Source organism: Dyadobacter sp. HNCC25DJ185, from assembly GCF_056895195.1.
Map to the genome: position 1 here is coordinate 576,714 of NZ_JBXHAR010000004.1, position 57,671 is coordinate 634,384.

Sequence of the window (57,671 nt, forward strand, 5' to 3'; positions counted from 1 at the left end):
CAGGGTTTGTGAAATGTTTTGCTGAAGCTGAAAGTTATTGGAACCGGTAAGTATAAACCTGCCAGGTTCAGGCGATTCATCCAGCATTTCCTGCAAATAGGAGAACAGCTCCGGCGTTCGCTGGACCTCGTCAAAAATTGCCCCTGCCTCATATCTGCTTAAAAACCCTCTTGGATCTTCCAAAGCAAATCGGCGTGTATCGGGATTTTCAAGAGACAAATAAGTTTTGTCAGGAAACAGACTTTTTACAAGCGTCGTTTTCCCGGATTGGCGAGGCCCTGTCACCGCCACCGATTTAAATACACTTGCCAATTGGGTTATTTTTGGAGCTGCGTATCGCTTTATCATAAGTCAAATTTAGTCAAAACTGGAAAAATATGGAATCTGATTCCATATTTTTCCAGTTCATAGGTATTGCACTGATTTACAGTTCATTGCGATTCTTAGATAGTGCCATTAATAAGAGCCAGAGGCTCGACCGATATCTTAACTTCGGATTTCAATCCGTAGAGCCAAGGAGTAAGATGCCAATCAGCGTATCCGGCGACATCGGCCAAGCGTCTGAGTCCTAAGTCACGCCTACCCCGGGTTGAAACCCGGGGTTAGGAAATCGGCTGAGCCTCTGGCTCTACTTTCCGAAGAAAAATCGAAGTAAAAATTAATCAACAAAATCAAACTCTCATTTGTTGGAAATCTGAACAAAAACTATCTTTGCCTTAATGAAAACTTTTACTTCCATGGAGGAGGCTTTCAAATGGTGGCTTACAAACATTTATCCATCGTTGCCAGCCGAAGTAAAGAGAGGTAAACTGACTTACGCTTGGAGAGATTTCACTCACAAAAGAGGTATCTCACACGCAAGAATGAAGGAAATCCTTTCTGAGTTTGGAGATATAGAGATACAGACTCTTATCAAATACACTCCAAAGTAATTTTTTTGAATCAGAATTGTTGGAAAAATGCACAAAACAAAATAAAGAAAAAACCCGGCGTAGGTCTCGAAAACATTACATCCGGGTTCAGTTCAATCAATTACAATTAAACTTTCACAAAACTATGAACAATCACCAAGATTCAAAATCACAACAATCTGGCGCTGCTGAACAGGCATCATTGAACCAAACGAACATTGTTGGAGAATTTTTCAAAAGAGACTCAGCAGCCGAAATGATCGAATCGCTTCATGTAATGGTGGAGAACTTTCTTTTTACAGAAAATCTAGCCCGGGTGACGCCGGAAATGCGGGTACATATTGTAAACAATCTCCGGACGGCGACATTCATAGCAAAATTGGCTAGGCACTGCGGCATTTGATCTTTGGGAAAAAAAATGTTACGGTGCGCTGCACCTTTTTGAGATAGGTCATTATTAAAATTCTACAAGTCTTGTGGTGCTCCGCACCTCTTCAAGATTTAAATTCTCGGGTGCAGAGCATCATAAGACTTGCAGCAAAAACAATTAGTGCAGAATCGTAAGGTGCAGAGCACCATAAGACTTACAGCAAAACAATTAGTACAGAATCGTAAGGTGCAGAGCACTATGAGACTTGCAGCAAAAACAATTAGTGCAGAATCGCGAGGTGCAGAGCACCACAAGACTTGTAGCAAAGACAATTAGTGTAAAATCGCAAGGTGCAGAGCACCGTGACATTTTCACTCGTTTACCTCAAACCTTAAAAACCAGCCTCCGCCGATAAAGCACCACCAAAATAAGCGTCCACAACAATAAATAAAGCAGCGCATAAACCAGCGAAGCATTGTACGGACTTTCAAACCTTGGCACAATTTGATATTTGTACAGGTATGGAACAAGATTCAGTTCCTCGGACGGATTAGCCGGGTTGGCCACTTTCACGACATTCAAAATGCGGATCAGGATGCCCGAAAAGAAAAAGACGACCATTGGATTTATCCCAAACATGACGAAAAATGTCGTCCAGCCTTTAAAACCTTTAATATCAATAACATAAAACAAAAGAGCCAGACAAAGCAGTGCCCAGCCAGCGGCGTAGAGCACGAAGGAACTGGTCCAAAGCGCTTTGTTGAGAGGAAAAACAAAATTCCAGAGATAACCGACGATCACACCGCCTAAACCTCCTGCAAACAGATAGAAAGCCTTCCGGGGTTTCGGCAAGTTAGAGCGCAAAAGTTTACCTGTAAGCAAACCGGCAATTCCGGTGCCAATTGCTGGCAATGTGCTCAAAATTCCCTCCGGATCCCAGGTTTTGGAAGTGGCCCAAAGGTGTCCGGGCAAGAGCAAATTATCCAGCCAGGCAGCCAGGTTTGTCCCTTTTTCAAGACTTGCTTCGCCGATTCCTGGTACCGGGATTAGTGTCATAATCGCCCAATAAATCAGCAGAACTACAATACCGAAAATCGTTTGTGTTGTCCAACTGGTCCGCCAATAAAGCAACGAGACGATCAGATAAACGACCGCAATGCGCTGTAAAACACCTGGTATCCTGACGGTTTCAAAATCTTTAAACCCGCCGAAAGCGAGGATTAGCATGACTATGAACATCGAGAGAGCGACCCAGAACTGATAACTTCTGTTATAATCCCCAAATAAAGCGACGACCACAACCGCCGTGATCGCCAGCCGGAAAGCCAGCAATGCCGCGTCTTCCAGACCAGCAAAATGGATGCGGCTGAAAAAGCTCAGAAAAAGTCCCAAACAGAAAATCCGCAATGTTCGGGTCACGATCCTTTGCAGCACAATGCCGTCGCTAACGCTTTGCACGGAAGCCAGCACGACCGATACCCCGACAATAAAAAGGAATGTCGGGAAAACCAGATCGGTGGGCGTGCAGCCGTGCCACTCGGCATGTAACAGGGGCGCATACACGTGATCCCAATCGCCGGGATTGTTCACGATGGTCATCAGGATCATGGTCAGTCCGCGGAGGACATCGAGCGACACCAGTCTTTGTTTCATAATGCGGAAATTCAATTTGCTATAATACTTGGCGGACCATGTGATAGTACCTGTGCCCCACAAAATCCTTTTCTCCTACGACCTCAAAACCGGCTTTTTCATACAATTCTTTGGCTTTGGGATTAACCTTGTCAACAATCAATCCTACCCGCGCATTCCCCAGCGCAGCCGCCCGGTCGCACAATGCATGGATCAATTTTCCGGCTATTCCTTTTCCCTGATGCGCCGGATCTACCGCCAGACAATCAATGTAGTATTCCCCGGCCTCGGTTTCGTCTCCAAGCTTGAAATCCGGGTCAGATTTCCGCACGGCGTCCAGGACGGGCTGCCTTAATTCACGCAATTTTGCGCCGTCGTAGCCTGTGATAGCACCAATTACGTTGCCGGCATCCTCAAAAACCAATGTATTTGCATAACTGTATTGATTTCCTTCTTTTTCAAAAAAAGACTCGAAAAACGGTGCGGCTTCGTCGGGATTATCGGTCCGCGCGAAAGTGAGGGCGATATGTCCCATGGCCAGGATAATTAAAGGTGCAGCGGCGGGGGCGTCTTCTGGCTTAGCAGGCCTGATCATAACTGTATCTTTATGTCTATTTTTTGCCGAAAACCTTTCGATTGTTTGATATGATGATCAAAATAAAGTCAGTACTAATCAAAAGACGTCAAGTTTTTAGCATTATTTTACTTTAAAATTGTATTGCCAAACTCCGTTCTTCGCGGTGGCGATTGTATTCGTTTTTCTTTGATTATCAATCCCAAACAAATGAATACTCAAATCTTTTGACTAACTTAATCAATTAACCTTTTTAGTAGCATGTCCCAAAAAATTAATGTTGCGATCGTCGGATTGGGCTTCGGAGCCGAATTCATCCCCATTTACCAGCAACATCCCAATGCCAATATGTACGCGATCTGCCAGCGTACCGAGTCGAAACTCAACGCGGTGGGCGAGCAGTATGGAATCGACGTCCGCTATACCAGTTACGACGATCTTTTGAATGATCCGCTAGTCGATGCGGTGCACATTAACTCCCCGATCCCCAATCACGCCGAGCAGACTTTAAAAGCATTGCGCGCGGGAAAGCATGTGGCTTGTACGGTACCCATGGCGACCAGCGTGGAGGATTGCATTGAAATTGTGAAGGCTACCAAAGAATCGGGCAAAAAATATATGATGATGGAAACCGTGGTGTACGCCCGGGAATTCCTGTTTGTCAAAGAGTTATATGAAAAAGGTGAGCTTGGCAAGGTGCAGTTCCTGAAAGCAAGCCACCAGCAGGACATGGAAGGCTGGCCGGATTACTGGCCTGGATTGCCTCCCATGCATTACGCGACGCATTGCGTTGGCCCCGTGGCTGGTTTGTTAAAGCTTGAAGCTGAATATGTTTCCTGCTTTGGTTCGGGAACGATCAGCGAGGATCTTGCCAAAATTCATAACTCTCCATTTGCAGTAGAATCGGCGCATATCAAGTTTAAAGACAGTGATTTATCTGCTTATGTATATCGCTCGTTGTTCGATGTAGCGCGTCAGTATCGGGAAAGTTTTGAGGTTTACGGAAGCAAAAAGTCATTTGAGTGGCCGCTGATCGAAGGTGAAGATCCGGTGATCCATACTGCTAAGAAGCCGGAACATGAGATTCCTGAAAGAGTAAAAACGCCGGATTATGCACATTATCTGCCTGAAGAAATCCGCGCATTTACGGGTCATGGTGTTTACAATCTGGATGATAATGCGCATTTGTCTTTCGTACAGGGCGGCGGCCACGGCGGTTCACACCCGCATTTGGCGCATGAGTTTATCAGCGCACTGATCGAGGATCGTGATCCGTTTCCAAATGCTTGGCAGTCGGCGAACTGGACGAGTGTCGGGATTTTAGCGCATGAGTCGGCGTTGCAGGGCGGGGCGTTGATTCAGTTGCCGGATTTTAAGAATGTTTGATTTTTGAATTAGTCGAAATAATCTTTTTGAATCATTCAAGAGGAGGTTTGAGATAAATGTTGATGCGGGAATTGTTCCGGTGCGCTGCACCTAAAAATTTATGCTGGTGTCGACCTTTCTACAAGTCTTATGGTGCTCTGCACCCTTTTTAATGCCAGGTGCGGAGCACCATGAAATTTGTAGAATGTAACATGGTTTCTATCATTCATGAGGTGCTGAGCACCGCAAGATTTGTAGAATAATGCTAGTTCAAAAAAATTCACAAGGTGCAGAGCACCGCAAGATTTGTAGAACAACGCTAGTTCAAAACATTCATAAGGTGCAGAGCACCGCAAGATTTGTAGAACAACGCTAGTTCAAAACATTCATAAGGTGCAGAGCACCGCAAGACTTGTAGAATAGTGCTAGTTCAAAAAAATTTACAAGGTGCAGAGCACCGCAAGACTTGTAGAGCTACGCAAGATTTGTAGCACCAAAACAAAACCACACATTATGGCAAATACCTATACACAACTCTATGTGCACATGATCTTTTCTGTGAAAGGTCGCGAAAGTTTGATTCAAAAAGCATGGAAAGACCGGCTGTATGCTTACATCAGCGGGATCATTTCTACAAAAAATTCAAAACCTTTGGCAATTACGGAATACCTGACCACATCCACATTTTCATTGGATATAGCCCAGCAACACCGCTACCCGATTTGGTTGAAGAAATTAAAACATCCTCAAACAAATTCATCAAGGAGAATTTCGGATCGAAAACATTTGCATGGCAGAAGGGATATGGCGCTTTCAGTTACAGCAAATCGCAGATAAGTGCTGTTATCAATTATATCGCAAAACAAGAAGAACATCACAAAACAAAGACCTTCAGAGAAGAGTACATTAAAATGCTGAATGACTTTGAAGTCGAATATAAGGAGAACTATTTATTCGATTTCCAGGAAACTTTGGAATGGATGGATTAAGATTTTAGAGAAATAAACAACCAATATTCAATGAAAACCAAAGCGTTATCCTTTATTCTTGGTATTGTCCTGCTGGGATGTGCCTCGCAGCCGTCGTCGCAAAAAGCGTCGGTGAAAAGCACTTCTTCGAAGGAAGCTGCGAAAGGGCGTCGTCTGGAAATTCTCTTTTTAGGGGATAACGGACATCACAAGCCCGCCGAGCGACTGCCGCAAATCATGGCAGCATTAGGCCCGAAAGGCTTCAACTTTACTTATACCGACAATCTCAACGACCTTAATGCTGAGACATTGAACAAGTACGATGCATTAATGTTATATGCAAACTGGGATTCGATCGCTCCGCCGCAAGCCAAGGCATTGCTGGATTATGTAGCAAGCGGAAAGGGTTTTATCCCCGTGCATTGCGCATCTTACTGTTTCCGTAACAATCCGGAGGTAGTAAAGCTGATGGGCGGCCAGTTCTGGCGACATACTTTTGATACCATTCAACCTGTCTGGACCAAGCCTGACCATCCTGCCATCGCCGGTGTTAAGCCCTTCAAAACCATCGACGAGACTTACCTGCATACGCTATTGCAGCCCGATAACATTGTTTTGACAGAGCGTACCATTCAAAAAGATCAGGAAAAAGATAAGCCTGGCGTGCAGAAAGAACCTTATACCTGGGTCAGAACGCACGGAAAAGGACGCATTTTTTACACCGCGTATGGTCACGACGAGCGTACCTGGGCTGTGCAAGGTTTTCAGGATTTGATTGAAAAAGGGATTTTATGGGCTGTGAATGATGATGCAAAAGCTGCTCTGGCCGCACTTGCTCCAAAACCATTTGAATATCGCGAAGCTAAACTTCCAAACTACGAGCAACGCCCTGGCCCTCAGATGCAGCAACTACCCCTTTCACCGGAGGAATCTGTAAAACACATCCAAATACCGGTTGATTTCACATTAGACGTTTTCGCCCACGAACCTGACGTCATGCACCCGATCGCAATGACCTGGGACGAGCGCGGACGGCTATTTGTATTGATTACCAAAGATTATCCCAACGAAAGAAAAGATACCGGCGGTAGCGACTACATTCTGATTTGCGAGGATACCAATAAAGATGGCAAGGCTGACAAATTCACCAAGTTCTCTGACGATCTGAGTATTCCGACTGGTTTGGTTTTCGCAAATGGCGGATTAATCGTCTCTCAGGCGCCGCATATGTTGTTTTTGCAAGATACCAATGGTGATGACAAAGCGGATGTGAAGAAAATCCTTTTCTCTGGTTTCGGAACTGGTGATACGCATGCTGGTCCTTCTAACCTGCATTATGGGTTTGATAACTGGGTATATGGTTCGGTAGGATATTCAGGATTTAAAGGGAAAGTTGGCAAAAGCGATTCGCTGGATTTTGGCCAGGCACTTTTCCGGTTCAAACCTGATGGTACCGATATGGAGATTGTTGCCAAAACTTCCAATAATACCTGGGGATTGGGTTTCAATGAAGCTGGCGATCTTTTCGGATCTACTGCTAATAACTCGCACGGCTGGTATTCCGCGATCCCAAACCGCTATTTTGGTAAAAGCAAAGTAGATAACGGAAGCCGCAGCACCGACACCCACAAGGATATGCAGCCAATTACGCCAAAAGTGCGTCAGGTGGATGTATTTGGAGGTTTTACTGCCGCAGCCGGCCATAATTTTTACACTGCAAGAGCCTATCCCAAGAAATACTGGAATAGAATAGCCTTCGTTTCCGAGCCAACCGGCCACATCTTGCACCAGAACATTGCCACGAAAAAAGGTACTGATTTCGAAGATGCGCTGGGTTTCAACTTATTGGCTGGTGCCGACGAGTGGGTTGCACCTGTTTTTGCAGAGGTAGGTCCCGACGGCGCAGTTTGGGTAGCCGACTGGTATAGCTACATCATCCAGCATAACCCGACTCCAAAAGGATCAGAAAATGGAAAAGGAAATGCCTATCAAACCGATCTGCGTGATTTTACCCACGGTCGGCTTTACCGCATTGGCTGGAAAAACGCTCCAAAGTATACGCCGATCACATTAAGCAAAGATCGTCCCGACGAACTGGTTGCGACATTGAAAAACAACAACATGCTGTGGCGCAGTCATGCTCAGCGTTTGCTGGTAGAGCGTGGAAACAAAGATGTTGTCCCCAAATTATTGGAATTCGTTAAAGACAAATCCGTTGATGAAATCGGCCTGAATACTGCCGCAATTCACGCACTTTGGACATTGCAGGGCTTGAATGCCATCGGTGATCCGCAGGTTTTGGCAGTAGTGACAGAAGCTTTGAAACATCCATCCAATGATGTTCGCAAAACTGCGGTGCAGGTTCTGCCACGCACTCCGGCCACGGCTCAATCATTGCTGGCTGCGGATGCGCTTCACGACAAAGAGCCGCTGGTAGTCCTGAATGCGCTGCTCGCGTTTTCTGAAATTCCATATACTCCGGAAATTGAAAACGCAGTGCTAGCATTATTGGATTCTTATTCACAAGCTGACGATCGCTGGATGCCAGATGCATTTGCAGCAATCCTGAACTCGCATGACGGTGCATTGCGAAACAAATATCTGGCTCAACGCGCAGGTAAGGCAGGTTCCGCACCAGCTCAAAAGGTGGAAACTGCGAAAGCCATGGATCATTCAACAATGAACCATGACAATCAGGCTGCCGCCAATAAAGTAACGGTTCAAGGTTCCGCGGAATTGGCGATTACGAATATTACCATTGAACCGGCTACACCTTATGTCCGTGAGTATGCGAGAGTTGTGATCGAAATTACCAATCAGGGAAGCGTCGCAGTGCCTAAGGAACTGGTTCCAGTCGTGAATGTTGGAATCAGAAGTCGCGCTTTAAATACCAATTACATCAGCCGTCAGTTGACCAATGGAATTGCTCCCGGCGAAACTGTAAAATTGGTGGAAGGTAACAACGGCCCCTGGAAGTCTGGTTTTGGCTTCGTTTCGGAAGAGGCCGGTAAAGTAACGGTTACGGCTACGGTTGACGTGGACAATGTTGTTCCTGAAAAAGATGAAGTGAAGAACAATACTTTGAGCAAAACATTCGAAGTGAAACGTCTGGACCGTCTGTCTGACTTTGCTTTGGAGCGCGCGTCGAGGGGGTACACTTCCTATGCAAGCGGAGATGATGTGGTTGGATTGATCAAAACAGCAGAAACGCTGGATCCACAAGGTCGAAATGCAATTATCAAAGGCGTACTGGGAGCCTGGAACCCGAAACGCAAGGAAACGCCGAGCGCTGAGAGCCGCAAATTCCTTGCTTCGTTAAAAGGGCAGATCAATGACGACATGTCTAGCAAGCTGACGCCATTTCTTGAATCGTATGGTATCAAAGAAGAAGTGACTACAGATCCAAATGTCCAAGTTGTACAAATCAAGGCAATCCGCGAAGAAATGAAGTTCAGTGTGACTGAATTTAAAGTAATAGCCGGAAAAACCGTCGAGCTGGTTTTCGAAAACCCGGATGCCATGCAGCATAATGTAGTGATTGGCAAACCAAAATCTTACGAGATCATCGGAGCTGCTGCGGATAAAATGATCACTGCGAAAGACGGTGCGGAAAAAAATTATGTACCGAACATTCCACAGATCCTGGCTGCTACTCCTTTGGTAAATCCCGGCCAAACATTCCGTCTGAAATTCGTGGTGCCTGATGTGGTGGGTGATTATCCTTTCGTCTGCACATTCCCGGGCCACTGGCGATTGATGAAAGGGGTAATGACTGTTGTGAAAGAGCAAGCTGTTCTCAGCAAATAATTGTTTTCGAAAATTGCTTTCTAATCCTGGGCGCTAGTACGCGCCCGGGATTATTTGTTTTAAAAGAGCAATTCTGTTCCTATGAAAGTTGTACAGTTTACAATTCCGGTCCCGAAAGAAAGTACAGTTGTAGTGCAGGAAAGCATTCTCCCGCATTATTACAATCACCTGCACCGTCACCGAGAAGTACAAATCGAGTGGGTAATGGAAGGCTCCGGGATCCTCATTGCCGGCAATTACATGCAGCGTTTCGAAAGCGGCGAGGTATACATTATCGGCCCTAATCAATCCCACATTTTCAAAAGCGACGAATCCTATTTTACCGGTACCGAACAAAAGCAGATACATTCCGTTTCCATCTTTTTCGACCCGGCGCATTTATCCCAAAACATTCTGAGCCTGCCCGAAATGACGGGTATCCGAAGGTTTGTAAATGGCCTGCACAACGGATTCCAAATCCCGGGTTCAGATTCGGATATGATCAAGAAATCGATCATGGAAGTCATGCAAACCAAAGAAAGCCAGCGCATTGCATCTTTCATATCCCTGCTGCACCATTTCAGCACCACCCGCGACCTGAAACCCCTCGCAACCAGCAGCAGCGAGCACAGAATTTCAGAAGTAGAAGGTATCCGGATGGACCGGATCTTTCAATACCTGGTCTCGCATTACAAAAAACACATTACCCTCGCCGAAATATCCGAAATCGCAAGCCTGACCCCCCAGGCGTTTTGCCGGTATTTCAAGAAACACACAGACAAAACCTTCATAGGCTTCCTCAACGAAGTAAGGATCAACGAAGCATGTAAAATCATCCTCTCCGGCAAATTCGAAGGTTTTTCGGATGTCAGCTATCAAACGGGGTTTGATAATGTGACTAATTTTAACAGGGTTTTCAAAAAGACGACAGGGTTGTCGCCGCGGGAGTATCAGAAGGGGTTTATTGAGGGATTGGGGTGATCAGCGCCTATCTATTCTCAAATTCGGATTTTGTCTGAAATCCCATATTGACAATATGAAAAGCTGCCTGTGCGTAAATCTGTAAATAATCCCGTAGTGACGAAATGGGAATAGATATGTTCCCCTCCTTTCTGTCTGGCGACCAATACGGGGAAATTGAAGAATCAGCTTGACCCGATAATTAACCTCATTAAGAAGCCATCGGGAATAAACCGTGCTTTGATTTCTTTCTGCATAAAATTCAAGAATGGAACGTATTTCATTTGAGGCCCGGGTGGTCCAAACTATCGTCCGTTTATCCATTCTGACATTTCATGCATTACTTGCTCGTGAGGTATTAAATTACCTTTTTTGATATCATCTTCTGACTTTTCCAGAGACTCAATCATTTCTGCACTTAGCGGATAAGGTTTTTCTTCAAGATTGGATATGAAAATCTCCAACTCCGACAAAATTGATTCGTCTTGAATTTGATTGATTTTGCTGACAATTCTTTCCTTCACTTCCATATCCAGATTTTTTAGTAGCGTACTCTAAATATACATTCTTCATTCTGAAATGACAAAATAGGGTTGGCAATATAGCCGGTGTGACCATCTCCATTTGTGATAAAAATTGCCTTTTTTCATTCAAATCGACCAATTTGCCCTTAACTTGTAATGCATAAATATTCCAACTCAACCTTGCAAAGACACTCAAATCCCTGGCAAATCTGGATCGATACTGGCGGAACCTTCACCGACTGTCTGGCGATTGATCCCCATGGCAAGAAGACAAGAATTAAAGTGCTAAGTTCCAGCTGCCTGCGGGGAAGGATTATAAACAAATTAGGGACAAACGTTTTTGATTTTGAAGCGAAATGGGATTTTGATGACGCGCTTTTGGATGGTTATACTTTTCGGTTGCTGGGGCAGGACGGAAGTTGCAAGATTCTCAATGTTAGTGCTGCTGAACGTAAGCTAACATTGAGTACAGCATTTGAAATCGACGGTCCTGTTGATTTTGAAATAACAACCGGCGAAGAAGCGCCAATACTTGCCGCACGGCTTTTGACGAACACACCTCTAAATCAGCCGCTGCCCCCGATTGAAATGCGGCTTGGAACCACCAAAGGCACCAACGCATTGCTGGAAAGAAAGGGAGCCAAGACGCTTTTGTTGGTTACGAAAGGTTTCAAAGACCTGCTCTACATTGGAAATCAGCAACGACCTTCGCTGTTCCAGCTCAATATTCCCGATCCAAAGTTGCTTTATACCGGGGTGGAGGAAATTCACGAAAGGCTGGACGCCGATGGAAATGTCTTGCATCGACTAGACTTTTCAAATCAGGAATCACATACTGATTATGAGTCAGTAGCTGTCTCGCTTTTGCATTCTTACAAAAACATTGATCACGAGCTCGAAATTGCTGACGCGCTGAGAGAATCCGGAGTTCGCTATGTTTCAGCGTCTTCCAGTCTCTTCCCTTTTTCACATTATCTACGCCGGACGCAAACGGCCGTCGTGAACGCTTATCTGGATCCGATTCTGGACAGATATTTGTCCAATATAAAAAGCCGTTTGCCAGAAGGAAGTCTGAAAGTGATGACCAGTACAGGAAGTCTGGCTGATTTAAGTGGCTTCCGGGCGAAAGATAGTCTGCTGAGCGGCCCGGCAGGCGGCATGATCGCTGCGGCTAATGTCGCCAAAAGGTTAGGATTTCAAAAAGCGATCACTTTCGATATGGGCGGCACGAGTACCGACACGGCATTGATCGATGGCGAACCAGAGCTGAAATATATTACCGAAATTGACTGCATTGAATTCCACAATCCCACACTTGCCATTGAAACGGTTGCGGCGGGTGGGGGATCGGTTTGCTGGTTTGACGGATTTTCATTGCAGGTCGGGCCGGAAAGTGCGGGAGCATCGCCCGGACCAGCCTGTTATGGAGCAGGCGGCCCGCTGACAATCACGGATGTAAACTTGCTTTTAGGAAAACTCGATGCTTCCAAATTTGGCATACCCGTGAACGAAAATACAGCTATCAAGAAGCTTCATGAATTGACCAACTCCATATTTGAAAAAACTGGAAACACACTAACCTCAACCGAATTATTGAAAGGCTTGGAAAGGATCGCCAACGAAAAAATGGCCGATGCAATCCGGAAAATTTCCATAGAAAAAGGCATTAACCCCGCTGAATTCGCATTGATCGCTTTTGGAGGCGCAGGCGGTTTACATGCTTGCCAATTGGCTGAATTGTTGAATATGAATTCAGTAATCATCCCTTACGACGCCGGACTTTTCAGTGCAGTCGGAATTGGAGAGGCATTGGTAAGTACCATCGTTTCCAAGCAAATTTTGCTTCCCTGGAATGATGTACAAGCCCACATTGATATTTGGAAAAATGAATTAACAGTAACTGCAGAAGAATCGCTAAGAACTCAAAATGTCGAAAGTTTTGAAGTCGCTTTTTGCACTTGCTTTCTGCGTTTTGCCGGTCAGGAAAACACGATTGAAATTGACTATAATGGCGAAAATACTATTCCTGATTTTGAAAATGCTTACCGGGCACAATTTGGATATTATCCTAGCAATCTGATAGTTGAGCTTGAAAGTCTTAAACTCAAATTGCAGGAGAAAGGAATTCAATCAAAACTGGAAAATATCAGAAAAGAGGGACAGGAAATTGTCCCAATTAATACATTAACACCCCTACTAACTGATGCGGACTACACATCAGCAAATGTCTACGAATGGGATTTGCTCAAACCCGGCGACCAAATCTCAGGTCCCGGCATTTTGTTAAGCAATACCTCCACTTCCTACATTCCTGAAAATTGGAAATTAATCATTCAGGACAATCAGGATGCCATTATTTTCAAAACACAAGATCATAAGATAGTCAGCGAGCAGCACAGCGAAGCCGTCGCATTGCAGCTTTTTACAAACCGTTTTAAAGCGATTGCTGAGGAAATGGGCGTGCAGTTACAGCGTACCGCTTTCTCCGTCAATGTCAAAGAAAGGCTGGATTTTTCGTGCGCATTGCTCGACGCGGAAGGTGAATTATTGGTCAATGCGCAGCACATTCCGGTGCATTTGGGAAGTATGGGAATTTGTGGCCGGTTGGTGCGGGAAGCGATTGAAATTGGCCCGGGAGATGTTGTGATTACCAATCACCCTAAATATGGCGGTTCACATTTACCGGATATTACACTTATCTCGGGTGTTTTTACAGATGAAAACGCATGCATTGGATACGTCATCAACCGCGCACATCACGCCGAGATCGGTGGAAAAACACCTGGTTCGATGCCGCCGGATGCAACTTGTCTGGCTGAGGAAGGAGTTGTGATCGTACCCCAGTATTTGGTAAAAGCCGGTGAATTTCAGTGGGACGAAATGCGAAAATTATTCTGCGAAGGCCCCTATCCTACCCGATCTTTTGTTTCGAATGAAGCTGATATCATTGCGGCGCTTTCGGCTTTGAGAAAGGGGAGTGAGCAGTTGTTGACATTGGTAAAAACGCATGGTTTGGCCGAGGTTAAGAAATATATGGGTTTACTGAAAGAGAGCGCTATTATTCAGCTAAAAAACGCACTTGAACCCTATCATAACGAGACATTTGAAGCAACTGAATTCCTTGACGACGGGCACCGGATTCAAGTTAAAATTTCAGTTAGTACCGAAAAACAGGTTTTCGATTTTACTGGGACTTCACCAGTCCATCCAAACAATCTAAATGCGAATATATCAATTCTTTATAGTGCTATATTGTATGTTTTAAGATTGCTTGTCAATAAAGAAATTCCATTGAATGATGGGTTAATGAAAAATGTGGAGATCCTCCTGCCGGAAAATAGCTTCCTGCATCCTGATTTTTCTGACGATCCTTTGAAATGTCCGGCAGTTGTTGGCGGAAATACGGAGGTAAGTCAGCGATTGGTAGATACCTTACTAAAAGCATTTCGACTTGCGGCTTGCAGCCAGGGTACCATGAATAATTTTCTTTTCGGGAACACCCAATTTGGCTACTATGAAACAATTGGCGGAGGTACCGGCGCCGGCAATGGTTTTAATGGTCGCTCAGCAGTTCACCAACACATGACCAATACTCGAATTACAGATCCCGAACAGCTGGAACGCAAGTATCCGGTGCGTTTACTGGAATTCGGTATTCGTAAAAATTCGGGCGGACAGGGAAAATTCAACGGCGGCGATGGGATCATCCGGAAAATTCAGTTTCTTGAACCATTGCAGGTGACGCTGCTCGGACAGCACCGAAAAGAGGAGCCTTATGGATTGAATGGCGGCGAAGACGGCGAGTGCGGCGAGCATACCCTCGTTTCTCATGATCATGTGACGGCATTGCCCGGTATATGCAGCCTGGAAGTTCAAAAGGATGATATTCTGATTATTGAAACTCCTGGTGGCGGGGGTTATGGTATTTAAACTAAATGCCACGAATACACGAATGAAGCACCGCAGCGGCGGCCGCGAATGCATTCGTGGACATTCGTGCATCCGTGGCCAAAAATATGTCAAACAAAACCTCCAAAACACTCCTAGGAGCCGCATTCCTGATGGCAACCTCAGCCGTCGGCCCCGGCTTTCTGACGCAGACAACTGTCTTCACCCAGCAGCTTACAACAAGCTTTGGCTTTATCATCTTGCTGTCGGTCATTATCGACCTTTGCGTCCAATTCAACATCTGGCAAATCATCACTGTCTCCGGAAAACACGCTCAGGATCTCGCCAATGCATTATTTCCCGGCTTGGGTTACTTACTTGCATTCCTGATCGTGATCGGCGGGCTCGCCTTCAACATCGGCAATGTCGCCGGCGCGGGATTAGGCATCGAAGCCATGACAGGTGTCTCAGTAGAAATCGGAGCAGTCACAAGCGCAGCCATCGCAATCGCCATTTTCTCATTCAAAGAAGCCGGCAAAGCCATGGACAGTTTCGCCAAAATCCTCGGCTTCGTCATGATCGCATTAATCATCTATGTCGCTTACATAACCATCCCGCCTTTAGGCGAGGCGATCCAACACACATTCATCCCAAAAAAATTTGATTCGATTGCCACCCTGACTTTAGTCGGCGGAACAGTGGGAGGATATATTTCATTTGCCGGGGCGCATAGGTTGCTGGATTCTGGGATGAAGGGCGAGAAAGATCTGGGAAAGGTCAATCGAAGTGCTTCGACAGGGATTTTGGTCACTGCTGTGATCCGGTACCTTCTGTTTTTGGCAACTTTGGGGATTGTGGTTGGTGGTGCCCATATCAATCCTGAAAATCCAACCGCTTCGGTTTTCGAAAATGCGGCGGGTACTTTTGGAAAGCAATTATTCGGGCTGATGATTTGGAGCGCGGCCATTACTTCTGTGGTCGGTGCGGCTTATACCTCCGTCTCATTTTTAAGATCCTTTCATCCGCTTCTCGAAAAATACCATACCTATGTTACCATCGCTTTCATCGCCGTTTCTACGCTCATTTTCCTTTTTGTAGGCAAGCCGGTAAAAGTGCTGGTGTTTGTCGGGACATTAAATGGTTTTGTTTTGCCGGTCGCATTATCAATTTTATTGGTAGCAAGTCGTAAATCGAGGCTGGTTGGCACTTATAAACATCCGCTGGCATTGCAAATTGCGGGTTGGGGAGTGGTATTGATTTTGGCGATAATGGGTGCCGGATTATTTTAAAACTAAATTTCAAATATGCGCAAGCTTTTACTTTTCTGTTTTGTCCTATCAATTTCCAATCTGGCAATCGCTCAAAAACCCAGAGAGCTGATTATCAAAATCAATGCAAATGACAAAGCCCAACGCATTGACAATTTCGGTGCCGCCGGAGCATGGTTTTCCGAAGGTATTGGCAAAAACTGGCCATTCGAAAAACGGGAACAATTGGCAGAATGGCTTTTCAGTAAAGAACTGGACGCAAAGGGAAATCCAAAAGGCATTGGCCTATCCGCCTGGCGTTTCAACATCGGCGGCGGCTCAGCCGAGCAGGGCGACAGCAGCGGCATCGTGGATTTCCGTAAACGCGTAGAATGCTTCCTGAAACCTGACGGAACCTATGATTGGACAAAACAATCGGGCTACCTCTGGTTTACCAAAAAAGCAAAAGAATATGGCGTCGAAAACCTGATCGCTTTTTCCAATACACCACCGGTCCAATTCAACAAAAATGGTTTGGGTTACAAAACGGAAAAGGATTACCAGGCGAATTTGAAACCGGATAAATATGGGGATTATGTGCAGTTTCTGGCGACGGTTTTGCAGCATTTTGATAAAGAAGGCCTGCATTTCAACTACATCAGTCCAGTTAATGAGCCGCAATGGGATTGGTCGCATCCTTATGGCAAGGGTTCGCAGGAGGGAAGTCCGTGGCGCAATGAGGATATCGCCAAAGTTGTCCGCGCATTGGATAGTACCTTGACCAAAACCGGTTCAACTTCAAAAATATTGATCACAGAAGCAGGACAGCTGGATTATTTGTATGGAAAAACAGGCGGCGCGGCCAATCAAACACAGCATTTCTTCCAAAAAGGCAGTCCGCTGCAACTCTGCAACCTCAAACACGTCCCCAATCTCATCGGTGGCCACAGCTACTTCACCGACAAAGGCGACAGCGCCCGCATTGCCATCAGAAAGCAGGTAGCAGACACCACCCGAAAATACGGCGTAGAATTCTGGCAAACCGAATATTCCATGCTCGCCGACGGTTACCGTGAAGGCAAAACCGGCAAAATCCCCGCCATCGATTGCGCCCTGTTCCTCTCCAAAGTCATCCACGACGACCTCGTCTACGGAAACGCCGCCGCCTGGCAACTCTGGAACAGCTGGGAACCCGGCAGCCCCGATTTCGACACCCGCTACTACCTCATCGCCCTCAACCCCGCCAACAAAGAATACACCGACGGGGCGGTAACCGCCACTAAAAATCTATGGGCGCTAGGGCATTACAGCAGATTTATCAGACCTGGAATGCATCGGCTTAATGTTGGTCGCAATGATAAGTTGACTCCCGAGCAGATCGCCGAGGATGTGATGGTAACTGCTTACACTAGTGAAAAGCAACTTGTTTTAGTAGCGATCAATTATACTTCCGCAGAGCGGGTTTTGAAGCTGGATTTGGCTGATTTTAGAGTGAAGAATGAGTTTCAGAGTTACGTGACTACCGGGGAGAAGGATGTAAATATGAAGTTTGGGAAGGGTAAAGATTGGCGGGATGGAGTGAAGGTGCCGGGGAGAGGGTTGCTGACGGTTCTTTTGGAGATGAGGTGAAGTACGTGGCGTAGCAATTGGTCGTAGCCAAGAAATCATTAAATTTGAACTATGCAGAAAAAGGAAAAGCACAAAAAATAACACGCCCTATTTCTAATCTGGAAATACTGCTACTTAACGGTCCTGTCGCATCAAATGAAGAACTCAACATCATTGAAGAGAACCGGAAAGCAATTAATCCATGGCGAAAAAAACAGGATCGGATTTTATAATAGATGAATTAACCAATAGTATCCGGGACGTAAGTACCGGTGAAAGTTTTAACACTGAAATAAGTTTTCTTCAACGAGCAGATATCAAAATTGTTACTAAGAGCAACGGCTGGCTGTTTAATTGGAAGTACGAATTGCTGCAACCCGGGCGAGACATTTACAAACTGACAATCAAAGGAAATCCGACCATTCAGGGATTGATCAGTTTAGAGATCAAATCTGACCACGTTTACATGCATTTGGTTGAGAATGCTCCTCTCAATAAAGGCGAATCGAAAGTGTATGCTGGTGTTGCGGGCAATCTGGTTGCATTTGCCTGTAAGCTTTCTTTCGAGTTGGGGCACGAAGGGAACGTATCATTTGTTTCCAAAACGCAGCTCATTGAACATTACGAAAAGACATTAGGCGCTTTTCACTTTGGCGGTAGAATGATGGTTATTGAAACCAATTCAGCTTTAAAACTAGTAAATCAATATTTCCGAAATCAATAATATGGAAACGCAAAAACATGAATTAGACGTCGATTTTATTGGAGGAGAAAAGCCACTAACCGAAGCAGAGGAAAAAGCTTTAAGCGAACATTTCAAAAAACAAAAGCTGAACAAAAGCCACAAAACGGCATATTCAAAGACTCAGCAGCCGTCAAGAAAGATCATTGCCTGACTTTGCTATCATAATATTTTGCTAAAAAAAAGACGCTCGCTGCGTCCTTTTCGCATTTCCCTACCCCTGCTTCCCAAACTCCGAAAGATCCCTCAACAACATCTTAATAATTTCAGTACTGTAAAGTGCCTCTAACTTGAGTTTTTCACTCGGGTTACATCCGTTGCCAGGAGAAAAGTAGCGCAGGATAATGTCATTGTGCATTCGCGTGACGTCAATGAGGTCGACATCACGCGGTGTATGAGACTAAAAAATGGTTTAACCGCCGTCCGCAGACGGCCCAGCGCGCCTTGTTCCCGATCCCGCCGAACGAGCTGGGCAAAAACAACCAATTTGAAACAAAATCCGGGATACTGGTTGTTGTCCTGTTAAGTTAGGTAATGTAACCCTGCCCGCGAACTTTGATGTTTGCGGGCAAGTTTTTTTGACCTAATTTGGGTGATTGTTGAACAAACGAATAGCAGAAAGCATGTTTTCAAAAGAAACCTACATACAGCGGAGACAAATATTAAAGCAGAAAGTCGGCAGCGGCGTCATCCTTTTGATCGGGAATGAAGAATCCGGGATGAATTACCGGGATAATGTCTACCCGTTTCGCCAGGACAGCACGTTTCTGTATTATTTCGGTTTGGATGTGGCGTCGATTCATGCGGTGATGGATATCGACAATGACCAGGAAGTGATTTTCGGGAATGAGCTGACGATCGATGACATTGTCTGGACAGGACCGAAGGAATCGCTGGTGGATAAAGCAGCGAAAGTTGGCGTGACGCAGGTAAAGCCTTTGTCCGCGATTGACGGTTATTTGAAAGGTGTCTTAGCTAAAAAACAAACCATACATTACCTGCCGCCCTATCGCGGCGAACATTACCTGCAGTTACAGGAGTGGCTGGGCATTTCGCCTGCCGAAGCCGGGCAAAAGGCTTCTGTCACATTGATCAAGTCCGTCGTTTCGATGCGTTCCTACAAATCAGAGGAAGAAATCGCGGAGATCGAAAAAGCCGTGAATACCTCGGTAGATATGCACCTGGAATTCATGCGCAATACCCGCCCTGGTATGACTGAAAAAGGTTTGGCAGGAAAGCTGCAAAGCATCGCGATCAGTCAAGGCGGCGACATTTCGTACCCGGTGATCATGACGGTAAACGGCGAAATCCTGCACACCCACGCTCGTGACCTCGCTATGCAAGACGGACAAATGAGCCTCTGCGACGCAGGAGCAGAAACGGCCATGCGCTACTGCGGCGACTTAACCCGCACGATTCCAACCGGTAAGAAGTTTACAACATTGCAAAGAGAAATGTACGAGATCGTGCTGAATGCACAGAAATCGGCCATTGATGCTTGCAAACCCGGTATTTTATATAAAGACGTCCATACGCTGGCGGCAACGAAATTATTGGAAGGTTTAAAATCATTGGGCGTCGTAACCGGCGATCCTGCCGAAGCTGTGGCAAACGACGTGCATACCCTATTCTTCCAATGCGGCCTCGGTCACATGATGGGCATGGACGTGCATGACATGGAAAACCTGGGCGAGCAATATGTAGGTTACACCGACGACCTGAAAAAAGGAACCACATTCGGCTGGAAATCGCTGCGATTGGGACGTGCATTAGAACCGGGTTTTGTGGTCACTATCGAGCCAGGCTTATACTTAATCCCAACATTGATTGATCGCTGGAAAGCTGAAAATAAACTTTCGCAATTTGTAGATTACAACAAACTGGAAATGCTGCGTGATTTCACGGGTATTAGGATTGAGGATGATATCGTGATTACGGAAGATGGCAACCGCGTGCTTGGGAAGCATTTACCGAAGGAAGTGGACGAGGTGGAGGCGTTGCGATGAAAATGATCGATCTTCAGATTATTCCAACCGAACTTTTACAGACTTACCTGGCCGATTTTGACAATCAGGTTCAGCTAAGGTTTGATAGTCTGACGGATAGCGAATTAAGTCTGGAGACATTCAGCTTTTACAATTCTGTTTCAGCCGTTTTTTCTTCAAGAATTGAGGGCGAACAAATTGAGCTGGATTCATACATTAAGCACAGGAGATTCGGTGTAAAATATTTGCCGGATTATACGAAGAAGATTGATGATTTATATGAAACCTATCTTCTCGCTCAGCTACATTCTTTGAATGAGAAGACGGTTTTGGAAGCGCATGCGCTGCTTACGAAACATATCCTGCAACCGTCAGGACAGGGAAGATACAGGACCGGCAATATGTTTGTCTTAACCAAAGATGGAAGGATGGAATATGTTGCTGCCTCGCCTGACAAGGTTGCCAGCGAAATGTCCAGTTTTTTTCAGGATTTGAAAATGCTGCTGGAAATTGATCTCTCCTTCGCAGAAACAATGTTCTTCGCCTCAATGATCCACCTGGTTTTCGTCAAAATCCACCCGTTTGAAGACGGAAACGGCAGGACTGCGCGGTTGTTGGAAAAATGGTTTTTGGGTCAAAAGCTGGGAGAAAAAGCCTGGTATGTCCAATCCGAAAAACTGTATTATGACCAGCACTATGCTTACTACCAGAACATTAGAAAGCTTGGTCTTGAATATGATTTTCTGGATTATGGTAATGCGCTGCGGTTTTTGAAGATGTTGCCGGAGGCTTTGACAAACCAGTGAGTGCGTAGCTAGACAATCGACATAAATTCCTAAATTTGATGCATGCCATCTAAAGTCAACATATCATTTGACAAGCTAGTCGAAGCCGCGAAGACTCTTCCAAGGAGTCAGTGGAAGCAGCTTAAGAATGAGGTTGAAAATGAAAGCGACCAAAAAAAAGCAAACATTGATCTGGAAGCTTTACTTTTAAATGGTCCTACCGCCACCAAAAAACAACTCAACACGATAGATAACAACCGGAAATCTATCAATCAATGGCGAACAAAGTCTTAATGATTGATACTTCCATTCTGATTGAGTTTTACCGAAAGACCGATAAGAAAGCGGATCTTCTTATTACGGAAGCTGCCATTCGCAACTTTAAATAGGAAGTATGTCGAACGACACGCTCACACTGGTAGATTAATTACTTCCCTCCCCGACTCCATCCCTCAAAAACTGCCCTCTGCAAGGCATCCGCATTCTCCATCGGCGTGATCGTAAATGGCTTTTCCATTTTGGTCGTAGTAACACCATCTTTCGTCTCCGAAACCTCTTTCGGTGCGGTATCAATGTCTAATCCGGCGTATCCAAAATACTTTTTATAATCGGGCTCGGCGGTGGTGTAGATGTAGCTGAATAGTTCTTCCAACGGGTTTCCAGCCACTTCCGTAATCGTTTCTCTCAATTCATTTTCTGAAAAGCCGCGCTTTTTCTTGATATAAAAATCATTGTAAAGCTTCCGCATTACATCGTCCAATGATTTTTTGTTCTGGGTTTCGTGGCGGATCGCGAAATCGAAAAGGAGACCTACGATTGGGCCTTTTTGATATACTGAGATGGTTTTATTGACGGCATCGCCGGTGCGGCCGAAGGGGCCATCGGCCCAGGTTTCGGCGCTGGCCTGGGCTAATGTCTGGTAAAGTCGGCCGGGTTTATTTTCGACATTGGAGATTTGTCTTTTGAAGAAATCGAACATCTTTTCGGTCGTGTACAGGCCTGCTTCTTTCAGGATAATTGGCTCGTAATAAACGGTTAAGCCTTCGGATACCCACAGCAAATTGGTTTTGCTGCCATTGTCATAGTCAAATGGCCCCAGCTCGATCGGGCGGATTCTTTTGACATTATAATGATGAAAATATTCGTGGGTGATAAATCCTAACATACCGTCCCAGCCACGGGAATTGAGGAGGTCGCCGCTGAAACTGATTGTGGTTGAATTCAAATGCTCGATACCGCCCTGGCCGGGGCCGATTCCAATGAATGTGTAATGTTTGTAAGGAATGTCGCCGATCAGTGCGGAGGCTTTTTCGACGATCTTTTGAATGTTGGCCATTAATTTAACCTTGTCAAAATCCCCCAGCTTGTAGCCAATGAAGCGATGCGGAATACCTTTGACAAAAAATGGCGGCAGTTCTTCCAGGTTACCTACCAGGATCGGGCTATCATAAAGAATGTCGAAGTCGGGCGCGACGTAGGTAAATTGCTCTTTTTTGACTGAATCCAGGCCGGTTGCTACCCGGTTCCAATCCTTAAATGGTTTTACGATTACCTCAGCGGGCAAGTCAATTTTACCGGAAACATAGAGAAATGTTGCAGCGGGAATAATGTAACCATGCCCCTCGTCAAGATAACTCGTGGCGACGAACTGCCTGGTCGTTTTCACATCGTAATCCAGGGAAATCTGCTTAATCCCTTTGATCGCGATGGTCCAGCCGGTCCTGCCCGCGCGCGTCCATGTCAGTGCATTTCCTTTTTCATCTTTGGGTGTAAAGTTCTGAACATTAGCAGCGTAGTCCATCAGCTGGTAATATCCAGGCGTCCAGTCCGGCATTTTCAGCAGCAGGCTGTCCGACTTTTCGGGCTTATATTCCAGGTTTACGTGAAAGGTGTGACTGGCCGGATCGTCCATTGAAACCGTGTATTTCAGCGGCTCTTTGGCAAAGGACATCCCGGCCAGAAATGCAAAGCAAATGGTTAAGCATTTCATCATTATTCCAGAAAATGACTACCGGCCGACGCTGTTGGCTGGACGCGGTTTTGGCAATTCTTTCCGCGGGATTTTCTGGTCCATTTGTGCGGTGTTATAAACAAAAGCCGCCACAACAGTCGCCATCTGTTTCAAATCATCCATCACCAATCTTTCGAAGGTGTCCATATTGGTGTGGTGCGTGCGGGTTCCGTATTCGATGCCGTCCTGGATAAACTGGAAGCCGGGTAACCCCAGCGCGTCGAAGCTCTGGTGATCAGTGCCGCCGGTGTTTCGGGAAGTGATCGTCGGGTGGTCGATAATGTCGGAGAACGAGGCAAGCCATTTTTCGAAGATCGGGCGGGGGCCTTCGTTGCCTTGCAAATAAATTCCACGGATGCGGCCGGTACCATTGTCAATGTTATAATAAGCCGACAGTTTTTCGTGTGCAGGAAGCAATTTCATCGTCTGCGGGTCGCCAAAGGTATTTTTGACATAGTTCCTTGAACCGTGCAAGCCCTGCTCTTCGCCAGACCACAATGCAATGCGGATCGTTCTTTTGGGTTTCAAACCAGCCGTTTGCAAAATTCTGATCGCTTCCAGCATGACCGTACAGCCAGCAGCATTGTCAGTCGCGCCTGTAGCGCTATGCCATGAATCCAGGTGGCCGCCGAGCATGACTATCTCATCTTTCAGCTTGGGATCGCTGCCTGGGATTTCTGCGATCACATTGCCCGTTGTCAGTTTTTTATCATAAAAAGTAGTCGCAGATTCCGCTTCCAATGTGACGGGAATGCCGCTTTCAACCAGACGCGCGATCAATCCTGCGTGCTCCGGTGCAATCTCAAAAGCCGGGCCTGCCACGGGCGAATCGCCTCGGTAAGATGCACCGTTGCTCGTGAAGAATGTTCCCTCTTTTCCGTTACGGCCAGCCAGTTCGAGCTTGATTTTCTGTGTTTTTAAAGTGCTGTCGACTTTGGTCCGGAACGAGCGCATTACCCGAATCCGCTCCATTTGCTCGGCAGTAAAATTACCTTGACCGAATGGTGCAGAATCCGCCATTTTATCGAGTTCCTCGGCCGTGTAGCGTTTGGCGTCGGCCGTGAAACTTGGATCGGTATCAGCGGTGCCTTTGGTCAGTACTATTTTTCCACCCAGCTTGCCGTCTGCGTATTTCTTTAAATCTTCTTCATTCTGAATATCAACCACCGCTACTTCACCGGAGATAGGCCCCGAAGTACCGGAAGTCCAGGCTTTCGGAATACCGATCAGCGGCATATAATAGGGCTTGGTCATTGCCAGATAGCTTTTATCGACCTGCCAGCCTTTGCCAAATTCGCCCCACTCCTGGATAGCCGCATTTTTTAACCCCCACTTTTTCAACTCACCTACCGACCATTCCGCAGCCCTCTGAAAGCCAGGCGAATTAGTCAGCCTTGGCCCGGAAACATCCGTCAAATGATGCGCGATCTCCTTGACCTTTGAATTTTCAAGTCCTTCCTTGCGGATCTTCGCGAGCGCAGCCTGGTCTATGTCCTGCGCGAACAAAATGCCCGGGCAAAACAGCAGTAGTGAGTAAAGTGTTGATTTCATAGGAGTTATGTTATGTCAATGGTTGTAATTTCTTTTTTGCCGATCATATAATAGACCGGAATTCCGAGCAGTACAATGATCAATCCCGGCCAGGTATATTCGGGTTTGTAAATAATCAATAACACACAAAAGGCCACGCCCATCAGAATGTAAATGATCGGCAGTACAGGATAACCGAATGCTTTGTAAGGTCTAGGTGCATCCGGCATTTTTTTTCTCAATATGAATATTCCGATAATGGTCAACATATAAAACACTACCACCACGAAGGAGATCATATCCAGCAGGTTCCCATACTTCCCGCTCAGGCTCCACAAACAAGCCACGACACATTGTATCCACAAGCCGAATTCAGGCACCGAGTTTTTGTTAAGGGTCGCCGTCTCTTTGAAGAACATTCCGTCTTTGGCCATGGAATAATACACCCGTGCTCCCGACATAATAAGCCCGTTGTTACAGCCAAACGTGGAAATCATGATCATTATCGCGATAATAATTGTTCCGGAGCTGCCAAAAATAACCTGCGACGCAGTTACCGCAACTCTGTCCTTATCTGATGAAGCGATTTCCTGAAGAGACAAAACTCCTGTGTACATGACATTCGTCATCACGTAAATCACCGTCACAATGATCGTCCCTAATGCAAGACTTAACCCAATGTTACGCTGAGGATTCTTTATTTCTCCCGCTATAAAAGTTACATTATTCCAGGAGTCGCTGCTGAATATCGAGCCCACCATGGAAGCGGCGATAGCGCCAAATGCTGCAATGGTCGTGTAGGACTCGACACTGCCGTCGATGCTTAATTTATGCAGGTCCCACATCGTGGCCGAATCCCAGTTGGCGGCCCATATTTCGGGTTTCATGAAGATCAGCCCGAAAACAATCAAACCAAGAAGGCTCAGCAACTTGGTCAGAGTGAATGTGGTTTGGATGACTTTCCCGCCATTGACACCACGTGTATTGATAAACGTCAGCAGTACAATGAGCACGAGCGAGAGCAGCTGCGCCGGGGATATTTTGAGAAAACCCAGATTGATCGCCACCAGATCCTCGCTGAACATCGGCAGCAGGTAGGCGGTAAACTTCGCAAAAGCCACCGCGACGGCTGCGATCGTGGCAGTTTGGATCACCGTAAAAAAACTCCACCCATAAAGAAAGCCTATCAACGGGTTGTAGGCTTCTTTGAGATACACATACTGGCCGCCCGCTTTCGGGAACATGGCGCTTAATTCGCCGTAGCTGAGCGCGGCGGTCAATGTCATAAAGCCTGTGATCAGCCACACAAACATCAGCCAGCCGACGCTGCCGGTGTTGCGCGTAATGTCGGCGCTCACGATAAAAATCCCGGAACCGATCATACTGCCGGCCACCAGCATGGTGGCATCCACCAGCCCGAGCGAGGGTTTGAACGAAGTTTTTTCAGATGTTTCAACAGTACTTTCGAGTGACATATCAGGTTAGGATTGGTTCGGCGGTTTTTACGGAAATGTAAGCTACGATATTATTTGAAACTATAAAACTTCCATTTGGTTTTAAAATCGGCATTTAGAGGCTGGTTCGTGAGTGTCGCCCTGACCATTTCGATGGGCATATTGTTCTCCCGCATCACGGCTTCGTGGAACTGCTGGTAGGTCATTTTGCCGCTTTCGACCAGTTCTTTTTTCAGGCTAAAAATTTGCAAACCTCCGATCAGATAGGCGATCTGATAGAGCGGGCCGTAATTTCCCTGGAATGATCGCCGCACTTCGCCTTCGGCATTGGCCCGCTCGTGACCTACCCGGTCGACCAGGAAGTCGATACATTCCTGCGGTGTCCATTTGCCTAAATGATAATTCAATGAGAAGATGATCCTCGCGCAGCGGTGCATCCGCCAGAATAGCATTCCTATTCTTTCCTCGGGCGTTTTGGCGAAGCCTTTTTCGTAAAGCAATAATTCCCAGTATAATGCCCAGCCTTCCGTCCAGAACGGCGTGCCGAACTCGTCGCGGTAGGGTTTGTAGCGGCTGCGCATGTAGTATTGCAAATGGTGGCCGGGAACCAGCTCGTGGTGAACCGTCGATCGCGAGAAATAGGGGTTGTTGCCGCGCATGCTCATCAGCTTATCCTCGTGCGCCATGGTGTTGGTCGGATAGGAAATGATAATGTCGCGACCACCGAGGAAGAACGGATTAACAAGCTGGCGTTCAGGCGACATCATTTGCATTCCCCAGGTTTCGTCTGCGATTTCGGGGTAATCGTACAGGTTATTTTTGGTGATAAATTCTTTGGCATCATTGTACAGCTTCATGATCAGTTGCGATTGCTGACCGGCTGGGACGTAGCTGTTTTTTACCTTCTCCTGGGCCTTTTTCCAGTCGGTACCGAAGCCCATTTCCTGGCTGGCTTTCAATAATTCCTTATCGCACCAGGCAAATTCCTTGTTCGCCAGGTCGATCAGTTCTTCGGGGGTATAGCTGATCATTTCCACGCCCAGTTGCCGGATCAGCTCGTCGCGGCCGATGGGGGTGCCTTTGATGCCGCTTTTGTCTTCTTTTTGGGTGGTATTGAGTTTTCCTTTGGCTTTGATGGCTTTGGCGTAGGCGATCAGGGCGCTGTCTAAGGTTTGATACGGCTTGGGTACCCACCAGGAAAACAGGGGATCGTAGCCGTTATAAAATTCGTAAGTCGCTTTCAGGCGGATTTCGATGCCGGTAACTGCTTCCTCGCCACGGTTGGCCAGCGGCATGTCGATGGATTCTACTTTTTTGAGGTTTTCGGCTGATTCCTTGACGACTTTCAAAAGTGCATTCAGCTCGCTGGCCACCTTTTCTCCGTCCACATTATTTCCGCGGCGGCGGCTTTTTTCGAGGTCGTAAATTTTATCTGCGAACGGGATGTATTTGCTGATTTGCGTGTATTCCTTTTCTTCGTTGGCTAATGTCAGTACGTGGTCGTCGATATTTCGTTTTAACAAAATGTAGTCGACTTTTCCGTAGATGCTCATGGCGTTGAAATCGACTTTTGAGAGTTTATCGAGATAACTTTTGTCGATTTCATTCAACCTTTTGCGCTGCTCGGGGGAATTGAGGGCGGGTTGCGGGGATGCAAAACCTCTGCCTCTGACGAGTTGCGGGGCATAGAAGGATTCAACGGCGCGAATGTCCTGGGTATACTGGATCACCAGGCCTGCCACTTCGCTGGTTTGTTCGTAGAGGTTGAATTTTGATTTTGGGGTTTGGGCAAATGTGCTGCCGGCAAGCAGTAATGTTAGGACGAGAATTTTGTAATGGTGTCGCATCTATGTTTTTTTAAGCCATGAATACACCGCAGCGGCGGACCGTGAATTTGCACGAATATCGACACCAATAAATGTCAGTCGTATCTTTCCGGATTGTATAGACTGATGTCGAGGGCTGTCTCAGACCTGTCTGCCAGTTCCGCCACTACCTTGCCGGTCGCTGGCCCCAGGCTGATTCCCATCATGCCATGTCCGCCTGCTACGATCAGGTTTTTCAATTTTTTAGAATAACCCAAATAGGGCAGCCCGTCCGGCGAGCAGGGGCGGAAACCGTACCAGATCTCTTCCTTGGCAGGCAAAGCCACATTCAATTCGGGATAATATTGCGGGATGGCATTTACGATACCTTCCACGCGGTTCATATTGATCTTGTTGTTCAAAGGTGCCAGCTCCATCGTCCCGCCAAAGCGTACCTGGCCATTCATTGGCGTCACCGCCACTCTTGCCTCGATCAATAATGCAGGATGCACGATCGGATGTGTGGCGTTCGGCTCCATGAAGGAATAACCTTTTCCCGGCATGACGGGAATAGAAAGTCCGGCCAGCTTTGCGAGCTGCGGCAGCCAGGAGCCGCCGGTCATAATCACAATATCGCCTTCTATATTTCCTTTGGAAGTCCTGACGGATTTCACTTCCGAATTCTGAATGTCGTAGCCCGTTACTTCCGCATTTGTGATTACTTCGGCACCTTTTTCTTTGATACTTTTCAGAAGCTGGTTGAATAATGCGGTCGGGTACAAATGGGCGTCGCAATGGTAATGTACCGCGCCAGCTACATCCAGCTGCACGCCCGGCTCGATGGCCTGGACTTGCTCCCGGGAAAGCATTTCGACATCCAGTCCCAGTTTTTGTGCGTCTTTTCCGACGTGTATCTCTTCTTCACCGGCTTTTTCGGTTTTGTAGAGCATTAAAATGCCTTTCTTTTCAAGACCGAAATCGAATCCTTCTTCTTTGGCAATGTCCTCGTACAGCTGCTTGCTCAGCAAGTGATAGTCGCGCAAATGTGGCGCGGCGCGTTCGACGGCTGCCGGGGTGGCGCTTTTAATAAATTTCAGTCCCCAGGAAATCAGGGAAAAATCGAGGGAAGGTTTTACATAAAAAGGGCTGCGGCTGTTGAACATCCATTTGATCCCCTTCGAAACCATTCCAGGCGCCGCCAAAGGAATAAAATGGCTTGGTACGATCATCCCGGCATTGCCATGCGAACAGTTGTCCGACAGATCACCCTTGTCCAAAAGCGTCACCTTCCAGCCACTTTTCAGCAGGTAATAAGCCGAAGCCAAACCCATAATTCCTCCACCGATGATAACCGCCTTTCCTTTTGTAGCGCTCATTTTGTTTTAAATAACCTGAAATCCATACGCATACGGATCTTCTTCGTCGTCGATAAAAATATTGTTATAACCCGTCACCACGGCCCAGCCTTCGATGCCGGGAATGATGGCCGGCTTTTCTCCGATTGTCACTTCATCCTCTACCGTCCCGATGAATTTGGAACCGATAATGCTCTCGTGGATAAACTGGTCACCTTTTTTCAGCTTGCCTTTTGCGTGCCATTGGGCCATTCTTGCAGAAGTACCGGTGCCGCAGGGAGAGCGGTCGATAGCCTTATCTCCGTAGAAAACGGCATTTCTGGCGGTAGATGTTTCGTCTAAAACTGCTCCGGCCCAGAGAATGTGGCTGAGGCCATTGATATGTTCATTTTCGGGATGGACAAATTTGTACTGCTCATTCATGCGCTTACGCAGCACCCGCGACCAACTGATAAGCTGATCGGCGGAGTAGTTTTCCAGACCTTTGAAATTCTCCTGCGGATCAATGATCCCGTAGAAGTTACCTCCGTAGGAAACGTCGATCTTTAATGTGCCCAGATCAGGACATTCCACAGTCAGGTTTTCGGCGGCCAGGAAAGATTTAATGTTGACCAGCTTGACAGAGGTTACCCGCTTGCCTTCCTGTTTATATTCAACCAAAACCAGCCCCGCAGGCGTTTCCAGCCACAGCTTTCCGGGAATTTTGGGAGTTACCAGTCCTTCCTGGATCGCAATGGTAACAGTACCGATCGTGCCGTGACCACACATGGGCAGACAGCCGCTGGTTTCAATGTAAAGCACGCCGATATCATTCGCCGGATCGACGGGCGGGTACAGAATGCTTCCGCTCATCATATCATGCCCGCGCGGCTCGAACATTAAGCCTTTGCGGATCCAGTCAAATTCTCTCAAAAAATGCAGCCGGCGCTCCATCATGCTGTTTCCATCCAGCAAAGGTCCCCCGCCAGCGACGACGCGCACCGGGTTGCCGCAAGTATGGGCGTCTATACAAAAAAAGGTTTTACGCATGTTTTATTTAGCTGTTGGCTATCTCTCCGGATTGAAATCCGGAGTTATGATATTTGTCGCCCCGCTGGGGCTTTGTTCTTCCCTTCCTTACTCTTCCATCATCCCAAAGGCTAATCGCTATAAGCTAAATAGCTCCTTTTGTAACTTCGTTATTAACATTCCGCCAGATTCCCAGTGGATTGGCATTCTGCAATTCTTCCGGCAAAAATTCGTCCGGCCAGTTCTGGAAGCTCAATGGTCTGGTGAAACGTTTGATCGCGTCAGGCCCGACTGAGGTATACTGACTGTTGCTCGACGAAGGAAATGGTCCGCCGTGGTGCATGGATTTACAAACCTCCACGCCGGTCGGGAAATTATTGAAAATGATCCGTCCGCATTTGTTCTGAATCGTGGCGATCAGTTCAGGATAGGCTGCGATATCGCCGGTAGTTGCCAGCAATGTGGCAGTCAGCTGACCATGTAATTTGGAAGTTACCGCCAGTATTTCACCAGCATCCTTACATTTCACGATCAATGCAAAAGGTCCGAAAACTTCTGTTTGTAAATCATCATTGATCAGAAAATCAATACCCGAAACCGTCGCGACCGTAGCGGTACCCTGGCCTTCTTCGGCCTCGGCGGTTGCATTGGCCAGAATGGTAACACCGGATTGTGAAATCACCTTTTCACGGTTGCTCCAATATCCTTTTGCAATGCCCGTATTGAGCATATAAGCAGGTAATGCTTTCAGAATCTCTGCTTCCAGTGCTTCCGTAAATTCATCCAGGGCCGCACCTTCTTCGCTGATCAGTAATCCGGGATTGGTACAAAACTGGCCCACACCCAATGTCAGAGAGGCTGTATATTGTTTGGCTAGTTCTGCTGCGGAGGTACTTAATTTTTCGGGTAAAAGAAAAACCGGGTTAATGCTGCCCATTTCGGCAAAAACCGGGATCGGCTCGGGGCGTTTACTGGCAATGTCTACCAAAGCCAGCCCGCCACGATTAGAACCTGTAAATCCTACTGCCTTGATCACCGGATGACTTACCAGCGCCTGTGCTTCTTCATTGGTTTCACAAAATAAATGTGCAAATGTTCCTTCCGGAAAACCGCTTTTTGCTACGCCCCGGCTGATCGCGTCGGCCATCATTTGGGAAGTTTCCGGGTGGCCTGGATGCGCTTTCACTACCACCGGACAACCCGCCGCAATGGCACTGGCGGTATCTCCGCCGGCCGTCGAGAATGCGAAAGGAAAATTGCTCGCACCGAAAACCGCTACTGGTCCCAATGCTACATTGGTTTTACGAATATCCGGCTTCGGCGGAATGCGATCCGGGTTTGCAGTATCAATGCTGGCGTCCAGGGAATATCCCTTTTCGACAGCCTCAGCGTAGCTCCTCCACTGAAAAATCGTCCTACCCTTTTCTCCCGTCAGTCTGGCCTCCGGCAGGTTGGATTCTCTCTTGGCTGTCTCGATCAGCTCCGGACCGAGGGCTTCGATTTCTTCGGCGATGGCGCGCATTAAAGCTACGCGTCTTGAAACCGGATATTTATTTATTGTAACAAAAGCTTCCTGTGCTTTTTGCAATGTAACTTCTAGCTGCTCCTGGAAAATTCCCATCGTTTATGCTAAATACGAATCTGCTGTTAAATTCAAATAGTCAGGCAATGTAGGCTGTGTTTCGATTGCTTTGTCGATAACAGCTAAAACTTTCTCTCTCTCGGCACCTTCCAGTACCAAACGTGGCGCACGCACATACTCCGACCCGATGCCCATCTTGGCAGCCGCCAGCTTGATATTCTGAACCAGCTTAGGATGAATGTCCAGTTCTAGCAACGGCAGGTACCAGCGGTAGATCGCCAGCGCTTCTTTATACATGCCGGCTTTTACCAGATTAAAAATCGCGACGGTTTCCTTTGGAAATGCATCCACCAGTCCGCCTACAACCCCGTCGGCACCCAACATTACTTCCTCCATGATCAACGTATCCACGCCGCAGAAGATCCGGAAACGGTCTCCGAAATGGTTGAAAAGGCGGGTCACATTGCTGACGTCGCGGGTCGATTCTTTGATCGCGTGAATGTTCGGCTCTTCGGCAAGCTCCTCGAACATCTCCAGGGTTACCTCGATTTTATAATCTACCGGGTTATTATAGATCATTAATGGTAAAGAAGTACTCTGCGCGATCGTCCTGAAATAAGCGACAGTCTCCCGGTCATCAGCCTTATAGCGCATCGGAGGCAGTACCATCAAACCGTTTGCACCTACACTTTCAGCTTCCTTCGCCATACTCACTGCTTCGGCAGTAGCCTGCTCAGCGATACATACAACTACGGGCATATTTTCCGGTACAATGGTTTTGGCATATTTCACCAGCTCCATTTTTTCGGCCCTGGTAAGCGTACTTGCCTCTCCGAGAGATCCCGCCACGATCGCACCGGTGATCCCGGCCTCGATCTGAGCCTGAAGATTTTTACCAAACAACTCGAAATCAATTGTGTCATCTGCTTTGAAAGGTGTAACCAGCGCAGGGAAAATGCCGTACCAGGATTCTTTGTTCATATCACTTGCTTATTTGAATTTATATCAAAGGTAAAACAATGATCGGTGCTGCTATTCGCATCTTTTAATCAATATTTTACCGATTTTAACCTAGATGAAAACTGGGGTTAAGGCTTACCGGCGACAAATACTACTTGTGTACGATCTGCTTTTCTGACTTTCTTCAGGAAATCAACCCATGCTGAAAATTCCTTCGCCTGGTAGCGTCCGCCATTGATAACCACCTTCCTCGAACAAATAAGTCGGTTGTTGTCCAGGGTTGTATTCAATTCATAGCTTCCAAATGCCGAACTTATCTGAAATGCGGGAAGGGTAGTTTCCAGTTTGTAATGTTCGGGAACCTGATAGAACATCGTGTCCAAATCGGTAAAATTGTATTCCGAAAGCGGCAGATAAAAATCGGTGGCTCGCTCGGAAGAAGTCGGTAACTCAAACGGCCGACTCAGCAGACTTGGTTTTACAAATAACCGGCTGCCGGTTTTAGTGGCGCAGTTGCGGACGTTCATGGTGAGGCTTTCCCTGATGCACGGCTCCTGTCCTTTTTCTTCCGTCAGTTCAAAACGCTGCAGATCGAGGCTGGGCAGGTTGATATGATTCATGAGCCATTTTTTCTGCTCATCCCTGGTGGCGCTGTGCATAACTTCCCTTCTCGATTCCTGCTGAAGACCGGCGTATCTCACCTGAACTTCAATTTTCCCGTCACCGCTTTCTTCCAGGTTGACGTTTGCGTGGCTTGTTCTGGTATTATGATTGCTTTTGTAATCCGGTGTTTGCACCAGTCTCCCGCCAGTCGGCATAACCAGCAAAGCTGGCCGCCCGCCTGTGAAAGTACCCATAAAGTTAGGCAGGGATGTCTGACTTGTACACTCCAGCCAAACTGTATCCTTTGCAACAATGGCACAGGCGATCACGTGATTGAACTGACTGCTGGGAAAATCTGCCCTTATTTGTTCTTCTTCACCCGCCCGGATCAAGGCGGCATGACAAGTAATGCCAGCAGATCGCAGTGCAGCCAGCGTAAAGTTGGTGAGCGCCTTGCAGTCGCCATAACCTTTATTGGCTACCGTCATCGCGTCAATGGTCTGCCAGCCGCCGATACCGAGCTGGATACTCACATAGCGAGATTTACCCTGCATCCATTTATAGATCGCGTCGATCTTCGCACGATCCGATTTTGCGTCTTTGATAACCGTTTTAATTTCAGCAATTGCCGTCGGCGGGAGTACGTCGCGGCCCGCGTTCAACGTATAATAAAACTTGCTCAGGTCTTCCCAGCTGTTGAAATTCCCCTGATATTCCTGTATTTCAAACTCGGCTGGAGCGGCCATTACCATTGGGGTACGGTCGAAAATAGGCAGCGGAAAAAAATCGATCCTATCAGGTACTTTGTTATTTTCGATTGTCCACTGGTAAATATCCGAGCCAGTCGCATCAGCCGATTTGGCGACAGACGGGCTCCCATTGTATTCCCTGTACCTGAATTTAAATCCCGCAGGCGCCTTGATTTTGTAAACCGCTTTCTCAACCGCGGAATTCGGGTTGGCGACAGGCGCCCATCTGGGATAAAACATCATGTTCTTTTCCCTCGTCTCATACATGTATTCAATGGTATAGGGATAATCGTAACTCTTTTTGCCAAAGCTGGCCAGCTTTACCCGTGCATCCGAAATATTGTCCCCGGCGGTGCCATAGCCATAATCCTCTATTTCCGAATTTTTCAACTTCTTCACCAGCTTGCCATCGGCGTCGTAGAGGCTACCGCTAATGTCTATGATCTTGGTAAATTTATCGTAGCCCACCCGCAATCCACCATATTCCGCCTCGCCTCTTTCATTTAAAATAGTAACAACAGAACGGTTCCTGAGGCGCCCTTCGCTTTTCGAAATGATTTCCCAGTTCATTTCATCCAGGCGGACCACCGCATCGGCTTTGTCCAGAAGTGACGGACTTATTTTGCTCACGCTGAATTCGGCCTGGCTAAAAACAAAAAGGGGGACAAAAACAAGGGCTGTACATATTCCTGATATCCTTCGCATCGTGGATGTGTTTTACTTGGATTGTTTTTTGATCACCAATGGCTGCGCATGTTTCTGGACCACCCTTTCGAAAAACTCTTTCAAATCGTGATATTCTTCGGTATCAAACCTGACCTTACTCACATGGACGACGCTGTTCACCTGGATTACATTGCCTGTCTGTCTGACCTGATAAGTAAACCTTCCTGCCTTGTCCGGAAGCGTCAATATTTCTGATTTAGGCATCTCTTCCAGAGCATACCCCTCCGGCAGCGTGAAAGTCCCGATAAAGGAATTCATGATACCGGCGGTCAGGTCGAGCGGATAAATTCTTTCTTTGGACTTCAGAGGGTTGGTTTCCCATCTGCCGGCCAGCATGGGATTAAAATAAAAAACACCGGGGGAAGCATTCTCGTCTTCTGCTTCAAAATCACAGCTGACCGTTACCGAACCCTTCAGGTCCTCTGATTTATTCTTAACCTGAATATTTTGAATTTGCCATTCAGGAATCCGCTTTTTAAGGTCTTCATGGAAAACATCTTCGGGTTCTCCACTGTATTTTTCTCGCCAGCGCAATGCTTCGTAACCTCCATAGGAAATCCCATAATTGCCTTTCATTGTACCTTCTTCAGGATTAATGGTCGCATTGACCATTTCCAATTTACTTTTCAGGTCCTTTGGCGTAATCTCAATAAACCGTCCATTCCCTTTTTTGGGTATCAGCCTTCCATGGCCATTTAAAGCATGCTCAGGAAGTAGGCCCGGCTTTGCATACGGCTGGGTGGCGTCGAGCAGATATTCCTGGTCCCCGATCTTAACATGACTAATGATGTAATTGAAGTTTTCAATCATCGGGATTTCCTGAAAAACATAACCATGCGATCTGGTACTTATCAGTACCGGATTACAATCCAAGTCGAGCTCCCGGAGTAGTACGGTCAGCACCAGGTTAATGTCGGATGCGTTTCCCTTTTTATTGTCAAATGCTTTCTTGGCACCGTCCGAGGAGCGCAATCCGGCATAACCGTCCCATTTGATATACTGCTGAACAAACGAATAGGCCAAATTCATCCTCTCCAGCGGATCTGTCGTCTTTTTGGCGATTTCTTCTTTCTTCTCCTTCAAATATCCGCTTCTTCTCAGCTCCGCCCCAAACCAGCTCGCCTCCGTCAACGTCCGCTCCACATTCTCCCAGGTTTGTGAAAAGTTTTTAGTCAATTCACCTGGAATTGTGATACTGGCAAGCTCGAAGTTGATTTTGGACAAATAATCCTTTTCGGTTGTGATGTAAGGTTCATTCACAAACGCGGGGGCATCTTTCACGACAAACCGGTACGAGATGCCGGCACCATCATATTTGCTATGACCAACCCTGACATTTTCACCCTCCTGTTGATTGATATACAGGGGCAAATAACCTCCCATGGTCATTTTATAGTCCAGAAAAAAAGGTATCGTTATTCTGTACTCGCTCCATTTGAAAGGAACCCGACCCTGAAAGTTCCAGGTACTGGGTTTGATCCTAACCGCCATGGGCGACATCATGGAGTACGAGTATTCGATTACCGAACCTTTTTTTACGTTGGGCAGGTTGAACTTGGTGGTAGTGTAGGAGTCCGTGGATTTCTCCCTTTTAATCGACTTTTTGTCCAGTTCGGTCGTCACGATCTGACCGTTTTCAAGGTTATAAGTAAAACCTTTCAGATCGTCGATCCATTCCTGTTCTTTGTAATTACTGCCTTCGTAATACGAAAGGCCCACGGACGCCCTGTCCAATGCGGATTCTTTCAGAATTTTGATCCTGACCCACATATCGGCTTGCATAACGAGACCTTTCAGGTCGTCATAAATGAATTTCACGTTCCCATAGTCGTATAGGTAAACTGCATCAGCTGTACTGTCGCCCGGGTAGGCCGTCAGTTCAAGGGAGGCACGGTCTATCATGCCCAGTTTGGGGTGAAAATCTTCTTGTGAGATCGCATCAAACGCGGATAAACTGACGATGACAAAGGCGACAATGGGCTTTAATACAATGCGCAGTTGCCTGCATTGAGAGAGAAAGGAAGTCATGAAATGTATAGATGAGGGGTAAGAATTACTGCATTATCGCATTGTTATTTTTAATTTCAAAAAATATTTGTCACCGATCGAATATTTTTTTTACTGAAAAACGGATGTCTGCCAAAACAGATTAAAATCCCTATTTTTGAAACACAAACAAGGCGGGGCTTTGTTACTTACGCAATCTGTTCCTGCTAACCCGGAACCTTTAACATTATCTAATTACTATGTCATCTTTTGAAAATGAAAGCCCGATTCGGGTATTGGTGGTCGGTTGCGGCAACATGGGCGCTTCCCATGCATTTGCATATCAGCTTTTGGACGGTTTTGAAATCTGCGGGATCGTGTCCACCGGAAAAAGCAAGGAAGTTTTGAATGAAAAACTGGGAGGTGGATATGCCCTTTTCAGTGACTACGACACTGCATTGGCCGAGACAAAGCCGGATGCAGTCTGTATTTCTACCTATCCCGACACCCACGAGGAATTTGCCGTTAAAGCATTGGAAAGCGGCGCACACGTATTCATCGAAAAACCGCTGGCCGATACCGTCGAAGGTGCGAAGCGCGTTGTGGATGCTGCCATAAAAGCAGGCAAAAAAGTGGTTGTAGGTTATATTTTACGAGTCCACCCTTCGTGGGAACGCTTTGTTACCGAGGCACAGGGACTGGGTAAGCCGCTAGTGATGCGCATGAACCTCAACCAGCAAAGCCACGGATATATGTGGGGCGTACACCGCAACCTGATGAAGAGCCTCAGCCCGATTGTAGATTGCGGCGTGCATTACATTGATGTGATGTGCCAGATGACACGTTCGAAACCGCTTCGGGTGAATGCGATCGGAGCGCGGATGACGGAGGACATCCCTGCAGGAAATTACAATTATGGCCAGCTGCAGATCTGGTTTGAAGATGGTTCCGTTGGCTGGTATGAAGCAGGCTGGGGACCTATGATCAGCGAAACGGCATTTTTTGTAAAAGATGTGATCGGACCAAAAGGTTCTGCCTCCATCGTAGCAAAAGATGCTGGCGGCAGCGGAAAATCATCGTCGGTGGAAGCACATACCAAGACAGAGTCGATTAGGGTACACCACGCGGACTTGAACGATCAGGATGAGTTTGTTCAAGAAGATACCTGGATCAATCTGGAAGACGAGCCGGACCACCAGGAACTATGTAACCGCGAGCAGCGCTACTTCCTGAAAGCAATCAGAGAAGATGTGGATCTCACAGACCATTTGCAGGACGCCGTCATGAGCCTCTCCATTGCCTTCGCATGTGACGAGTCGGTACGTACCGGGCGTACGGTTGATCTTGTTTGATCCAATACAGCAAAGCGCTTAACTGCAGGTGCAGTATGACATGAATCGTATTTTGATTGAAAGAAATACGTAATTAACTAGGCACTTTCAAATCGGAAAGCCACTCTGCCTTCACTGGCTAAGAGTGGCTTTTTTATTGAAATTTGGCCGTAAAGCGCTGATTTTTACCTGAAATAAGTCAATGTTAAGTAAAAATTATGCAAACGTTTGCACAAATTATGATGTTTTTTTACGGTTACATATTTAAAATTTATTGTTAAATATTATAATATTGCAACGCATTTTTAAGACTTTGTAATAACTCCCAACTGACACCGTAATTTTTGACCAGGTACCTAGGTTTGATTGCGCATTTCAAGAAGCTATCCGTATCACGCTTCGTCAGACAAAAATGTATTGATTGCCATTGCCCACTTTGAAATAAGATAACCCGTTTAATATGCTTGTCAAGACGCGCAATGTTAAAATCATGAGCAATAAAAAATATAATTAAATAAATAATACATATAACTTTTTACACCCTCTCACCTGACACTTTTTAACCTCAAAACAGCCGCCTATGATTAAAGAATAACTCCCAAGAATTCCCGACCAAGTAGCGCCCTGCTACTATGAAACGTTTTTACTACTACTAACCGACTTAAATGAAAAATACCGATACCAATCAATGGTTGTCCCGTTTCCGGGGCATCCGAAATTCCCTATTACTCCTGCCCGCACTTTCGTGCTCCTTTGTGGCAGTCGCCAGTAATAAAGCCGACTTCGAAGCCACCGTTCTCAGGGTGGATAAAACATTAAAAGGAAAAGTAACAGACAAAGAAAACGGCGACGGCCTTCCAGGCGTAAACGTGGTTGTGAAAGGGACCAGTGTGGGTACAACTACCGATGGGTCAGGAAATTACAGCCTCTCCGTTCCCGAAAGCGGCGCTACGTTGGTTTTCAGTTTTGTAGGCTATGTAGGCCAGGAAGTGGAAGTAGGCAACCGCACGACGCTCGACCTGGCACTGGTTTCAGACTCCAAAGCATTGAGTGAAGTAGTGGTTATCGGCTACGGTACTTCCAAGAAATCCGATCTGACAGGTTCTGTTGGTTCTGTCAAAGAAGACCAATTGAAAGAACGTCCGTCGCCTTCGCTGAACCAGGCCCTGCAGGGTAAAATCTCGGGTGTACAGGTAAACGTGAACTCGGGACGTCCGGGTGGACGGGCCAACATCCGTATCCGCGGTTTCAGCTCCATCAACTCTTCCAATAACCCGCTATATGTGGTAGATGGTGTTATGCTTCCCCAAGGAAACCAGAACCAGCAAAGTCAGGCGATCGACTACATCAACCCCAATGATATCGTTTCTGTGGAGGTTTTGAAAGATGCATCGTCGACCGCTATTTATGGTGCGAGAGGTGCCAATGGTGTTATTCTGATCACCACCAAAAAAGGAAAAGCAGGTGAAAGCGTGATCACGTACAGCCTCGACCTGAGCGTACCCTTTACCGGACCACAAAGAGCTGAGACGCTGAACGCAAAAGAGTACCTGGCCGTAGAAGATCTGGCTTACGCCAATATCAAGAAATATGACCCTGCGGGATGGGCTTCCGGCAAGTACGCGCCGCAAGATCCGAAGGTTCGCCGCGCGGCTTTGAACGCGAATCACCCCGACGTATTTTCAGTTGACGCTTCGGGTAACTTCATCCCCAACTACGATACCAACTGGTGGGATGAATCCATTCAGCACAAAGTGGGCCAAAACCACCAGCTTGGTTTCAGCGGTGGTAACAACAAAACCACTTACTCCTTGTCCCTCAACTACCGTGACGACCAGGGCCTGCTCAAAACTTCATTCATGAAGCGTTACTCAACACGTTTGACGATCGACGACCAGGTGAAAAAATGGATGCGCATTGGCGGTACTTTGAGCTATAACAACCAGGCCGAAAACCTCGTGGACATTAACGATGCCGTTCCACGCCAGATGGTGGAAGACTTCCCGTTCCTGCCTGTCAAATATCCTGACGGAACCTATGCCAACAACCGCGACTATCCGCAGGCCGAGGGTACCATGAGCTCAGTACACCGTTTGATGGACCGCAAATACAACCAGAACACGCAAACTACATTAGGTAGCCTTTATGCGAACCTTACCCTGGCGCAGGGACTGGAATTCCGCTCGGTACTGGGTGTGAATGTTCTTAGCCAGGAAATCAACGAGTCTTCGACACGTACACTGTCGATCAGCGAATTCGGTACGGCGGGCAAATCCAACCGTAAAGAGACCTTTTGGTCATTTGAAAACTACCTGACCTACAACAAAACTTTCGGCGGCATTCACGCGCTGACTGCTTTGGCGGGTATTTCGTGGCAGGAAACGAACATTGCAACAACTGGCGCAAGCGTTCGTAACTTCTCTACCGACTATTTTTCATTCAACAACCTCGGAGCCGGTGCTACGTTGCCAAGCGTGGCTTCGGGCGCTTCCCGGTTTGCGTTTAACTCGTACTTCGGTCGCTTGAACTATACCCTGAAAGATAAATACCTCCTGACATTCACAGGACGCGCGGATGGTTCTTCAAAATTCGGTGAGAACCACAAGTTTGCATTCTTCCCCTCGGCTGCGTTGGCATGGAAAGTTTCGGACGAGGAGTTCCTGAAGTCGCAATCGTTTATCTCCAACCTGAAAGTACGTACCAGCTACGGTTTGACGGGTAACTCGGAAATTCCTCCGTATTCGTCATTGTCCTTGCTGAGCGCCAACTATTCTACCATTTACAGTGATACCCGCGTAAATGGTACAGGTATCAACAGGCTTGCAAACCCTGATCTGAAATGGGAAAAAACAGCGCAAACTGATGCGGGTGTGGAAATCAGCATCCTGAAAGGAAGGATCTCGCTGGAAGCCGACTACTATTACAGAAAGACCACCGACATGCTTTTGGATGCGCCGGTACCACGTACCAGCGGTTATGCTGTGATCAGGAAGAACGTTGGCTCAATGGAAAACAAAGGGGTTGAACTAGCATTGAATACAACCAACATCGAAAGAGGAGACTTCACCTGGAACACGACCTTCAACATCTCGTTCAATAGAAGCAAGGTGTTATCTCTGGCAACGCCGTCCGATATCTTCGGCGTGGGCGGTCCTGGTATTACCAACCAGACCAGCGTGATCCGTATCGGCGAACCTGCGGGTGCATTCTGGGGACTGACCCGTCTGGGAACATGGAGCGAAGCTGAAAGAGACCAGGCTGCGAAATTCACCAGCTACCGTAATAACCTGACCATGCTGCCGGGCGATATCAAGTATAAAGATTTCAACGGCGACGGTGCCATCACGGATGCCGACCGTACCATCATCGGCAACGGTAGTCCAAAAGGATGGGGAACATTATCCAACACAGTTCGTTACGGAAGTTTTGACCTGACATTCGATATGCAGTTCTCTTATGGAAACGACGTAATGGATATGAACCTGCACGCAAGTGAAGACCGCGTTTCTATCGCGAACAGCTACAGAACTGTTTTGAATGCATGGACACCTCAAAACCAGAATACACCCATCGCTGAGATCCGTGAAACCCGCGCAGGTTACGTAACCAACGTAGATACGCACTGGATTTTCGACGGTTCCTTCCTGCGCGGAAGAAACCTTTTGCTCGGTTACAATTTCAATTCAGACCTGATCAGCAAAATCAAGTTGAGCAAACTGAGATTGTATGTTTCTGCTCAAAACTTCTTCCTGCTTTCTCCTTACAAACTGGGCGACCCGGAGGCAACGCCAATCCGCGGCGGCGATGCGGATAACGTCTTTTCCCAAGGTATGATCTGGCATGGTTATCCAAAACCAACCACTTTCATGGCAGGCCTGCAGATCGCATTCTAAGAACAGGAGATTTAATTTTTATTGAAAAAAGATACATCATATGAAGCTAAATAAATTAAGAAATATAGGTACGGCAATCCTGTGTAGCGCTATTTTACTAGGCCCTACCAGTTGCTCCGACTTCCTGGACGAGCAAGATCCCTCGAACCTGACCCCGGAAAGCTACTATACGATCCCTGACCACGCCGAAGCGGCAGTAGCTGCCACTTATGCGGGTATGCGTTTCTACGGTGACGGTGCAGGTATTTTCTCCGCCAACTGGCAATTGCTCGAAGCGGTGACAGGTACTGCTACTACTGAAACCGGTCAGAACTCGGATTTGAACAACTTGTATTCGCTCACTTACGACGGTAACACCGGGCACATCGTGAACTGGTGGAACGGGCTTTACCGTATGATTGCGAATGCTAACCTGGCAATTGAAAAGATCCCGACGATCCCATTCCTGGCGCCGGCAACGGAAGCACAGAAAGTGAAGCTGATAGGTGAAGCACGGTTTCTGAGAGCATGGGCTTATTTTTATGCGGTAAGGCTTTGGGGAGATGTTCCATTGGTGACCAAACCACAAACAGCGACATCGGAAGACTTCTTTGCAAAAAGAGCCCCGCAGGAAGAAGTTTACAAACTGATCGTAGAAGATCTGCAGGCAGCAGAAGCGGCAGGATTGCCGGTTTTCGAAACTACCGGTCGTGCAACTCAAATGGCAACCAAAGCATTGTTGTCAAAAGTATATCTGACCATGGCCGGATTCCCGCTGAGCAAAGGTGCCAGTCACTACAAGCTTGCGGCTGACAAAGCTTTTGAAGTAATCACTTACTCCAAGGCCAATCCAACTACCGTGAACCTTTTCCCGACTTACAAGGAAATCCACACGGAAGCACTAAAAAACCGTTTGGAGCATTTATTGCAGATCCAATACAATGTGGCAGTTGCGGCATTCCCGTTGAACGACTACTTTCCTAATTTCAAGGCTGTGACCTACTCGGGTCCCGGCGGAACGGGAAGTACAATCCCGACACTTTCTTTCTACAATTCTTTTGATGATACAGACTTGCGCAAGAAAGATCAGGAAGGCTGGTTTTACACCACTTATTATACCAACGGAAATGGTGCAAAATTTGACCTGGGCGCGCCCTATGTTTTCAAACATTTCAACCAGACTGCCTTGGGCGGGCCAGGCATTACACCGACCCGCAACAACAACCTGAACGTGAACCTGATCCGTTTTGCCGAGGTACTGCTTATTTATGCAGAAGCGCAGAACGAACTGGGCGGACCTAATGCGGAAGTGTACGATGCCTATAAGAGAATTCGTGACCGTGCGCAGTTGACCACACCGGCACAAACTACTTTCACGCAGGCTACTTTGCGCGAGGCGATTTGGCGTGAGCGCTGGTACGAATTCTGCTACGAAGGCATCACCTGGTTTGATATGGTACGTCTTCGGAAAGTGTTCAACGAAAAAACAAAAGGATTTGACAACTTCGTTGGCCACCTTAACCTAAACGTCGGCGCCGGTGTTCCTCTTCAGGAAAAACACCTGCTGTTCCCGCTTGGTGTCCAGGAAATGAAAAATAACCCTGGCCTAACCCCTCAGAATCCAGGTTACAACTAAAATTTGGTGATGAATTTTGAAAAGCCGGCCTGTAGCATTGCTAACTGGCCGGCTTTTTTATTTAATTGTTCCAAACGCCTGTTTTCCAGATCCATTTCGTTGAACTAAAAAGGCTGTCAAGTTGGTCAAAAAGAGCTGGAACATGTTGCATTGGATATTTACCATTTCATTTCTTTGCCTCGGCACTTCTCATCTGTTCGCACAACTGTCGATCACGTCGCCAGTAGACAACCAGGTAATGCAGCGTGATAGCGCAGGATTTGCGATCCTGCCAATAACCGCATATGCCTATTTTCCTTATTCCCAAGTCAAAGCTTCTCTCATACCTATCGAGGGGAACACCCATCAGCAAAAGGAACTTACATTCGAGGGAAACCAAGTTGATGAAGGGTTTCTCACTGGTTCTTTGAAAGCTGGAACAGGCTGGTACCAACTCAAATTGATTGGGTATACCAACGTGGGGATTACCGATTCTGTTGTGATACCCAGGATTGGCATTGGGGAGGTTTTTCTGGTCACCGGTAATTCCAATGCGATGGGGCTGCCAGGTTTGGGTGCGAAAAATGCTTCCAGTTCGGTCATCTCATTCAACACGACCAATAAAACCCTCAACAATGAGAACATTACGGTAGCTCCCGACGGACCGATGCCCCCACCGGCATTTGGGCCCATGCAAAAGGACGGGTATATTTTCCCAAATGGGGAAACGTCCTGGTATTGGGGAGAACTAGGGGATATGCTTTCAAAAAGATGGGAAACACCTGTCCTATTTTTCAATGCGGCCTGGGCAGCGGCAAATTCTGAAAATTATGCCGACGCTGCTTCCGGAAAAGACGCCTACAATTTATACGTCGGCAAATACTGGCCAAACCGGCAGCCTTACAGCAACATTGTAAACACGCTGCGCTACCTCACCTCCTGGACGGGGATCAGAGCCATTCTGTGGTCTCACGGCGAAAACGACGCGCAATTAGGTTTCAAGGAAGATGATTATTTCAATGGCATCCGCACGCTCATTGAGAACAGCAGAAAGGATACCGGCTACAATATCCCCTGGCTGCTGGCCCGCAATTCGGCAAGCAACGCTGTAAAAGACCCCTATCTTCCTGTCCTGAATGCACAGAACAGGCTGACTGAAATAAAGAATTTCAACGTTTTCAAGGGGGCTTACCTGGATACCATTCAAATTCCCCGGCCCGTTTCCGGCCATTTCGAAAACGTAACAGGAGGTATTCAAGGGTTAACATTGGCTGCAACTGCCTGGAACCGCACTTTATCCGACTCCATCATTAAAAAATTAACGCCGGTGAGGCCAGGTTACGCCATTCATACCGGCGCCACGCCTGCCCGGCTTTTTCCGGGAGCATCCTTCGATCTGCCTTTTGAAATAACCGGTCAACCCGCGACCATCGTAACGATACACGCAGAACTGCTGAATCATGCGGGAGTTTATGTCGGTACCATTGGATCCGGTGTCACCAGCCCTGTGTCGGTTCAATTACCTGACACTTTAAGTGAAGGGAGCTATAAAATCAGACTGACGGCGCTCAATCCAATCCTTCCGGGCAGCGTCTCCGATTCTTTCTTTGTGGATAAGAGCTACAAGCAGATCGAGTATGTCAATCAGATTGCAGCCCGGCTGCTAGGACCGAACATCCACATTTCCTGGCTTCTGGCGCCAGCGAAACAATTGAGCAGGATCGTTCTGGAAAAGACCACGAACGGCTATCAGTACACAGATTTACAAGGCTATGAACCGGCCGGTAACCAATCCTCAGTAGATGGCTACATAGACCGGAATCTGGGCGAAAACGCTGTTTTTTACAGATTAAGAATGGAATATCAAAATGGCTCAATTGGATATTCCACCATGGTTACCGTTTTTCAGAACGGCAGGCCCGACGAATTGGTCGCGTTTCCAAATCCTGTTACCCGGCAGCAATTCTACTTTAAACCCAACCCCAATAAAACTTTTCAATACTCGCTTTTTGACGTAACAGGCAAAGAACATCCCATTTATATTTCGGATAAAGAAGTGATTGGGCTCAACATCGTGAGGCCGATGTATGCTTTACCTGCCGGGGTTTACATTTTCAAGAACTGGAACGGTTCTGAGTCCGGCTCGCAAAACATCCTTTTTAAATGATGTGGAAAAAAAGAAAAAGGCAAGCGCTGAGCACCTGCCTTTACCATATCGCTTCAAATCATTAATCCTCGAATAAGCTACCCAGGCCTCCGATTACAGAGCCGCTCTCTTTCCGAGCATTCGGTCCGGCAATGGATAACCTCTGGATCAGTTTTGAAATCGGCATAGATTGTATCCAGCAGCGGCCTGTTCCTCTCAATGTGGCAAGGAACATTCCCTCCCCGCCAAAAACCATCGATTTCAAACCACCTGATCTTTGAATGTCGAAGCTCAAAGATTGTTCGAATGCAACCACACAGCCCGTATCTACCCGGAGTGTTTCATTGTTAAGCTGTTTTTCCATCACCACGCCACCGGCATGTACAAACGCCATTCCGTCGCCTCTCAGTTTTTGGAGAATAAAGCCTTCGCCGCCGAAGAGCCCTGAACCAAAACGCTGGTTAAAATGGATTTTCATGCTGGTACCCATGGCGGCGCAAAGAAATCCGTCTTTCTGAACGATCAGCTCGTTCCCGTAGATCTTGGATAGGTCGATCGGCATCACGGTTCCAGGATATGGGGCCGAAAACGCCACCTTTTTCTTGCCCACGCCGCGATTGGTAAAATGCGTCATAAAAAGCGATTCACCGGTGATGAGACGTGTCCCTGCCTGGAAAATCTTACCCATAATGCTCTGGTTCGCCTCGGACCCGTCGCCCATTTTGGTTTCAAACTGGATACCGTCTTCCATAAAAAGCATGGCACCTGCTTCGGCAATCACAGTTTCGTTTGGATCAAGCTCAATTTCAACGACCTGAATATCGTCGCCGATAATTTTGTAGTCAATTTCGTGTGAGATCATTTTTTCGTAAAGGTTAAATGGATGTTAAATTGGAACTACATGCAAGATTACTCCTCTTCTTCCTCTTCCTCAGATGTCTTTTTCTTCGATTTTCTGGTTTTCCGGCCTGGGATATCCTCACGGTCCCGAAGCTTCTTGTCGTCCACGTTTTTATTCAAAAACTCATTGATCCGGTCCATATCAAAGGTGGTCGTGATCTCGCCGAAAGAGTTGATCTGAATGTCAAAACCATCCAGGTCTTTGTGGACCCGAGGTTTCTCCGCTGCGGGTTTAGAGGTGTCGCTTTGTTTCTTCTTAGCCATCTGTTCAATATTTACGAAAATATGCAATGATCAATTTTGCATCAAAAGAATTCGATCTTACGGTTCTAACATTCCTATGCCAGCCGTATTTGGGCTGATAAACGGTTGAGTGCATTTTCGAGCCTTTTGATCACTTCATCTTTGCCAAGGATTTCCATAATGATCATCAGTTCCGGCCCTGCGCCTGCACCGGTAACAGCCAGTCGCAGCGCCTGCATGACCTTACCCATTTTGATACCGAGCGATTCCATCGTCGCGGAAATCAGCTCCTTGATATCATGGGCGATAAAGTCTCCCTCAAAACCGGCGAATGCATCTTTCAATCCGGAAATAGCGTTAACCGCATCCTCATTCCATTTCTTCATGACGGTATCCTGATCGTACGTTTCAGGTGCATTGAACAGAAACAGCGACTCGGTTAAAATTTCTTTGACAAAATGGACCCTGTCTTTCAGCAAATGAACGATCTGGGCCAATTGCTCATCCGATACCGCGATCAGCCTTTCATGGTAAAGAGGCTTTAAAGAAGCCATAATATCGGAATCGGCCAACTGTTTCAGGTATTGCTGATTGAACCAATTGGCTTTCTGAATATCGAATCTCGCGCCAGCCTTGTGCACGCGGTCAAAGCTGAAAGATCTGATCAGTTCGTCCATGCTGAATATCTCCTGCTCAGTACCTGCGTTCCATCCGAGCAAAGCAAGGAAATTGGCGGTAGCGCCTGGCAGGTAGCCTTCTTCACGGAAGCCTTTGGCTTTTTCGCCGGTCATCGGGTCAGTCCATTGCAATGGAAAAATGGGAAACCCTCCCAGGTCAGCGTCACGCTTGGAAAGCTTTCCGTTTCCATCGGGTTTGAGCAGCAAAGGCAAATGCGCAAACTGCGGCATGGTACTTTCCCAACCCAAGTAACGATATAACAAAACATGCAATGGAGCCGACGGCAGCCATTCTTCCCCGCGAATCACGTGTGTGATGCCCATCAGGTGATCATCCACGATGTTGGCCAAATGGTAAGTGGGCATACCATCCGATTTCAGCAGGACTTTATCGTCAATTTGTGAAGAATGCACCACCACCCAGCCTCGGATCAGGTCATTGAAACGGATATCCTCTTTCGGCATGATCTTCATCCGGACTACGTAAGGATCACCGCTTTCGAGCCGTGCCTTTGTTTCTTCCGCCGTTAAGGTAAGTGAATTGGTCATCTCCATGCGGGTTATCGCATTGTATTGCGCGGCGGCTACTTTCGCAGCTTCCAGGCGTTTGCGCATATCGTCCAATTGCTCCGGTGTATCAAATGCATAATATGCTTTTCCTTCACGGATCAGCCTTTCAGCATATTCGCGGTACATCTCCTTTCTTTCCGACTGCTTGTACGGGGCATGCGGGCCACCTTGTTCCGGGCCTTCGTCTATTTCGATTCCCAGCCATTTCAATGCTTCCAATATATAGGCTTCCGCTCCCGGGACGAAACGGTTTTGGTCGGTATCTTCGATACGGAGCAACATCTGGCCACCCTGCTGGCGTGCAAACAAATAGTTATACAAAGCAGTACGCACACCGCCCGCGTGGAGCGGACCGGTTGGGCTGGGGGCAAATCTTACCCGAACTGGTGTTTTACTCATATATGTTAAAAGCTAATTTTTATTGTTGGGGTTGTTTGAGTTTGTTCTGCATTGTTAGGCGATTTCCGATTCAAACCGATCCATCCATCCGTACTCCTGCCGTTTTTACTCAACCGCTATGACCGATATTTCCACATTCACATCCTTGGGCAGGCGTGCAACCTGTACGGTTTCACGCGCCGGCGGCTCTTTGGTAAAAAAGCTGCCATAAACCTCATTGACGGCCGCAAAATCATTCATATCCCGCAGGAAAATACTGGCTTTCACAACATGCTGGAAACCAAGACTGGCGGCTCCAAGGATATGACCGATGTTTTGCATGACCAGTCCGGTTTCTGCCTTGATGTCACCTGATTTTGAAATATCAGCGGCGATCTGCCCGGAGACATAGACGGTCCCGTTTACTTTTACCGCCTGGCTGTATGGCCCGATCGGCGCTGGCGCTTTATCTGAGAATATGATTTCCTTGGGCATAGTAATAAAAGAGTTGATCGCGCGAAATTACCAAATAATGGCGTGCAGATTAAGTTATGCCACCTGAAAAAGCGCTTTTAGTTCGGTAGCGTCGGCAGCACTCATGCGGCCCGCCAGTACTAATCGTAGTTGCCGGCGACGCAAAGCACTCAGGAATAATTCCTTTTCCTCATCGGTTTCAGGTTCCAGGCCCGGTACTTCTATGGGGCGCCCATTCTGGTCCACCGCCACGAAAGTGTAGAAAGCCCGGTTGGTACTTACCCTGATTCCGGCAGGAATATCTTCGGCCCAAACTTCCAAAAATACTTCCATCGACGAATTGAAAGCGCGGGTAACTTTAGCGCGCATCGTAACAATATTGCCAAGCCTGATGGGTTCTGTGAACGAGACATTATCTACTGAAGCCGTAACGACAATCCGATTGGAATGTTTCTGGGCAGAAATAGCCGCGCAAATATCCATCCAATGCAAAAGCCTCCCTCCCATCAGATTGTTCAACGTATTGGTGTCATTGGGAAGCACCATTTCGGTCATGGTTACTTCGGATTGATGGGGCAACTTGGGTTTCAACATATATAGTTTTGAAGATCTTAAAATTTGGGGCAGCGGGTTTTCTTTCTCTGCAAGGCCTGCATCCGGTTGCCGATCAGGTAGCTGGCTTTTACCTGTAAAAATAAATAGCTGTCTTTGCTTTTGGCGCTTCCTCGGTAGAAGCCAGGTTGCCGGGCAGGTTCCCCGATTTCAGGCGCCCGATCGGAAAGCCTCCTGGCCAGGTCATTGGGCAACTGGTCAGGGTTGGGATAAACGGTGCTTACGTCGTCGAGGTAATCGGAATTGACGAAATTATTGCAAAGTTCAATACCCAGGTTTAAACGCTCGGTTGTTTTAAATGAAACTCCAATACCGGCAGTGAAAACCAATGGAAGGCGCTTATACTTAATCCCTTCGGTCGTTAATGGTGCCAGGCTTTCCCATTTTCCGTCGATTTTGGCTTTGGGATTCAGCAAAGTGAAACCTGCGCCGCCAAAAAGATAAGGATTGATGGGCGCCTGCCGGTTAAATGAGAACAAGTCGGCCTGAATACCCAAGTGAATGTCTGGGTTGAATGTTTTGAAGGAAAGGTTATTCTGGAAGTTCTTGGAATATTTTTGGTCTGCGGACACCTGATAAAACCTCAGTTCACCTCTTGCACTGACATGCTCCGTCAGTCGGTACATACCCCCCAGCGAAATGGAAGGCCCGAGTCCCAGGTGCTTCATATTGATCCCGTCGCTCAGATCGCCCATATAGTAAGCCACGCCAAAGCCAGCCGTCCCGCTTACCACTCCAAAGGGATTTACATACCGATTGCCAAATTTGGATCTTCCCTGTCCGAAACCGAAGTGCGATAACCCAATTAACAACAAGACCAGAACAGTACATTTACTTTTCATAGCTTCCTTGCGCCAGCGTACGTTGAATAATCGCAAGTTGTAAAAGAAACTGATTTATCCCAAATTGTAGAAGTTATCCTAAGTTACTAAAACAACCTTTTGAATGATCGATACATGACTCAAATTGTAAGATTGATACCAGCCCGCAAGCCCCTGCATTGGGTTGCGTTCGCCGCTTTGCTCATATTTTCCATTTCCTGCAAAGAGGATGATCATGCGCCTGAGCAAACCTGTCTATTTGCAGGCAAATCTACATCTATTATCAGCGCAAGTTCATCAATAATCTATGGAAATGAAGTCGTTCTGAACGAACAAAATCAATTAGTCTCCGCCAAAAGATCAGACAGTAACGAAGCTTTTTCCACTACCAAAACGCGGCTGTGGAAACGCTCAACCACGGATAACTATACTCCTCAGTACAATTCAGACGGCTTTTTAACACAGATGATTTTTGTTAGGAAAGACATCTATGAGGGTACTGTCGGCAACTCTTATCAATACAACGGCCAGCCATTTTTGAATTTTACAACTGAAACTACCGAAACCTCAGACTACAAATATGAATCCGGCCGCATTGCTTCCATTTCAACCAAAACTGTGACTCGAATTCAAGGAGACAATGCAACGCCCATTGTAACTGAAAGCAGTAAAACCAAAGTATACACATATGACAGTCAGGGCAATCCTGTATCAGCGCTTACAACTACTGGCACATCCAAGATTACCACAACTTTTAAAGGTGGCGTTATTGAAACCGAAATTTTTAAAGATACTGGCGGCTCGATTATTTCGCGAAATGAATACAACGAAAAGGGCCTTCAGACTGCCATTATCTCCAGTAGCTTCCGGTATGATAAGACATTCGACGCCAAGGGTAATTTAACCAGTATTCAATTGACGTTGAATGGGAAATTGAATTACCTTCAGGAATACTCATATGACGATCATAAAAATCCTGAAATTGATATTCCTGTGAAATTTAAAGGTATTCCGGAGAGCATTTTCACAGTGCAGACTACTGGCGGAGTGAATAACTTGACCAACGAAAAATTCACCAGTTATGCAGGAGGAGTCAATTACAACAGCCCTTTTATTTATCAATACAATGCGGCAGGCCTGCCAGAGTCGTGGAGCCCGAAGGATGCAGGAGATGGACAGAGTATGAATACAACATTCAGTTATCAGTGCCGGTAGCAAAAAAGCCCGCAAATACGGGCTTTTTTATGGTAGTAAAAATATCAAAATATCAATCCGCTCTCTTCACAGAACTCGCTCCCGAAGTACTGGTGTGAATGTCTTTCGCACCACCTGCATATCTGACACTGCTCGCGCCGCTCGCTTCTGCATTCACAGTCGCGCTGGCAACCACCGTTGCACTGCTGGCTCCCGATGCGTCGATATTGGCTGTTTTCGCCGAAAAGTCACGGCCTTTGAAAGAAGACGCCCCGCTTACTTCGCCCGTCAGAACATCGCCAGTACCAACCAAAGTCAGGGAAGATGCTCCTGAAAGATCAAAAGTAACTTTGGGAGCATTGGTATTGATGGTTACCGAAGAAGCTCCTGAAACGTCAATCCCGAAACTTTTTGTACCTGGAAAACTGGCGACGTTTGCTTTGCTTGCGCCTGAAAAATCAACACCGGCCAATGCAGGCATTGTGATATTCACAGTCACAGTTTTACGGTTTCTGTTCCAACCATTGTTCTTATAGCCAAGATGCAACGTTCCGCCCTTTACAGATGATTCCAGATCTTCCAGATCTTCCTGGCGCCCCGAAGCAGTGACGCTGAAACCGCTTCCCTGTTTCACTTCTATTTTAAAAGCGCTGCCCATAGAAAGCTTGGTGAAGCCCGACACCGCGAAGTTCCGCGTATCCTGTGCATTTGCACCCAAAGACAATGCCACAAGGATGATGGCTAAAAAAGGGATGGTTATTAACTTTTTCATGATATCGATTAGTTGATTTTCGGGAAAGATGCGGGAAAAATCAAAAAAGTTGCACGTTTCCACATCTTACTGCTGCACATTGATTTTACTTGCTCCACTTGCGTGGCGGTCCAGGTTCGGGATCCGTCCCAAATCCATCTTGGAAACACCTGAAGCCTCTACGTCTGCCGACTGAATGTTCATTTCGGTAGCATCGAGCTTGCAGGCGCCGTGCGCATCGAGGTTTGCTGATTTAGCCGATCCTTTCAGCGTAGTTTTGGAAGCGCCCGAAATCCCAACGCTTAGCTGATCCACGTCCACATTCACTTCGGTTTTGGAAGCACCAGAGACGTCAACAGTTAATTTCGACAGACCTGTGAAGCCTGTAAGCAATGTTTTGTTTGCTCCCGATAATGACAATCGCTCGATCGTCGGCATCGTGATCACCAGCCCGATCCGTTTCCAATCATTATTGAATAGATTGAACTCTTCCGATCTTTTTACCTTCAGCGTCCCATTTTCAACAAAGACCTTGATATCGTCGATCGATTCCTGTTCCTCGGCATCGGCAGCCACATTAAACTCGGTCCCCTGACGTATCACAATTACATATGCGCCGCCAATATCTATTTTATCAAAATTTGTGACTGTGAACTGTTTGATATATTTACCTCTTTCGCCTAGTTCGAGACCGCTGTTATCATCATATTCAAACGAATATCCCGAATCATCGTTTCCATTGTCTTCCTCAGGGTCCTTCAAAAACTTAGCGGGTATATTGAGACAAACTAATCCCGAATCGCGGCGGATCTCCCATTTCAGCGTGTTCCATTGCACGTCGTTATTGTCCAGATGGTACTTAGACATGTTAGGATAAGTACCGTCCCAGTGACTAAGGGAAAAGTAAAAATCCCGCGTCATCACGAATGGTTTGTTGTAGGGAATATTCAGCGCCAGATCAATCCTCTGATCGCGAAATGGCCCGTGGCCTGCCAGCACAGGACCTTCAGTAAACGTGAAAGTCGAATCCTTTATCCTGATATTATATTCAAGCATTTTGGCATTTTTCTCCGCATCCTCCCGGCTGCGGCCCCTGGCAAACAATGTTTTTTCCAGTTTGATACTGTCAGCATGATTATATCCTGCAATACGAATGGAAATATCCACATTCTCTTCGTCGTGTGAATAATCATAGTCGTGATCCAGCGTAAGCGTTCCGGCAGGTATTGCGTAAAAGTCCGTTTGTTCCACTTCTCCGCGTTTTGCGAAATTCCTTTGATAAGAAACCCCGCCTATTGTGGTTCCGATAATGCCGACAATCCACAGTCCCAGCATAGTAAGCCATACGGAACTACCGACAATCCTTTTGTTAGACAACAATGTTAAACCCAACAGCAGGAACGTGACAAGCGGTATAGAAGCAACCAGGATTCCGGAGAGTATCAATATGTCGGGCATCTCCTGAATGATCAGAAAAGGGATCGGCAGGCTGTCGAACTGGGCGGCATTGGTTAAACCCAGTGCGACGCCACCTGCAATAACCAGGGCCAGTAGCGACAATACTGACATAGCTATTAAGATAGCCCCGATCAATATCCTGATAACAGGTCCCAAACCTTTAAGTAACTTCCCCAGTGCACCAATGATCAATGCAATTGCGCGAAAGGGGAATAACAGAACCTTCGTTAACCCATGCTCCTCGCCGCTTTTTTCGTCCAGATTAAGACTTTGCTTGATGTTGGATTCAATATTGGAGAGTGTAATGGGCTCTCCCTGCATTTCCATTTTTTCGGTGAGCGTATGGGCAACCGGGGCGATGATCCACAGCACGATATAGATAATGACGCCCGTTCCAAAAAGCAGTATAGAAAGTACCCAAAGAAACCGCACCACGCCCAGGTCAACCCCAAAATACGAGGCCACACCAGCCGCCACGCCACCTACCACTTTACGGTCGGGGTCGCGGTAAAATTTCTTAATCTTCGCATCTTCTTCCAATGTAACGGACCCGGGAAATGCTACCCACATGGCGATGTAAACCAATACCATAAACCCGGAAAACGGCCCGAATTCATCCTGCATATTCAAGTCCAGTATGCCAGAGCCGGCTGGTAAACCCACCACTGCAAACAGGAACGCAAGTCGCACCCAGATCGGGTCTACAGTGAAATAATGTGCCAAACCCGCTGCCACACCACCCAATAATTTGCGACGAAGGTCCCGGTAAAGTTTTTTTGGCGCACCAGGCTTAACCGGTTCTGTTTTCGGTTCGCCGAATGTCGAACTTGTTTCCTCTTTGGCCGCATAAGTTTTTGCTGTTGTGGTTTCCAATGGATCGGCCAGGATGTCCTCTGCTTGCTCAATGGCTTCAAAATCGGCTACTGTACCCATGGCCGCGATCAGTTCGTCCACATCGGAGAGTGAAATAACCTGCTTATTTTCTGCCTTTTGTTTATTGAAAAACCGCTCTGCTATCCTTCCTTCAATATCCGACACAATTTCCTTGCTGTCTGCAAATGACGAGAAGTACTTTTGGATGGAGGAAAGGTACCCCTTAAGCTTCTCATACCCGTCTTCCTCAATGTGAAAGATGATACCACCTATATTTATGCTGATTGTCTTTTTCATGATTGAAATAATCGAATGTCTCTAAATGATCAGTTAGGGTCCGGAAGATTAGTTGCAGCTGTTTTGCTCAATTCCTCTGTACGGTGTATCACCGTTTGTACAGACTCCGCCAGCTCAAACCATGTTGCCTGCATCGCGTCCAGGAATATTTTCCCCTCATCCGTCAAAACATAATATTTCCTTGGAGGTCCTGAAGAAGACTCCACCCATTTATAGTCCAGCCAGCCTGAATTTTTTAATCTTGTAAGAAGAGGGTATAACGTCCCTTCCACCACCATAATGTGAGCGGACGTTAATTCATCCAGCATATCGGAAGCGTATACTTCGCCTCTGGATATGATATGCAGAATGCAGAATTCCAGGATTCCCTTCCGCATCTGCACTTGGGCATTTTCAATATTCATGTGGTTTCATGTGTTAATTAAATGAATAAGTTCATGGCTAATAGATAGAATTTCATTCCTAACAGTACAAAGGTATACACAGGTACTTTGCGATGCAAGGTACCATGTTAAAAAGATCCAGCGGTTATGAGGAATGGTCATTTTACAGGTTAATCGGTAAAAATAACCCGGTGATCTGCAAGAACTTTATTTAAACTGCGTTTCTTGCTAAGTTTTGGATTTTAAACAGTTGTATTTTGGCATCAATACCACAGCTTTATATCATTGCCGCGATGAGCGAGAACCATGTGATCGGCTCTGGAGATCATCTTCCATGGCACTTGCCCGACGAATGGAAACATTTCAGAAATGTAACCAACGGCAAGCCTTTTCTGATGGGCAGAAAAAGCTTCGAGGCACCGGATGCCTTGCATTCGTCTTACCGGAACGTCGTCGTGACCTCACACTTGCCCGACACGAAAGAACCCCTTACCGAATACGCAGAAGATATTTCTGCAGCACTCTCGTTACTTTCTGAAGAAAGTGTAGTATTTGTATTGGGCGGCGCATCGATTTTCAGCCAGATGCTCCCGCTCGTTCAGAGGCTTTACTTAACAATTGTTCACGCACAAGTTACAGGGGACGCCTACTTTCCTGCTATTGACCAAGACGATTGGGAATTGGTCAGTTCTGAGTACCATGGGACCGATGACGCACATGTATATGCGTTTTCAATGAACTTATACGTCAGAAAACAACAGGATTAAGCGAAAACCTGACCTTGTGGTTTATTTGCCAATCAATGGTCAGGACATTTACACACGCTTTTATTGTTTGCCTTCTTTTGACTTCCGGCCCGTTGTCTGGCCAAAGAATGGACGGGAATGAATGGATCAATCCCGCTCAGACCTATCTTAAAATACCCGTTACTCAAACAGGGTTTTACCAAATTACCGGGAGGGAGCTTGAATTACTGGAAATTCCGGTAGCGGATATAAGCCCAAACTCCTTCCAAATGTTTCGCCGTGGAAAGGAGATTCCTATCGAATTAAAACCCCAGTCGGATCAGATCCTTGGCCGGGAGGGTTATATTGGCTTTTACGGTGAGAAAAACGACGGCACATCCGATTCCTTGCTGTATGTTTCCTCAGACGCAATGCCCCACCGTTATTATAGTCTGTACTCTGACACCGCCGCTTATTTTTTGACATGGCGGACAGATCGCGGCACGGGAAAGCGACTGGTTCGATCCGATGCAAAAGAAGATGACACCCTTCATTACCATTTCGAAGAATCTCTGAAGCTGTTTAATTCCCATTACTTACCTGGCCGTTTTTACCCGGCGGGAAGCAATTTTGAAAATGGGTCAGTTCTCAGCGACTATGACTTCGGTGAAGGTTGGACCGGACCGGAGATACCTGAAAATCAATCCTTTGAAATCACATTTACCCCTGAGCATCCGGTGCATGCATTATTCAAAAAAGCAGAAATTGAGCTTTTGCTAGCTGGCTGGACAGCGGGAAACCACTCATTTGAATTATGGGTTGGTCCGAAAGACAGTTTGAAACGAAAACTTCTAACCGCTGACTTCCGGGATTATCAAACTAAAAAAATCCAGGCATTTTTAAGAGAAAGCGATATGGGTTCAGGCGGAGTATTCACGTTTACATTAGTACCCGTCGACAAAGGCGGGCATATATCGGTTTCTTATGGGTTGTTCAGGTATCCTCAGGACAATGCTGTCGTATCACCCAAAAAAACATTGCATGCCGAAAACATGCGTCTTATCGATTTCAGGGAAATTAATCCAATTAACTTCGATTATCTTATTATTTCTCATCCGCTGATGCATCTGCCAATTAGCGGCATCGACGCGGTGAAGGCGTATGCTGAATATCGTTCTTCGGCATTGGGTGGCAGCTACAAACCATTAGTACTCCAGATACAAGAGATCTTTGATCA

At 46.8% G+C, this 57,671-nt stretch carries 43 protein-coding genes and 1 pseudogene (2 of these 44 cut by a window edge); 20 read left to right on the top strand and 24 right to left on the bottom strand.

Features of this window, described 5'->3' with window-relative positions:
• A protein-coding gene (locus AC1XUF_RS14325) for an ATP-binding protein (RefSeq protein ID WP_483342481.1) crosses the window boundary here: on the bottom strand, positions 1-348 show its start. It extends 813 nt beyond the left edge of the window; 348 of the gene's 1,161 nt are visible here — the first part of the coding sequence; the start codon lies at positions 346-348; its stop codon lies beyond the left edge, outside the window.
• Between the two features lie 708 nt (positions 349-1,056).
• Between AC1XUF_RS14325 and AC1XUF_RS14330 the strand changes: the two genes are divergently transcribed.
• The gene (locus tag AC1XUF_RS14330; RefSeq protein WP_483342482.1) at positions 1,057-1,314 is read left to right on the top strand and encodes a hypothetical protein; all 258 of its coding nucleotides are present in this window, start codon (positions 1,057-1,059) and stop codon (positions 1,312-1,314) included.
• A gap of 351 nt (positions 1,315-1,665) precedes the next feature.
• Here AC1XUF_RS14330 and AC1XUF_RS14335 read toward each other — a convergent pair whose 3' ends face one another.
• The gene (locus AC1XUF_RS14335) at positions 1,666-2,934 is read right to left on the bottom strand and encodes an acyltransferase family protein (protein WP_483342483.1); all 1,269 of its coding nucleotides are present in this window, start codon (positions 2,932-2,934) and stop codon (positions 1,666-1,668) included.
• Positions 2,935-2,953: 19 nt separating this feature from the next.
• Entirely contained in the window at positions 2,954-3,508 is a 555-nt protein-coding gene (locus AC1XUF_RS14340) for a GNAT family N-acetyltransferase (protein ID WP_483342484.1), read from the bottom strand.
• Positions 3,509-3,748: 240 nt separating this feature from the next.
• Here AC1XUF_RS14340 and AC1XUF_RS14345 point away from each other — a divergent pair, with 240 nt between their 5' ends.
• From AC1XUF_RS14345 to AC1XUF_RS14360, 4 genes and pseudogenes are all read left to right on the top strand, one after another.
• Positions 3,749-4,873 carry a Gfo/Idh/MocA family protein gene (locus AC1XUF_RS14345; RefSeq protein ID WP_483342485.1) on the top strand — a complete coding sequence of 375 codons (1,125 nt, stop codon included), beginning with the start codon at positions 3,749-3,751 and terminating at the stop codon, positions 4,871-4,873.
• A 492-nt stretch (positions 4,874-5,365) separates the two neighbouring features.
• Positions 5,366-5,841: pseudogene (gene tnpA / locus AC1XUF_RS14350) on the top strand (IS200/IS605 family transposase).
• Positions 5,842-5,871: 30 nt separating this feature from the next.
• The gene (locus tag AC1XUF_RS14355; protein ID WP_483342486.1) at positions 5,872-9,627 is read left to right on the top strand and encodes a PVC-type heme-binding CxxCH protein; all 3,756 of its coding nucleotides are present in this window, start codon (positions 5,872-5,874) and stop codon (positions 9,625-9,627) included.
• A gap of 81 nt (positions 9,628-9,708) precedes the next feature.
• Positions 9,709-10,587 carry a helix-turn-helix domain-containing protein gene (locus tag AC1XUF_RS14360; RefSeq protein WP_483342487.1) on the top strand — a complete coding sequence of 293 codons (879 nt, stop codon included), beginning with the start codon at positions 9,709-9,711 and terminating at the stop codon, positions 10,585-10,587.
• On the opposite strand, the gene AC1XUF_RS14365 is transcribed toward AC1XUF_RS14360, so the two are convergent.
• Positions 10,588-10,890, bottom strand: coding sequence for a type II toxin-antitoxin system RelE/ParE family toxin (locus tag AC1XUF_RS14365; protein WP_483342488.1), 303 nt, complete (start codon positions 10,888-10,890; stop codon positions 10,588-10,590).
• Positions 10,872-11,096: a hypothetical protein gene (locus AC1XUF_RS14370; protein WP_483342489.1), complete on the bottom strand. Its 225-nt coding sequence runs from the start codon at positions 11,094-11,096 to the stop codon at positions 10,872-10,874. Before AC1XUF_RS14370 ends, AC1XUF_RS14365 begins: the two co-directional genes overlap by 19 nt.
• A gap of 174 nt (positions 11,097-11,270) precedes the next feature.
• On the opposite strand from AC1XUF_RS14370, the gene AC1XUF_RS14375 reads away from it, so the two are divergent.
• From AC1XUF_RS14375 to AC1XUF_RS14410, 8 genes are all read left to right on the top strand, one after another.
• Positions 11,271-15,020 (top strand): hydantoinase B/oxoprolinase family protein, encoded by a 3,750-nt coding sequence (locus AC1XUF_RS14375; RefSeq protein WP_483342490.1) that lies wholly within the window; start codon positions 11,271-11,273, stop codon positions 15,018-15,020.
• Between the two features lie 86 nt (positions 15,021-15,106).
• Positions 15,107-16,267, top strand: coding sequence for an NRAMP family divalent metal transporter (locus AC1XUF_RS14380; RefSeq protein WP_483342491.1), 1,161 nt, complete (start codon positions 15,107-15,109; stop codon positions 16,265-16,267).
• Between the two features lie 15 nt (positions 16,268-16,282).
• Complete coding sequence (locus AC1XUF_RS14385) at positions 16,283-17,854, top strand: glycoside hydrolase (RefSeq protein ID WP_483342492.1); 1,572 nt, start codon at positions 16,283-16,285, stop codon at positions 17,852-17,854.
• Between the two features lie 181 nt (positions 17,855-18,035).
• Positions 18,036-18,557 carry a hypothetical protein gene (locus AC1XUF_RS14390; protein WP_483342493.1) on the top strand — a complete coding sequence of 174 codons (522 nt, stop codon included), beginning with the start codon at positions 18,036-18,038 and terminating at the stop codon, positions 18,555-18,557.
• Position 18,558: 1 nt separating this feature from the next.
• The gene (locus tag AC1XUF_RS14395) at positions 18,559-18,729 is read left to right on the top strand and encodes a hypothetical protein (RefSeq protein ID WP_483342494.1); all 171 of its coding nucleotides are present in this window, start codon (positions 18,559-18,561) and stop codon (positions 18,727-18,729) included.
• A 469-nt stretch (positions 18,730-19,198) separates the two neighbouring features.
• Positions 19,199-20,581, top strand: a complete 1,383-nt coding sequence (locus tag AC1XUF_RS14400; RefSeq protein ID WP_483342495.1) for an aminopeptidase P family protein — start codon at positions 19,199-19,201, stop codon at positions 20,579-20,581.
• A gap of 2 nt (positions 20,582-20,583) precedes the next feature.
• Positions 20,584-21,366, top strand: coding sequence for a Fic family protein (locus AC1XUF_RS14405; protein ID WP_483342496.1), 783 nt, complete (start codon positions 20,584-20,586; stop codon positions 21,364-21,366).
• A gap of 42 nt (positions 21,367-21,408) precedes the next feature.
• A complete protein-coding gene (locus AC1XUF_RS14410; RefSeq protein WP_483342497.1) occupies positions 21,409-21,639 on the top strand; it encodes a hypothetical protein in 231 nt (76 codons plus the stop codon).
• A 133-nt stretch (positions 21,640-21,772) separates the two neighbouring features.
• On the opposite strand, the gene AC1XUF_RS14415 is transcribed toward AC1XUF_RS14410, so the two are convergent.
• The 10 genes from AC1XUF_RS14415 to AC1XUF_RS14460 form a co-directional block, all read right to left on the bottom strand.
• Positions 21,773-23,338: a M61 family metallopeptidase gene (locus AC1XUF_RS14415; RefSeq protein ID WP_483342498.1), complete on the bottom strand. Its 1,566-nt coding sequence runs from the start codon at positions 23,336-23,338 to the stop codon at positions 21,773-21,775.
• Positions 23,339-23,353: 15 nt separating this feature from the next.
• On the bottom strand, positions 23,354-24,907 hold the full coding sequence (locus AC1XUF_RS14420) for a M20/M25/M40 family metallo-hydrolase (RefSeq protein WP_483342499.1): 1,554 nt from the start codon (positions 24,905-24,907) through the stop codon (positions 23,354-23,356).
• 5 nt (positions 24,908-24,912) lie between these two features.
• Complete coding sequence (locus AC1XUF_RS14425; protein ID WP_483342500.1) at positions 24,913-26,361, bottom strand: APC family permease; 1,449 nt, start codon at positions 26,359-26,361, stop codon at positions 24,913-24,915.
• 50 nt (positions 26,362-26,411) lie between these two features.
• Complete coding sequence (locus tag AC1XUF_RS14430; protein ID WP_483342501.1) at positions 26,412-28,187, bottom strand: DUF885 family protein; 1,776 nt, start codon at positions 28,185-28,187, stop codon at positions 26,412-26,414.
• Positions 28,188-28,261: 74 nt separating this feature from the next.
• Positions 28,262-29,521 (bottom strand): NAD(P)/FAD-dependent oxidoreductase, encoded by a 1,260-nt coding sequence (locus AC1XUF_RS14435; RefSeq protein ID WP_483342502.1) that lies wholly within the window; start codon positions 29,519-29,521, stop codon positions 28,262-28,264.
• A gap of 6 nt (positions 29,522-29,527) precedes the next feature.
• A complete protein-coding gene (locus AC1XUF_RS14440) occupies positions 29,528-30,529 on the bottom strand; it encodes a 4-hydroxyproline epimerase (protein WP_483342503.1) in 1,002 nt (333 codons plus the stop codon).
• Between the two features lie 124 nt (positions 30,530-30,653).
• Entirely contained in the window at positions 30,654-32,129 is a 1,476-nt protein-coding gene (locus AC1XUF_RS14445; protein WP_483342504.1) for an aldehyde dehydrogenase (NADP(+)), read from the bottom strand.
• A 3-nt stretch (positions 32,130-32,132) separates the two neighbouring features.
• Positions 32,133-33,071, bottom strand: a complete 939-nt coding sequence (locus AC1XUF_RS14450; RefSeq protein WP_483342505.1) for a dihydrodipicolinate synthase family protein — start codon at positions 33,069-33,071, stop codon at positions 32,133-32,135.
• Between the two features lie 107 nt (positions 33,072-33,178).
• Entirely contained in the window at positions 33,179-35,107 is a 1,929-nt protein-coding gene (locus AC1XUF_RS14455; RefSeq protein WP_483342506.1) for a DUF3857 domain-containing protein, read from the bottom strand.
• Positions 35,108-35,119: 12 nt separating this feature from the next.
• On the bottom strand, positions 35,120-37,156 hold the full coding sequence (locus AC1XUF_RS14460; protein WP_483342507.1) for a DUF3857 domain-containing protein: 2,037 nt from the start codon (positions 37,154-37,156) through the stop codon (positions 35,120-35,122).
• Between the two features lie 218 nt (positions 37,157-37,374).
• Here AC1XUF_RS14460 and AC1XUF_RS14465 point away from each other — a divergent pair, with 218 nt between their 5' ends.
• From AC1XUF_RS14465 to AC1XUF_RS14480, 4 genes are all read left to right on the top strand, one after another.
• A complete protein-coding gene (locus tag AC1XUF_RS14465; RefSeq protein WP_483342508.1) occupies positions 37,375-38,466 on the top strand; it encodes a Gfo/Idh/MocA family protein in 1,092 nt (363 codons plus the stop codon).
• Between the two features lie 644 nt (positions 38,467-39,110).
• On the top strand, positions 39,111-42,338 hold the full coding sequence (locus AC1XUF_RS14470; RefSeq protein WP_483342509.1) for a SusC/RagA family TonB-linked outer membrane protein: 3,228 nt from the start codon (positions 39,111-39,113) through the stop codon (positions 42,336-42,338).
• Positions 42,339-42,378: 40 nt separating this feature from the next.
• Positions 42,379-43,953 (top strand): RagB/SusD family nutrient uptake outer membrane protein, encoded by a 1,575-nt coding sequence (locus AC1XUF_RS14475; protein WP_483342510.1) that lies wholly within the window; start codon positions 42,379-42,381, stop codon positions 43,951-43,953.
• 142 nt (positions 43,954-44,095) lie between these two features.
• Positions 44,096-46,099, top strand: a complete 2,004-nt coding sequence (locus AC1XUF_RS14480; protein ID WP_483342511.1) for a sialate O-acetylesterase — start codon at positions 44,096-44,098, stop codon at positions 46,097-46,099.
• Positions 46,100-46,160: 61 nt separating this feature from the next.
• Here the strand turns inward: AC1XUF_RS14480 and AC1XUF_RS14485 are convergent, their stop codons facing one another.
• The 6 genes from AC1XUF_RS14485 to AC1XUF_RS14510 form a co-directional block, all read right to left on the bottom strand.
• Positions 46,161-46,940: a TIGR00266 family protein gene (locus tag AC1XUF_RS14485; RefSeq protein ID WP_483342512.1), complete on the bottom strand. Its 780-nt coding sequence runs from the start codon at positions 46,938-46,940 to the stop codon at positions 46,161-46,163.
• Between the two features lie 47 nt (positions 46,941-46,987).
• Entirely contained in the window at positions 46,988-47,242 is a 255-nt protein-coding gene (locus tag AC1XUF_RS14490) for a hypothetical protein (protein WP_483342513.1), read from the bottom strand.
• A 74-nt stretch (positions 47,243-47,316) separates the two neighbouring features.
• Positions 47,317-48,867 (bottom strand): glutamate--tRNA ligase, encoded by a 1,551-nt coding sequence (gene gltX / locus AC1XUF_RS14495; RefSeq protein ID WP_483342514.1) that lies wholly within the window; start codon positions 48,865-48,867, stop codon positions 47,317-47,319.
• Between the two features lie 105 nt (positions 48,868-48,972).
• Positions 48,973-49,341 (bottom strand): Rid family detoxifying hydrolase, encoded by a 369-nt coding sequence (locus AC1XUF_RS14500; protein ID WP_483342515.1) that lies wholly within the window; start codon positions 49,339-49,341, stop codon positions 48,973-48,975.
• Between the two features lie 54 nt (positions 49,342-49,395).
• Positions 49,396-49,914, bottom strand: coding sequence for an acyl-CoA thioesterase (locus tag AC1XUF_RS14505; RefSeq protein ID WP_483342516.1), 519 nt, complete (start codon positions 49,912-49,914; stop codon positions 49,396-49,398).
• A gap of 17 nt (positions 49,915-49,931) precedes the next feature.
• Positions 49,932-50,774 carry an outer membrane beta-barrel protein gene (locus tag AC1XUF_RS14510; protein ID WP_483342517.1) on the bottom strand — a complete coding sequence of 281 codons (843 nt, stop codon included), beginning with the start codon at positions 50,772-50,774 and terminating at the stop codon, positions 49,932-49,934.
• A 114-nt stretch (positions 50,775-50,888) separates the two neighbouring features.
• Between AC1XUF_RS14510 and AC1XUF_RS14515 the strand changes: the two genes are divergently transcribed.
• Entirely contained in the window at positions 50,889-51,968 is a 1,080-nt protein-coding gene (locus AC1XUF_RS14515) for a hypothetical protein (protein WP_483342518.1), read from the top strand.
• Between the two features lie 52 nt (positions 51,969-52,020).
• Here the strand turns inward: AC1XUF_RS14515 and AC1XUF_RS14520 are convergent, their stop codons facing one another.
• The 3 genes from AC1XUF_RS14520 to AC1XUF_RS14530 all read right to left on the bottom strand — a co-directional run bounded on the left by AC1XUF_RS14520 (position 52,021) and on the right by AC1XUF_RS14530 (position 55,730).
• Positions 52,021-52,719, bottom strand: a complete 699-nt coding sequence (locus AC1XUF_RS14520) for a head GIN domain-containing protein (protein ID WP_483342519.1) — start codon at positions 52,717-52,719, stop codon at positions 52,021-52,023.
• 66 nt (positions 52,720-52,785) lie between these two features.
• Complete coding sequence (locus AC1XUF_RS14525; RefSeq protein ID WP_483342520.1) at positions 52,786-55,326, bottom strand: PspC domain-containing protein; 2,541 nt, start codon at positions 55,324-55,326, stop codon at positions 52,786-52,788.
• Positions 55,327-55,355: 29 nt separating this feature from the next.
• Positions 55,356-55,730 carry a PadR family transcriptional regulator gene (locus AC1XUF_RS14530; protein WP_483342521.1) on the bottom strand — a complete coding sequence of 125 codons (375 nt, stop codon included), beginning with the start codon at positions 55,728-55,730 and terminating at the stop codon, positions 55,356-55,358.
• Positions 55,731-55,966: 236 nt separating this feature from the next.
• Between AC1XUF_RS14530 and AC1XUF_RS14535 the strand changes: the two genes are divergently transcribed.
• The gene (locus AC1XUF_RS14535) at positions 55,967-56,476 is read left to right on the top strand and encodes a dihydrofolate reductase (RefSeq protein WP_483342522.1); all 510 of its coding nucleotides are present in this window, start codon (positions 55,967-55,969) and stop codon (positions 56,474-56,476) included.
• Between the two features lie 35 nt (positions 56,477-56,511).
• Positions 56,512-57,671: the beginning of a putative type IX secretion system sortase PorU2 gene (gene porU2, locus AC1XUF_RS14540; RefSeq protein WP_483342523.1), read on the top strand. It continues 1,966 nt past the right edge of the window; the window shows 1,160 of its 3,126 coding nt (coding positions 1-1,160); it begins with the start codon at positions 56,512-56,514; its stop codon lies off the right edge, out of view.

Coding starts and splice junctions, on each gene's coding strand:
- AC1XUF_RS14475 (WP_483342510.1), top strand. CDS start 42,379: ATGAAGCTAAATAAATTAAGAAATATAGGTACGGCAATCCTGTGTAGC.
- AC1XUF_RS14410 (WP_483342497.1), top strand. CDS start 21,409: ATGCCATCTAAAGTCAACATATCATTTGACAAGCTAGTCGAAGCCGCG.
- AC1XUF_RS14425 (WP_483342500.1), bottom strand. CDS start 26,361: ATGTCACTCGAAAGTACTGTTGAAACATCTGAAAAAACTTCGTTCAAA.
- AC1XUF_RS14405 (WP_483342496.1), top strand. CDS start 20,584: ATGATCGATCTTCAGATTATTCCAACCGAACTTTTACAGACTTACCTG.
- AC1XUF_RS14440 (WP_483342503.1), bottom strand. CDS start 30,529: ATGCGTAAAACCTTTTTTTGTATAGACGCCCATACTTGCGGCAACCCG.
- AC1XUF_RS14355 (WP_483342486.1), top strand. CDS start 5,872: ATGAAAACCAAAGCGTTATCCTTTATTCTTGGTATTGTCCTGCTGGGA.
- AC1XUF_RS14505 (WP_483342516.1), bottom strand. CDS start 49,914: ATGTTGAAACCCAAGTTGCCCCATCAATCCGAAGTAACCATGACCGAA.
- AC1XUF_RS14445 (WP_483342504.1), bottom strand. CDS start 32,129: ATGGGAATTTTCCAGGAGCAGCTAGAAGTTACATTGCAAAAAGCACAG.
- AC1XUF_RS14450 (WP_483342505.1), bottom strand. CDS start 33,071: ATGAACAAAGAATCCTGGTACGGCATTTTCCCTGCGCTGGTTACACCT.
- AC1XUF_RS14390 (WP_483342493.1), top strand. CDS start 18,036: ATGGCGAAAAAAACAGGATCGGATTTTATAATAGATGAATTAACCAAT.
- AC1XUF_RS14520 (WP_483342519.1), bottom strand. CDS start 52,719: ATGAAAAAGTTAATAACCATCCCTTTTTTAGCCATCATCCTTGTGGCA.
- AC1XUF_RS14515 (WP_483342518.1), top strand. CDS start 50,889: ATGACTCAAATTGTAAGATTGATACCAGCCCGCAAGCCCCTGCATTGG.
- AC1XUF_RS14465 (WP_483342508.1), top strand. CDS start 37,375: ATGTCATCTTTTGAAAATGAAAGCCCGATTCGGGTATTGGTGGTCGGT.
- AC1XUF_RS14420 (WP_483342499.1), bottom strand. CDS start 24,907: ATGAAATCAACACTTTACTCACTACTGCTGTTTTGCCCGGGCATTTTG.
- AC1XUF_RS14470 (WP_483342509.1), top strand. CDS start 39,111: ATGAAAAATACCGATACCAATCAATGGTTGTCCCGTTTCCGGGGCATC.
- AC1XUF_RS14360 (WP_483342487.1), top strand. CDS start 9,709: ATGAAAGTTGTACAGTTTACAATTCCGGTCCCGAAAGAAAGTACAGTT.
- AC1XUF_RS14385 (WP_483342492.1), top strand. CDS start 16,283: ATGCGCAAGCTTTTACTTTTCTGTTTTGTCCTATCAATTTCCAATCTG.
- AC1XUF_RS14455 (WP_483342506.1), bottom strand. CDS start 35,107: ATGCGAAGGATATCAGGAATATGTACAGCCCTTGTTTTTGTCCCCCTT.
- AC1XUF_RS14490 (WP_483342513.1), bottom strand. CDS start 47,242: ATGGCTAAGAAGAAACAAAGCGACACCTCTAAACCCGCAGCGGAGAAA.
- AC1XUF_RS14370 (WP_483342489.1), bottom strand. CDS start 11,096: ATGGAAGTGAAGGAAAGAATTGTCAGCAAAATCAATCAAATTCAAGAC.
- AC1XUF_RS14460 (WP_483342507.1), bottom strand. CDS start 37,156: ATGACTTCCTTTCTCTCTCAATGCAGGCAACTGCGCATTGTATTAAAG.
- AC1XUF_RS14530 (WP_483342521.1), bottom strand. CDS start 55,730: ATGAATATTGAAAATGCCCAAGTGCAGATGCGGAAGGGAATCCTGGAA.
- AC1XUF_RS14430 (WP_483342501.1), bottom strand. CDS start 28,187: ATGCGACACCATTACAAAATTCTCGTCCTAACATTACTGCTTGCCGGC.
- AC1XUF_RS14485 (WP_483342512.1), bottom strand. CDS start 46,940: ATGATCTCACACGAAATTGACTACAAAATTATCGGCGACGATATTCAG.
- AC1XUF_RS14345 (WP_483342485.1), top strand. CDS start 3,749: ATGTCCCAAAAAATTAATGTTGCGATCGTCGGATTGGGCTTCGGAGCC.
- AC1XUF_RS14435 (WP_483342502.1), bottom strand. CDS start 29,521: ATGAGCGCTACAAAAGGAAAGGCGGTTATCATCGGTGGAGGAATTATG.
- AC1XUF_RS14335 (WP_483342483.1), bottom strand. CDS start 2,934: ATGAAACAAAGACTGGTGTCGCTCGATGTCCTCCGCGGACTGACCATG.
- AC1XUF_RS14330 (WP_483342482.1), top strand. CDS start 1,057: ATGAACAATCACCAAGATTCAAAATCACAACAATCTGGCGCTGCTGAA.
- AC1XUF_RS14510 (WP_483342517.1), bottom strand. CDS start 50,774: ATGAAAAGTAAATGTACTGTTCTGGTCTTGTTGTTAATTGGGTTATCG.
- AC1XUF_RS14380 (WP_483342491.1), top strand. CDS start 15,107: ATGTCAAACAAAACCTCCAAAACACTCCTAGGAGCCGCATTCCTGATG.
- AC1XUF_RS14365 (WP_483342488.1), bottom strand. CDS start 10,890: ATGGATAAACGGACGATAGTTTGGACCACCCGGGCCTCAAATGAAATA.
- AC1XUF_RS14500 (WP_483342515.1), bottom strand. CDS start 49,341: ATGCCCAAGGAAATCATATTCTCAGATAAAGCGCCAGCGCCGATCGGG.
- AC1XUF_RS14415 (WP_483342498.1), bottom strand. CDS start 23,338: ATGATGAAATGCTTAACCATTTGCTTTGCATTTCTGGCCGGGATGTCC.
- gltX (WP_483342514.1), bottom strand. CDS start 48,867: ATGAGTAAAACACCAGTTCGGGTAAGATTTGCCCCCAGCCCAACCGGT.
- AC1XUF_RS14480 (WP_483342511.1), top strand. CDS start 44,096: ATGTTGCATTGGATATTTACCATTTCATTTCTTTGCCTCGGCACTTCT.
- AC1XUF_RS14340 (WP_483342484.1), bottom strand. CDS start 3,508: ATGATCAGGCCTGCTAAGCCAGAAGACGCCCCCGCCGCTGCACCTTTA.
- AC1XUF_RS14525 (WP_483342520.1), bottom strand. CDS start 55,326: ATGAAAAAGACAATCAGCATAAATATAGGTGGTATCATCTTTCACATT.
- AC1XUF_RS14395 (WP_483342494.1), top strand. CDS start 18,559: ATGGAAACGCAAAAACATGAATTAGACGTCGATTTTATTGGAGGAGAA.
- AC1XUF_RS14400 (WP_483342495.1), top strand. CDS start 19,199: ATGTTTTCAAAAGAAACCTACATACAGCGGAGACAAATATTAAAGCAG.